The sequence below is a fragment of the Pseudomonas sp. NFPP04 genome (assembly GCF_900113815.1).
Taxonomy (GTDB): domain Bacteria; phylum Pseudomonadota; class Gammaproteobacteria; order Pseudomonadales; family Pseudomonadaceae; genus Aquipseudomonas; species Aquipseudomonas extremorientalis.
The window spans coordinates 153573-210347 of record NZ_FOQS01000010.1; the positions used below are offsets into that span (position 1 = coordinate 153573).

Consider the following 56775-nt stretch of genomic DNA (forward strand, 5'->3'; position numbering starts at 1 on the left):
CCCCTAGGGGACGCCATTTGCGGGAATAGCTCAGTTGGTAGAGCACGACCTTGCCAAGGTCGGGGTCGCGAGTTCGAGTCTCGTTTCCCGCTCCATATTCGACAAAAACGCCGATCAGCAATGATCGGCGTTTTTGTTTGTGCGTGATTTGTGCAGAGCCGCCGCAGGCCCGCTGCGGCTGCGTTCACTGCGCCGTCTGGGCCTCCTGCGCCGGCATGAAAAAACGCGCAAACAACTCGGACTGAGACTTGATGTTCAGTTTGTTGTAGAGGTTGCGACGGTGAACTTTGATGGTCTCTGCCGACAGGTTCAGCTTGCCGGCGATTTCTTTGTTGGAAAAACCGCTCAACAGCAACTTGAGCACATCTTTTTCGCGCGCAGTGATTTGTGTGCCCAGTTGCACGATGGCCTCTGACCAGGGTGGCGGTTCGTCCTGGCTTTTTTCCGCATCAGTCTCAAAGCACATGCGTTGATGCATCAACGCCATCACCCATGGCTTGATAATGTCCAGGGTCGCGATCTGCTGCGGGCTGTATCGCGCGTTGCTGCCAAATGAAATGCACAGCGTTCTGTCGGCGTCGAGTTGTACGTTGTACTGCACCTCATCCACGCTGATGTACTGGGCGAAATACTGGTGGTAATACTCGGTGGTCAGGAAGTGCTCCGGCGCAATGTCGGACAGATGAAAAAAGCCGCTCTGCGGGTTTTCGCGGTTGGCAATGTAGAACGGGTCGAGCAGGTACAGCCCTTTTACGTAGCGCTGGGTCAACGCGTCCACTTCGTCCGCATCGGCGACCTCAGTCACGCTGACCACCCGTACCTGGTGGTCGCTGAAGATCAGCACGACCCAGTTGTCGATCTGGACGTATTCCTTTAGCACGCGAACCAGTGAGCTCCAGAACGCCGGTCGGTTCAGTTGCATGATCAGCGTCCCGGCCGACCGATGCCAGGCCAGGTTGTGAAGGTCGAGCGACATGTACTACCCCTTTAGGGTTAGGCATTCATGGGGCTGGGCTAAGTACTTCTAGGTATTTACTAATCGGACGTGCCGAGTATATTCACCCCTCAGCGGATGAAGGCCATGATGGCCTGTCGTTTTTGACAAGGATAGCAATATGAGTCAACCCCGTTTGCGCGCCATGTTCATGGCGGCGCTGGTCTGTGTGGGCGCGAGCGCGCCGGTCTCGGCGGCCGAACCCCGGGTCAACCTCTACAACTGGTTCGGGCTGATCGCCCCGGAAACACCCAAGGAATTCGAGCAGAAAACCGGCACCCGGATGCACATGGATGCCTTCGACAGTGCCGAGATCATGCAGAGCAAGGTCATGGCCGGGCGTACCGGGTATGACGTGGTCGTCGCCACGTCGAATGTCTTGCCCAGCCTGATCAAGGCCGGCGTACTGGCGCCGCTGGACCGCTCTCAACTGAGCAACTTCTCGCATATCGATCCGGAGATGCTGGCGCTGCTCTCCGCCAATGACCCGGGTAACCGCTACGCCGTGCCCTACCTGTGGGGCACCACCGGCATTGGTTACGACGTGGACAAGGTCAAGGCCGCCCTGGGCGAGAATGCCCCGGTGGACAGCTGGGACCTGATCTTCAAGGAAGAGAACATCAGCAAGCTCAAGTCGTGTGGCGTGGCGATGCTCGATTCCCCGAGTGAAATCATTTCGATCGCCTTGCATTATCTCGGGCTGCCCAGCAACAGCCAGAACCCTGAGGATTACCAGAAAGCCCAGGCGCTGCTGCTGAAGATCCGCCCTTACGTCCTTTACTTTGATTCATCCAGGACGGATGCCGACTTTGCCGATGGCAACATCTGTGTGGTGGTGGGCTGGGCGAGCGGGGCGCTGACGGCACAGGCCATCAATGAAAAAAACAACACCGGGCGCAAGATTGCCTACAGCCTGCCGCGCGAGGGCGGGTTGGTGTGGTCGGAAAACTTCGTGCTGCTCAAGGATGCGCCGCATGCCAGGCAGGGTCTGGCGTTTATCAACTACATGCTTGAGCCGCAAGTGATTGCCAAGAGTTCCAACCACACGCTTTACCCCAACGCCAACAAGGACGCTACCGAGTTGGTCGAGCAGAAGCTGCGCGACAACCCCTGGATTTATCCGTCCAAAGAGACCATTGCCACACTGGTTCCCCTTGAACCGCTGCCCTTGAAGTTGGAGCGAATCCGCACGCGTGTGTGGACCAAAGTGAAGAGCGGCACGTGACCGGCTGAATGACCAGGCATGCCGGGCTGTTGCAGGCGTGCCGTTGAAGGAGATCAATCATGGGCCAAGCGGAATATCAGCGCGACGTGAAGTCGGACGATGACGAGGCGTACACGCAAATCGAAGAACAGATCGGCCACTGTACGCCCGAACAAGCCTGGGCCATGTATTACGTCTCGACGGGCATGGTGCGTGAGTACATTACACGGGCGGTGATGGAGCATATTGGCCGGGGCAACCGGGCGCTGCTGCTGGAGTTCCCGGAACTGGCCCGGGCCGAAGAGAAATCCCGCTTCCTGCTGTCGCTCTAACCGCATGCCGATCAGCGATGATCGGCATTTTTGTGTGCGCACAGGTTCACCGCTTTGGCCAGGCGTACCGTGGCCTCACGGATTTCCGCCTGATTGAGTGAGGCAAAGCCCAGGCGCAACGCATTTTCCGGCCGGTCCATCGGCGAAAACTGCCGACCACTGCGTACGACCAGCCCATGCTCCAATGCGGTGGCCACCATCTGATCGACGTTTATCCGATCTTCAAAACGCACCCACAGCGCCAGCCCGCCTTCGGGTTCGCGCACCATGATCCGATCACCGAATGCCGCATGCAGACAGCCCTGCAAGGTTTCGCGGCGGGCGCGGTATTCCTTGGATACCCGACGCAGGTGTTTCTTCAATTCACCCGCGTTGATCAGGTCCGCGAGCATCTTCTGCGCCACCGCGTCGGCATCGCCCAGCATCAACGCAGCGTTGCCGTGCAGGGCTTCAATGACGGGTGTGGGAGCCACCACATAGCTGCAGCGAAACGTCGAGCCGAGCGCCTTGGACAACGAGCCGACGTAGAGCACATGGCGCTGTGAACGGTCGCTGGCCAGCGGCAGGTAAGGTCGCCCGTTGAAGTGATATTCGTGGTCGTAATCTTCTTCGATGATGCAGAACTCATGCAGCGCCGCCAATGCCAGCAGCTGTTGCCGACGCGCTGCGTGCAGGCTCACGGTGGTGGGGAATTGGTGGTGCGGCGTGAGATAGATCATCCGCACCTTGTGCTCGCGGCACAGACGATCGATCTGGTCCGTGCGACAGCCTTCGTCGTCGACATCCACGGTGACCAACTGCGCGCCCAGCTTGCGGAAAATCTCCCAGGCGGGCGGGTAGCTCAGGCGTTCCACCAGCACCACGTCGCCAGGTTTGAGCAGCAGGCTGGCGCTCAGGTACAGCGACATCTGGGTGCCTTGGGTCAGGCAGATATTCTCGGCGCTGACCGTCAGCCCGCGGTTGTTGCGCAGCATTTCGGCCAGGGCGCAGCGCAACTCATAGCCGGTGCCCTCACTGCCATAGCGCACCGTATTGGAGGCGAAGCTGTTGCGCAGGGCATTGCGGTAGTGGCGGTGCAGCACGGCTTGGGGCAGCAGGCGGTGGTCACTGGTGCCGTTGTCGAAAAACAGTGCGCCACCCCGATGTTGCAGTGCCGTCGCCTGGGCGTTCTGGGTGAAGTACGGCGCGTTCGCCTGGGCCAGGACGGGCGGTGCGAAGGACGGTTGCGCGCGATTCGGCAATGGCTTGGGCGCCAATTGCACATTGACGAAGGTCCCGCGTCGCGGCTCGCTGACCAGCCAGCCTTTGGTCATGGCTTCTTCGTAGGCCAGGATCACGGTCTTGCGGTTGACGTCGAGCAATTGCGCCATTTCCCGCGTGCCCGGCAGCAAGGTGCCGGGCGGCAAGCGACCCTCGACGATTGCCGTCACCAGGCCTTCGGCGATCTTGCGGTAGGACGCCTGGCTGGCGCTCTCGTCCAGCTTGAGCAGCGGCCGCCATTTACGCATCTGGACCATCTGAAGTATCCAAAACTGGAGGTTTTAATGGGCCTAGTCTAGCGCAACAATCAAGCCTCACTCACCCCCGAGGTTGTTATGAATACACGTCATGTCATCGAACTGTCCCCCTCGGGGAAAACCTTTGAGGCCGGTGATGAGCTGTTGCTCGATGCGATGCTCGCCAGTGGCCTGTCCGTGCCGTTTTCCTGTCGGCGCGGTGCCTGTGGATCGTGCAAGGTGGTAGTCGCAGAAGGGCAGTACCGGGCCAGGCAGTTGGCGCCGAACGCCCCCGCGCCGTGCTATCCATTGGCGGCTAATGAAATGTTGTTGTGCCAGAGCCACGCCTGCGGCGATATGCGCCTGGAAATCCCCGGCTGGGCCCTGGACACCCCCGCGCTGAGTGTCGAGGCGCAAGTGCTGAGCAAGTGCGCATTGAGCCCTGACATCATTGAGCTGGTGCTGATGCCGGACCTGCCATTGGCGGTGCGTGCCGGCCAGTACCTCAAGTTCCGTCTGGTCGACGGTGACTCGCGGTGTTTCTCGATCGCCAACCTGCCGGCCGAAGATGACGGGCGCCTGGTCTTTCAGATTCGCCAGGTGCGCGGCGGGCTGTTTTCCGAGGCTGTTCTGGGCGACCTGGAGGCCAGCGACGTGCTGCAACTGGAGGGGCCTTTTGGTGCCTGCACCTGGCAGGACGTGGATGACAGCCCTGTGGTCCTGTTCGCCACGGGCACCGGCTACGCCGGCATCAAACCGATCCTGCTGAGCGCCTTGAAGCGCAATGTCGAGGTGACGTTGTACTGGGGCGGTGCGCAGCCGGCAGACTTCTATGATCGCGTGTTCCTGGACCAGTCCGTCATCGATCACCCGCGTTTTCACTGGCACCCGGTGCTGGCTTCGCAGGGGCGCGTGCAGGACGTTGCGCTGGGTCATGGGCATCACTGGCAAGTCGCCCAGGTGTACGCGTGCGGCAACGGCGCAATGATCCGCCAGGTCCGCGAGCAGTGCCTCGACGCGGGCTTGCCGGCTCACCGGTTTGTCGCCGAAGCCTTTGTGCCCAGTGGTGGCGCAGGCACGCAAGCGCCTACACCTGCGTTCGATCCGATCTGGGAAAAGGTCGGCCCCCGTTACTCGTTTGACGGCATGCTGGCGGCCCGTGACCAATCCATCCGCGCCCTGGCGGCCATTGCCAGCCGACTGCGGGTAGGCATGACCACCGGCGAAGCCCTTGAGATGGCCACCGAACAACTGCAGGCCATGGGCGCATCGCACACCTGGCACCCGACCTATATTCGCTTTGGCGCCGACACGGTCCGCCCACCCCGCGAAGGGGTCGACCGCCAGCGCAGGCTGCGCGCCAGCGATATCGTCGTGGTTGATTTGGGCCCGGTGTGGGACGGCTATGAAGGCGACTACGGCGATACCTTTGTGTTCGGTGACGCGCCGTTGCACCTGGCCTGCACGACCGCGCTGCACGAGGTGTTCGACGAGACCCGCGACGCCTGGTTGCGAGGCCTCACCGGTCGAGAGCTGTATGATTTCGCCGAGCAGAGCGCCGTGGCAAAAGGCTGGAGGCTGGCGCGCAACCTTGCGGGGCATCGCCTGGCGGACTTCCCCCACGCGTTGTTCGAGAACAAGGAATTGGCGGATCTGGACATCCCACCGAGTGAAATGGCCTGGGTGCTGGAAATCCAGCTGTGCCATCCCACGGAACCGGTCGGTGGTTTTTTCGAGGATATGTTGAGGCTGCAAGCCTGAAGAGCCCGCCGTTGCGGCGGGCTCCTTTGCATCAGTGCTTTGGGCTCAGAGCTTCGGCAGCTGGCCGATACGGCCCATCATTTCGGTGACAATCTGCAGGTCGAGCAGGAACTGGTCGACGGTCTTGAACTCGCCGTCGGTGTGCCCGGTGTATTTGACTTCCGGGCGCGCCAGGCCGAATTGCACGCCGTTGGGCAGTTCATGCACGGAGGTTGCGCCGGCGGAGGTGCCGAACTTGTGCTCCATGCCGAGGTTTTCCGTGGCGACTGCCAGCAGTGCCTTGACCCATTCACCTTCCGGGTTGCGGTACATCGGCTCGGCCACCGAGTAGGCGAAGTCCACCTTGACCTTGGCTTTCTTGTCCCAGGCGCTCAGCTTGTCGGCGATCTCGGCCTTGAGTTTCTCCGGCGACTTGCCCTTCGGCACCCGCAGGTTTACCGCCAGCTTGAAGGCTTTTTCATCCAGGCCGACAAAAGTCAGCGAGGTAGTCAGTGGCCCCATGAACTCGTCGGAGAAGCCCACGCCCAACTTGCCACCCAGGTAGTCCAGGCCCCAGTTTTCGGAGGCATACCGCGCCGCGTCTGTGATGTGGTTGTGCTTGAGGGCGATCTTGCCGTCGACGCTGTGGATCAGCTCCAGCATGCGCGCCACCGGGTTGACCCCGGACTCCGGCTCGGAGGAGTGAGCGGACACGCCGGTGACGGTCAGCTTGACGTCTTTGCCGTCGACCTTGGCGGCCACTTCAAAATCGCCGCCGTTGCGCTTGGCGTATTCGCTGCCGGCCTTTTGCAGGCTGGCGGCCAACTCGGCAGGCTTGTCGCTGACGAAGGTCGCCACCGATGCCGACGGAATCTGGTTGGTGGCCATGCCGCCGGTCATCGCGATGATTTCCGCGCCTTTGCCTTCACCCTTGCGGCGCGGGAAGGTTGCCATCACCGTGCCGTAGCCTTTCTCGGCAATCACCACCGGGTAGCCGCCATCCAGCGCCAGGTTGTATTGCGGTGTCGGGTTCTTTTCGAAGTAGTAAGGGATCGCGTCGCCGGAGGTTTCTTCGGTGGTGTCGACCAGCAGCTTGAAATTGCGCGCCAGTGGCAGCTTTTCTTCCTTGATCACCTTCATGGCATACATCGCCACGACGATGCCGTTCTTGTCATCTTCGGTGCCACGGCCATACATGCGGTTGCCGATCAGGGTGACCTTGAACGGGTCGAGTTTGGTGCCATCTTTGAGCACCCAATTTTCCGGCGTCACCGGCACCACATCGGCGTGGGCGTGGATACCGACGACGTCGTCGCCACTGCCTTCCAGGGAAATTTCGTACACGCGGTTGTCGATGTTGCGGAAGTTCAGGTTAAAGGCCTTGGCCAGGTCCTGGAGCTTGCCGGCGATCTTGATGAATTCCGGGTTCTTGTACTGCGGCAGGCCATCCACGTTGAAGGTCGGGATTTCCACCAGCTCGCGCAGGGTTTCGAGGGCGGCTTTGCCGTACTTCACCCGGGTGTAGATGCCCAGCAGGCGATTGATTTCGTTCTGCTGGTCGGCGCTCAGGGTTTTGTTGTCGAGAAAGGCACTGATTGCCGGGCCGACGTCGCTGGTCTTGCCCAGGTCGCCTTTAGCCAGCGCGCCGAGGAAGCCGCGAAAATCGGTGACGGACGTTTCGTTGAAGTTCTTGAGAATCGCCGTGCTTTGCTCGGGCGTGATGTTGGCGAAGGCGGGGCAGGTAACAGCCGAAAGGCTCGCCGCAAACAGGGTGGCAGCCGCCAATTGCTTGAGTGGAAAGTGCATGGAGAGACGCATTCCTTTGCAGGTAGTGAGTAGGAGGTTTCTGATCGATCTGTCAGAAACATTTCCACACACTAACACTGTGAAGGCGTGAGATGGGAGGTGCGGATCAGTGAAATGTCCTACTTCAATAAGAAAACGCCGCGCGTTGATGAGCGGCATTTTGCGGGGTCAGCGAGGAGTCAGATACAAGGTTTGCTTGAATGTACCGTCGGGCATGGGTTCGGAAGTCATATGGCCAGTGAAGCCGGCATACTTGCCGGTACTGCCTAGGAGTGCGACGGTGGATAAGCCGGTTTCGTACTCCTGTCCGCCGACGACAAGGGTGCCCGTGATCTGCCCGGCAGTATCCACGAACATCAGTGTCCATTGGCATTGGCTGTGAACGCCAGGCTGCGTGGTGACGCAATAGCCATTGTTGTGTCCGATGTCCTGGCGATCCTGATCCATCAGGGGTTGAGCGAAGACAAACAGGTCGCCTTGGGAAGGCCCCGGTGCGCCAGTATCCACGGGCGTCTTGAGGCCCCGTGTACCGTCGGCAAAGGTCACCAGAGTGAGTGTTGGCGGGCTGTTGACGCAGGCGCTGAGTGGAATAAGCAGAAGCAATGTACACAAGGTGCGAAAGGGTGCGGTTTTCATGGCAATGCTCTCATGTCAGTGGGCTCCAGCCGCAGCACCGCTAAAGCTGCGTCCGGAGCCTGAGAAGGCTAGCTGCCAATCTCAAGAATTCAAATGTCCGCAACTGATGGTGTATTACAAAGTACCCGGGTGCGCAGCCGCGTATTCAGCTGTCACATCCAATGCCTTGGCATATGGCCCATCCCACAGCTGCTCATGCAATTCCCCGACACGCCTGGCCATCGCTTCGTTGCGCATCACCACTTCCAGGTTGCGCGAATTATCCAGGTAGCCACCCAGCCAATTGCTGGTGCCGACCCACGCAACCTGGCCGTCGATCTCCATGGTCTTGCTGTGAATCACCCGCGCGTAAGGAATGAATCCCTGCCTGGCCTCGGGCAGGGTGACGATCTTGATCTGCACGTTGGGCAGCACCGCCAGGCTCTTGAGGTAGGGCAGTTCCAGCTTGTCGGTGTTCCAGTTGGACACCATCAGTTTGATCGACACCCCACGCGCCGCCGCCGCGCGCACGGCATTGTCGATCACCGCGTAGTACGGACGGGTCTTGTCCGGTCCGTAGGACAACGGTGCGTAGTCCAGCAGTTGCACGCGCACTTCCTGTTTGGCTTCACTCAACAAACGCGGCAGTTCCAGCTGCGAGTCGCCCACGCCGGGCGGGTTGTAGCGCTGCGGGCTGGCGACCAGATAGTTGCCGGTGCGCGGTGGTTCTTTACCCGCGACGGGCAGTGGCACCGGCTGATTGTCGGCCAACGCCTGCTGGGCTTTCCAGTCTTGTTCGAAGATGGCCTGCACCTGGCCCACGACCGTCGGATCAGTGATGCGCAGGCCGGTTTCGTGGATGTGCTCCAGCGAGCGCCAATCGAAATTCTGGCTGCCGACAAACGCCTGCTTGCCATCCACCACCAGGTACTTGGCGTGGATGATCCCGCCGCTTACACGGGCGTAGGGCAACACGCGAAAGGTCAGGTTGGGGATCGCGCGCAGGCGTTCCAGGGTGGAGGCCTCCGACAACTTGATGCCTTTTTCTTCGAGCAAAAAGCGAATCTTCACACCGCGTTTGCCGGCGGCTTCCAGGCGCTCGATCACACGGTCCATCACCGAGCCGGGGTGATCGGCGGCGTAGAACTGGCCGATATCGATGCGGCTTTTGGCGCCGTCGAACAGTTCGCTCCATACCGGGCCGGGCTGGCGCAGGTCGTCGGTGCCGAGGGCGGTGTCCACCGGTACGGTGTGTACCAGTTCAAACCCCGGAATCGAAAAGTCCGCCTGGGCCAGCGGACTGAGGAGCAAGCCGGCAAGGCCGGCGATACGCAATTTCAAGGAGACGGACATAACACTCTCTTCACTGATGTAGTGAGCGGGCTTGCCCCGCGCTGGGTGGCGCAGCCGCCCCAAACAGTCCACCGCGTTGTCCCAGAAAGACCGAGGTGCCTGGATATGGGGTGGCTGCGCCACCCAACGCGGGGCAAGCCCGCTCACCACAGGTTTATGCGGTGCGGCTGTGCAGCGGCGTCGGTACCCGATGCGGCACTTCACTCTGCACACGGGCACCGGTGGCGGCGCGGATCAGCAGGATTTTCAGCTGGTCGTTGATGCGCTCCAGGCGGTCCTGGAAGAAGTTGTGGAACACCACGCAAAACAGTGCGATGGCGATCCCCAGGCCGGTGGCGAACAGGGCCGTACCGATGCCACCGGAGATCTGGCCCGGGTCCGACACGCCTGCCGTCGCCAACGCCTTGAAGGTGTCGATGATGCCGAGGATGGTACCCAGCAAACCCAACAGCGGCGCGGCGGTGGTGATGGTTTCGATGATCCACAGGCTGCGGGCCAGCGGCGCGCGGGTGGTCAGGTACTGGGTCTCGATGACGTCATCCAGGTCCTTGCGCGAGCCGTTCGACGCCTTCTGTGCCAGCACCGGCAGCACCATGCTCAACGGCAGGCTGTCACGACGGGTCAGGCTCTCCGGCAGGTCGCGTTCGCTGTGCACGTTGGCGCCGAGCACTTCGGTGAGTGCATGGGCCTGGCGGCGTACATACGCGAAGTAAATCCCGCGCTCGATGGTGATGAAGATCGCGATGGCCATCGCGGCATACATCACATAGAAGGTGATGTCGTGGAGCAGGTTCATGTCCATGTTCACTTACCTCGCAATTAGAAATTGGCTTCCAGGGAAACCGTCACGGTGCGTTCCAGGCCCACGATGTAGGCCGGGTCGCCGTCACGGAAACCGCCGTAGGTGGCCGCGTTGGTCTTGGTGGTGTACACGCCGTCCAGGTACTTCTTGTCGAACAGGTTGTCGACGTTCAGGCGCAGGGTCGCGTCCTTGACCACTTTCTTGTCCACCGGCAGGTAGATACCGGCGCCGGCGTTGAATACGGTGCGCCCGGAGATGGCTTCGTCGTTGGTCAAATCGCCGTAGAGCTTGCTGGTGTACTTGCCGCCGAAGGTGCCGTAGAAGCGGCCGTCGTCGTAGCCGATGTTGGCGGCCAGCATGTTTTTCGGCACGTTGGCGAACTGCTTGCCGCTGGTGGGCAGTACGATCGCTTTGCCAGCGTTGTACACGGTCAAGTCGTCTTGCTGCTCGGCCTTGGTGTAGGTGTAGGAGGTGTAGTAGTTGAAGTGATTGGGCAACAGGCCGCTCCACTCCAGTTCCAGGCCGCTGTTGTTGACGGAGCCGGCGTTGATGTCGGCGAAGTCGCCGTTGATATCGCGCGACGACACCTGGCGATCCTTGAACTGCATGTAGAACAAGGTGGCGGCCACGGTCATGTCTTCATCGGTGTAGCGCCAGCCCAGTTCGTGGTTCCAGCTGGTTTCCGGCTTGGCGTCGATGGAGCCTACGCCCTTGTCGTACAGCACGTAGTTCTGCGGGATGCGCATGTTGCGCGACAGGCTGTAGAACACTTGGTCGCGTTCATCCACCTGGTATTTGAGGCCGGCGTTGGGCAGCAGTTTGTTGTAGGTCTGGTTACGTTTTTCTGCTTGCTCGGTGAGGCTGCCATGGTTGGTGCCGTCACGCTTGACGTTCATATAGGCCAGGCCGCCAATCAGGGTCCAGTCCGAGTTGATGTACCAGGTGTCCTGGGCCCAGACCTTCTGCGCGGGGGTGATGGTGAAACGGTCGCGACCCTGGATGGTGTTGCCATTGGCATCCACCACCGCCTCGTTGGCGTCCGGCCAGGTGTCGACCGGCTTGCCACTGGCCTTGAGCGGAATGAACGGCTGGGTCTGGCTCTGGCGTGCGCGCTCGTACCAGTAGCCCACTTGCAGGCTGTGATCGCCCAGGTCCCAGTTAAGCTTGGTGGTGATGCCCGGACGCCAGGTCTGGGTGCGTGAAGGGCGATAGTACACGCCGCTGTTCGGGGTGCCGTCGGCGTTGTATTGAGCGCCGGTGGGCAGGTTGCCCAGGTCGAACACGCCGCCCTGGTTCGAGCCGCGGTTCAGGGCGTAGCTGGACGAGCCGACGCCGCTGCCGTTACCCCAGTAGTAATACGGGATCACCGACAGCGCGAGGTTGTCGGCCAGTTTGAATTGGGTGTTGAGCACCGCGGTAAACGTCTGGAACGGGTTCTGCGCCAGGGCGTAGTAGCTGTTGTACTTGCCGTTGCTGCCCACGGTGGGGGTGGCGGGGTAAGGGTCGTATTTGCGGCCGTTCTGCTGGAACTGCGCCTTGGTCAGTTGGCTGTAACTGTTGTTGTCCTGCTCGTGGTACTTGAGGATCAGGTTGGCGGTGTTGCCATCGCCGGCGTCGAAGAAGCTGTTCCACTCGACCTTGTCCGCGCGCACGGCACCCGAACCGCGCCACATCTGGCCTTCGGTATGGGAGGCCGACAGCCAGTTGCTCAGGCCGTTGATCTCGCCGGTGTTGAGGCGGGCGAAGGTCTTGCGGGTGGCGTTGCTGCCCATGATCTGTTTGACGAACGCACCGGTTTCCTTGGTCGGGCGAATGGTCACGATACCGATGTTGCCGCCGCTGGAGCCGATGTGCGGGCCGTCGGCTTCCGAAGAGCCCTGGGTGACGAAGATCTGCTCGATGTTTTCCGGGTCGCCCAGCAGGTTGGAGTACAGCGCGTAGTTGCCGGAGTCGTTGATCGGCATGCCGTCCACCGACATCCCCACTTGGTCGGAGTTGAGGCCGCGCATGGTAAAGCGAAAGCCTGACAGACCGGTGTTGTCTTCGCTGGAAATGTTCAAGCCCGGGGTGTACTTGAGCTTGTCCACGGCGTTGCCGGTGGCGGTCTGTTTATCCAGCGCTTCCTTGGTCACGGTGGAGCGGCCCTTGATGCTTTCTTCCTGCACCATGTAGCCGCCACCTGCCGTGGCCTTGCCCTGAACCCCAATGGTCCCGACGTCACTGTCACTGGTATCGGCCATGACCATTCCATGGCCCATGCTTGCGGCAACAAGTGCCAGATGAATCCGTGTGAACCTCATCTCTGTCGTCCTGGTGTCGGGTGCTTATTGCACGCTGTAGTTGAAGGTGGCGGTGAAGCGCTGCTCATTGCGGCCCCCGAAGGCTTGCTCGGGGAACGGCTTGACTTGCTTGATGCGACGCAAGCTGTTGGTGGCGGCCCGGTTGAGCAACATGCTCGAGGCCTGGGTTTGCAAGCCGGAGTCGAGAACCCGACCCTGGCGGTCGACCAGCAACCACACCACCACTTCGCCGCTCGGGCGTTCGAGGGAGGCCTGGCGCCCGGTGGGGTACTGTTTGTAGGTGTCCAACTCGTTGCGCAGCCCCTTGAGGTAACTGCCTTCCAGCGCTTGGCCGTCGACCTTGGGAGGGGCGGGCGGCGCTGGTGTCGGCGCGGCCTGGGCCACGGCCGCAGGCGCCGGTTTGGCGGCGACCGGTGGCGGCGTCGGCGCAGGCGTTGGCTTGGCCACCACGGGTTTGGGCACGGGCTTGGGTTTGGGCTCAGGCTTGGGTTTTGGCAGCGGCTTGGGCGGCGGCGGGGCCGGCTCGGCCTCTTCATCCTCGATCACCGGCGGTGGCGGCTCTTGTTCCACCACCGGTTCCGGGATCACCTCCGGCTCCGGTTCGACCAGCGCCAACTCGACGGCGGACTCGTCATACACCGGTTCGACCTTCAAGGTCTGGGACTGGATACCCAGTGCAATCAGCACCAGAGCGATCAGGGCCGGGACGCTGCCCAGCAGCTGACGCGCACGAAACAATACGTACATGATCAGGACTTACGCGTGGCAATGGACACGGAGGTAAAGCCACCCAGACGCAGGGTGTCCATCACCTCCACCAGGCGCGAAACCTCGACGCCTTTGTCGCTGTTCACGATGATGGTCGACTTGGTGTCAGGCTTTTCGGCCGCTTTCAACGCCGGCACCAGCCCATCGACCGTGAGGTCCTTGCCATCCAGTTGCAACTGGCCTTCCAGGCCCAGGGTCAGGATGAATTTGTTCTGCGGCTTGAGCTGCTGCGAACTGCTGGCGCTCGGCAGTTGGGTCTTCATGCCGAGGGCCGGAATCACGTTCAGGCTCACGAGTACGAAAAACACCAGGAGGAACATCATCACGTCGATCATCGGGATCAGTTCGATGTGCGCCTTGCGTTTTTTCGGTTCGTCCCAGGTTCTCATTCCGCTACCCCGTTATTGAATTAGGGGCGACACGCTAACAACCAAAAATGACCGATTGGTTAACTTTAATTGACGTTTTGAGGCCTCTAGGACGGGTATTACAGGCGACTCTTGGGTCATTTTTGTGACGTAACAGAATTGAAACCCGACAGGGGCATTCTCAAAAACTTTACATCGAGGGCCCCCAAAGATGAGTAGCGAATTGCCATGTCTTTCAACTCCGCGACTTCTATTGAAAGCACTGGAAAAGCACCAGGCCGAGACGTTGTGCACCCTCGCCAACGGGCCGAAGATCGCCGATAACACGGCGAGCATTCCGTCGCCCTATACCCTGCAAACGGCGCAGGATTTTATCGACGGCATGCAGGAGAAATTTCGCTCGGTGGGGTTGTTGAGCCTGGGCGTGCATGTGCGCGACAGCGGCGAACTGATCGGCATCGCCAGCCTGCGCATCAATGCGGCTCATCACTATGGGCACCTTGGCGGCTGGACGGCGGCGGATGCACGTAACCTGGGGTATGCGACCGAGGCGGCGACCGCGCTGATGGACTACGGCTTTGGCGAACTGGGCCTGCACCGTGTGGGCAGCCAGTGTTTCAGTCGCAACAAGGAATCGGCGCGGGTCATGGAGAAAATCGGTCTGCAGTACGAAGGCTGCCTGCGCGGGGCGTTCCTCAAGAATGGGGTGCATGAAGACATGCTGGTGTTCGCCACCCTGCGTGAGGATTGGGAGTTTCGGCCGTGAGCGGCGACGTCGATCACGGTCGGCGGCGGGTCCTCGCCGGGCTGGCCGTTGCCACCACCTTTTCGATCCTCAGCCCGTTTGCGCGCAGTGCCGGGGTGGACTACCCGTTCACTTTGGGCGTGGCCTCCGGCGATCCATTGCCTGACGGGTTTGTGATCTGGACGCGCCTGGCGCCGCTGTTCAATGCTGGCGATGGCCGGGGTGGCTTGAGCCGCCCGGTGCCGGTGCGTTGGCGGGTTGCCCACGATGCGGCGATGACCCGCGTGGTGCGCCAGGGCGAGGTCATGGCCAGCGAGCGCTGGGGGCATTCGGTGCATGTGGAGGTGGCGGGCCTGGAGCCGGGCAGGTCGTACTGGTACCAGTTCGAAGGGCTCGGCGCGCAAAGTCCGGTGGGGCAGTCGCGCACGGCACCGGCGGTGCATGCCATGGTGTCGGCACGCTTGGGGTTTGTCTCGTGCTCCCATTGGGAGCGTGGCTATTTCAGTGCGTATCGCCACCTGGCGCAGGAGCAACCCGACCTGGTGTTTTTTCTCGGGGACTATATCTACGACAGTTCCTACGCAGCGGACTCGGGCAAGATCATTCGTCCCCATGGCAGCGGCAACGCGGTGAGCCTCAGCGACTACCGCAACCGCTATGCCTTGTACAAAACCGATCCTGATCTACAGGCCCTTCACGCTGCTGCACCGAGCGTGGCGACCTGGGACGATCACGAAGTGCAGAATGATTACGCCAATCGCTGGTCCCAGGACCCGAAGATCCCGGTGGGGCAGTTTCTGCAGCAACGGGCGGCGGCGTACCAGGCCTTTTATGAGCACATGCCGCTGCGTGCCAGTAGCTTGCCGAAAGGGCCGGACATGCGCATTTATCGGCGTATGGATTACGGCCGGTTGGCCCGTTTCCACGTGCTGGACGGCCGACAGTACCGCTCCGAACAACCGTGCGTCCTGGCCAATGGCAGCCACCAGGGGCATATCGCCGATAACCTCTGCCACGACTTGCGCGACCCTGCCCGCACCCTGCTCGGCTGGCAGCAGGAGGCCTGGCTGGACCGGGGCTTTGCCCAATCGAAGGCACAGTGGAACATCATCGCCCAGGACTTGCTGGTGGCGCCGTTGACCCAGCGCGACCTGACCAACCACAAGCCGGGGCGCTGGACCGATGGCTGGGATGGCTACATGGCCAATCGTTCGCGGATGCTGGCTTCCCTCGAGCGCAACCGGGTCAACAATCCGGTGTTCTGGGGCGGCGATATCCATTCGTTCTGGGTGACGGACTTGCATGCCGATGGCAACAACCCGGATTCGCCTGTGGTCGCCACGGAGTTCGTCGGTACGTCGGTGACGTCCGACGGGCCGCCGTTTGAGGCGTTCAGCAAGATCCTGCCGCTTAACCCCCATGTGAAATTCTTTGACAGTCGCCAGCGGGGGTATGTGTCGGTGGAGGTGGAGGCGGGCAGGATGCTCACGCACTTGCGCGTGATTACCGACCCGCGTGATCCGGCGGCCAGGGTGTCGACGCTGAAGTCGTTTGTGGTGGAGTCGGGGCGGGCGGGGGCGGTTGAGGTGTAGGGAAGTTTGTTCTGACAAGCCGATTTTCTGTGGTGAGCGGGCTTGCCACAACAGGCCCGCTCGCCACAAGGGTGAATGGGGCTGGTTCAGGTGATTTCGTAGCGTACCGACAACGCGCCCTTTTTCTCCGATAACGCCAGGATGGTGATTTGGCCCAGTTCACCCAAGGTCTGCACATGAGTGCCCCCACAGGCATACGCAGGCAACTGGCCAAAGCCGACCTGGCGGGTACCGTCTTCCAGGTTCATATGGCGCGGGTAGTCCGCAGCGATCCATTGGTTGACCTGTTGCTGGATCGTCTCGGCGTCCATGCTCTGCGCGGCTTCACCACGGATAAAGGTGATCTTGCCTTCGCCTGGCCAGTGATGAGCCTTGATGGGCATCCAGCCCAGGGTCTCGCCCACGTTGCCGATCAAGTGCCCGGCGGAATGCAGACGGGTGTGCAACGCCCGGCGCTGTTCATCGACCCGTGCGGTGGCGGGGCCCGGCGCCAGCGGGTGGTCGACGTAATGCACCACGTGATCGGCTTCCTGGGTCACGCGCAGCACGCTGCTTTCACCGAGCCAACCGGTATCGAAAGGTTGCCCGCCGCCCTGTGGATGAAAAATCGTCGACTGCAGGATCACCGCGAACTGGTCTTCGTGGGGCGTGCAACTCAGCACCTCCAGTTCGGCAGTCAGGTGGTCGTGGGTGAAAAACAGGCGTTCGGTCATGATCTACATCCGCATCAGGGTTCTGCGGGCAGTATAAATAGTGCGCAGATGGGTGATAATCCGCTCAATTATCAATGGACCTGTGCACCATGAGCATCAATCTACCGTTGCCACTGCTGGGCGAGATGGCGATCTTCGTCAAAGTGGTGGAAACCGGCAGCTTCTCCGAAGCCGCCCGGCAACTGGGCGCTTCGCCGTCCTCGGTGAGCCGCAGCATCTCGCGCCTGGAAAAGGCCCTGGCCACGCGTTTGTTGCAACGCACCACGCGCAAATTGCGTCTGAGCGAGGGCGGGGAAGAGGTGTTCAAGCGTTGCCAGGAGATGGTCAACGCGGCGCGTTCGGTGATGGAGATCAGCGGCCAGTTCACCCACGAAGCTGAAGGGCTGGTGCGGGTCAGCGTGCCCAAGGCGGTGGGGCGGTTTGTGGTGCACCCGCATATGCCGGAGTTCCTGCGGCGCTATCCCAAGGTCGACGTGCAGTTGCTCCTGGAGGATCGGCAGGTGGACATGATTGATGACAATGTCGACCTGAGCATCCGCATCACCGACAGCCCGCCGCCGGGGTTGGTTGGCCGGCAGTTACTGCCCATCGAGCATTTGTTGTGCGCGACGCCGCAGTACCTGGCCGAGCATGGAGTGCCGGGCCATCCCCATGATCTGTTGGAACACAGCTGTATTTACCTGGGGGAAACGCCAGGGGACTCGCGCTGGAAATTCCGCCAGGCGGGCAAGGCGGTGACGGTGGTGGTGCGCGGGCGGTATGCGGCGAACCACACCGGGGTGCGGCTGGATGCGGTGTTGCAGCATGTGGGGATTGGCAGCCTGCCTTACTTTACGGCGCGCCATGCGCTGGAGGAGGGGCGTTTGGTGCAGGTGTTGCCGGCGTGGGACTTTATCGCGTCCTATCATGGCGAGGCGTGGTTGCTGCATTCGCCCACGCGCTATCTTCCGCCGAAGTTGCGGGTGTTTATTGATTATCTAGTGGAGTGCATGGCGAAGGAGCCGACATTGCGACGGCCCATTCCGGATCGCTGATCAGTGCTTGCTTTGGTCGTCGGGCATGGCCAGCAGCTGTTTTTCCTGGTTCCAGTCGAACGGTTCGTCGTTCTGTTCGGCTTCGAAGCGGCGCTCTTCCAGGGCCTGGTACAGGTCCAGTTCTTCATCGGGCATGAAGTGCAGGCAGTCACCGCCAAAGAACCACAGCAGGTCGCGTGGCACCAGGTGGGCGATCTGTGGGTAGCGCAGGATGACCTGGCTCATCAGGTCCTGGCCCAGGTACTGGCTTTCGATCGGGTCGATCGGCAGCAGGGCGCGCAGTTCGTCGAAGCGCTCCAGGAACAGGGAATGGCTTTCCTCGGGCACCTGTTCGGCTTCGCCGACGGCAACCAGGATGCTGCGCAAGTGGTCGAGCAAGACGAGATGATCGGCAACGACGTTGGACACGAGATAAGTCCTCTAAAGCAAAAACGGGCGCGAGAGTATATGCCCCTCGCGCCCATTTTTATATGACCACTCGACTCAGCGGACTTTACCCTCAGCCTGGGTCAACTCTTCCTTGCTGAAGTCATCCACGTCGATCACCTTGCGCCGCGCTGCTTCAGCGTCACGCAGGGTCTGCGCTTCGGCGGGTTGCAGCACGCCGGCGTGCAATGCCGCATCAATGGCATGCTCGCCGGCAGCAGGTTTGACCTGGCCGCTCTTGAGCGCGGTGTGCAGTTTCTTTTGCAGCGGATGGCTGGCGCCCAGCAGGTCGTAGGCATGTTGCAGGGCACCCACCGGGTCTTCCGCCGATTGCGGGCGGTAGCAGCCGGCCAGCAACTCTTCCAGGGTCGGGTCGCCTTTGGCGCGGCCGATCACGGCGGCGACTTCGGCGTCCAGCGCATCGGACGGGCCGGTATGGCGACGCCCGAACGGGAACACGATCACCCGCAGCAGGCAGCCCAGCACCTTGTTCGGGAAGTTGCTCAGCAGCTCATCCAGTGCGCGCTCCGATTCGCCCAGGCTTTCTTCCATGGCCCAAGCGAACAGCGGTTCCAGGTGATCCGGCGAATCCAGGTCGTGGTAACGCTTCAGTGCGGCCGACGCCAGGTACATATGACTCAACACATCACCGAGGCGCGCCGACAGGCGTTCACGACGCTTCAACTCGCCACCCAGCAGCATCATGCTCAGGTCGGCCAGCAGTGCGAACGCGGCGGCCTGGCGGTTGAGTGCGCGGAAATAACCCTGGCTCAAACGGTTGCCTGGCGCTTTTTCGAAATGGCCGACGCCGAGGTTGAGCACCAGGGTGCTGGCGGCGTTGCTCACGGCAAAACCGATGTGTTGCATCAGCAGGCTGTCGAATTCCTTCAGCGCCTGGTCATGGTCTTCGCGACCGGCCAGGGCCATTTCCTTGAGCACGAACGGGTGGCAGCGGATCGCGCCCTGGCCGAAGATCATCAGGTTGCGCGACAGGATATTCGCGCCTTCCACGGTGATGAAGATCGGCGCGCCTTGCCAGTTGCGGCCCAGGTAGTTGTTCGGGCCCATGATGATGCCCTTGCCGCCGTGCACGTCCATGGCGTGGCTGATGCACTCGCGGCCGCGCTCGGTGAGGTGGTACTTGAGGATCGCCGACAGTACCGACGGTTTTTCCCCCAGGTCCACCGCATTGGCGGTCAGCATGCGCGCGCTGTCCATCAGCCAGGCGTTGCCGCCGATGCGGGCGAGGGCTTCCTGGATACCTTCGAAGGCCGACAGTGGCACGTTGAATTGTTCGCGCACCTGGGCGTACTGGCCGGTCACCAGGCTGGTGAACTTGGCCGCGCCGGTGCCGACCGCCGGCAGGGAAATCGAACGACCCACGGAGAGGCAGTTCATCAACATCATCCAGCCCTTGCCGAGCATTTCCTGGCCGCCGATCAGGAACTCCAGGGGTATGAACACGTCCTTGCCGGAGTTGGGACCGTTCATGAACGCGGCGCCCAGGGGCAGGTGGCGCCGGCCGATTTCCACGCCGGGGGTGTCAGTGGGGATCAACGCCAGGCTGATGCCCAGGTCTTCCTCGTCACCCAGCAGGTGATCCGGGTCATGGGCCTTGAAGGCCAGCCCGAGCAAGGTCGCGACCGGGCCAAGGGTGATGTAGCGTTTTTCCCAGTTCAGGCGCAGGCCGAGGGTTTCCTTGCCTTCCCATTCACCTTTGCAGATCACGCCGGTGTCGGGCATCGCGCCAGCATCGGAGCCGGCCAGCGGGCCAGTCAACGCGAAGCACGGGATATCATCGCCACGCGCCAGGCGCGGCAGGTAGTAGTTGCGTTGTTCTTCGGTGCCATAGTGCAACAGCAGCTCGGCCGGGCCGAGGGAGTTGGGCACCATCACGGTGGAGGCCAGGTCGCCGCTGCGGGTGGCGAGCTTCATTGCGACCTGGGAGTGGGCATAGGCGGAGAATCCCTTGCCACCGTATTCCTTGGGAATGATCAAGGCGAAGAAACCGTGGGTCTTGATGTGTTCCCAGGCGGCGGGCGGCAGGTCCATGGCCTGGCCGATTTCCCAGTCGCTGACCATGGCGCACAGTTCTTCGGTGGGGCCGTCGATGAAGGCCTGTTCTTCTTCGGTCAGCCGGGCCTTGGGATAGGCCAGCAACTTGTCCCAGTCGGGGCGACCGCTGAACAGCTCGCCGTCCCACCACACGGTGCCGGCGTCGATGGCGTCGCGCTCGGTCTCGGACATCGGCGGCAGGACTTTCTGGAACCAATTGAACAGTGGCTTGGTGAAGTATTGGCGGCGCAGGTCAGGCAACAGCAGGGGCGCGGCCACCACGGCGATCAACACCCAGAAGATCAGCAGCAGCCAACCCGGTGCGTGGCCCCAGGCGCCCATCGCCAGCAGGTAGACGGCGACCACGCCCAGGGCGGGCAGGGGGGCGACGCGGCGGTGTGCGAGGTAGGCAATGCCGACCACCAGCACCAGTATCCACAACAACAGCATATTCAATCCTCCGTGAAACCAGGGGCGAAACCACCAGGGAGCTTAGTCGGCATCCGAACAAGCGGGGTGATCAGGGTGTAACGAGATTTGGCCGATTCGTCGTTATCTCCCCGGCAGACCTGTGGTTAGACTCCAGGCTTCCTTCGGAGATAAAGCTCATGGATACGTACCTGAGTCCCAGCCGCTTCATCGATAGTGACCACCCTGCGGTGGTGGAGTTCGCCGAAAAACATCGCGGAACCCACGCGGCTCCAAGTGACCAGGCAGTCAGCCTTTACTACGCCGTGCGTGAGGCGATTCGCTACAACCCCTACACCTTCAGCCGTGATCCAGACACCTTGAGTGCCAGCTTCGCGTTGAGCACCGGCGAAAGCTATTGCGTGCCCAAGGCCACCTTGCTCGCAGCTTGCGCCCGACACTGCGGCATCCCGGCGCGCATCGGCCTGGCGGATGTACGCAATCACCTGTCGACACCGCGCCTGATCGCCTTGCTCAAGAGTGATGTGTTCGTCATGCACGGTTACACCGAGCTTTACCTGAACCATCGCTGGGTCAAGGCCACGCCCGCATTCAACCAGCAGCTATGCGATCTCTTCGATGTGCCGCCGCTGGACTTCGATGGAATTCACGACAGCGTCTTCCATGCGTTCAACCGCCAGGGCCTGCGCTCGATGGAGTATGTGGTCGACCATGGGCAATTTCCCGACGTGCCCGAGGCGTTTTTCTTCGCGCATATCCAGCAGTGTTACCCCCACCTGTTTGCCGAGGAAATGCCGCCCCTGCTGGGTGATATGCAGAGCGATTTGAGCCGCGCGTGAACCGGCGTATGCTGCTGCCTTCATCAAGCCATGTTCATCAACAATAAAGGCGCGGTCATGCTGAAGATCTGGGGTCGTAAAAATTCATCAAACGTCAGGAAGGCACTGTGGTGCGCCGAGGAACTCGGCCTGGACTATGAAGCAATTGATGCGGGCGGGGCTTTTGGCGTGGTCGACACGCCGCAGTACCGCGCGCTGAACCCCAACGGTCGGGTGCCGATGATCGAGGACGGCGACTTTGTGCTGTGGGAGTCCAACACCATCGTGCGCTACCTCTGCGCCAGGCAGGCCTCCAGCTGGTACCCGAGCGACCTGAAGGCTCGCGCCAATGCGGAAAAGTGGATGGACTGGACCACCTCCACCTTCGCCGAACCGTTCAAGATCGTGTTCTGGGGCGTGTTGCGCACCCCGGCGGAAAAACAGAACTGGGACAACATCCACGCCGGTCGCCAGGCCTGCATCGATGTACTCCAAACCGTTGATCAAGCCCTGGCCACACAGCCGTATCTGTCGGGCAACGAGATAGGCATGGGCGATATTCCGTTGGGCAGCTTTATTTACGCCTGGTTTGAAATGCCTATCGAACGGCCTGCGATGCCCCATCTCGAGGCATGGTACCAGCGCCTGCAGCAACGCCCGGCCTACCGCAAAGCGGTCATGACCGCGTTGACTTAATACCCACTATTAATACGGGTGACTGTACTTGTGCGGCGCGGGCAAGCACCATGCTTGTCATGCGCCGCCGTTGAACTACCTGGGCTGCGCCCCCATCTACTCTTTCTATTCCCTTCTTTGGTGCGTATTCCGATATGAGTTCCGCTCTGTCCATCCGGCAGCTAACCAAAACCTACGGCAACGGTTTCCAGGCCCTGAGTGGTATCGATCTGGACGTTGCCGAAGGTGACTTCTTCGCCTTGCTCGGCCCCAACGGTGCCGGCAAATCCACCACCATCGGTATCCTCTCCACCCTGGTCAACAAGACCAGCGGCACGGTGAATATCTTCGGCCACGACCTGGACAAATCCCCGGCGGCGCTCAAGCGCTCCATCGGCGTGGTGCCCCAGGAATTCAACTTCAACCAGTTCGAAAAGACCTTCGATATCGTGGTGACCCAGGCGGGCTACTACGGCATCCCGGCGAAAATCGCCAAGGAACGCGCCGAGCAGTACCTGACCCAACTGGGCCTGTGGGACAAGCGCGATGTGCCTTCGCGTTCACTCTCCGGTGGCATGAAGCGTCGCCTGATGATCGCCCGCGCACTGGTGCATGAACCGCGCCTGCTGATCCTCGATGAGCCCACCGCGGGCGTGGACATTGAGCTGCGCCGCTCGATGTGGACCTTCCTCACCGAGCTGAACGAGAAGGGCATCACCATCATCCTCACCACCCATTACCTGGAAGAGGCTGAGCAACTGTGCCGCAACATCGGCATCATCGACCACGGCACCATCGTCGAGAACACCAGCATGCGCAACCTGCTAGGCCAGCTGCATGTGGAAACCTTCCTGCTCGACCTGAAGAGCAACCTGTCGGTAGCGCCACAGTTGCTCGGCTACCCGAGCCGCCTGGTGGACAGCCACACCCTGGAAGTGCAGGTGGACAAGGCCGTGGGCATCACCGCGTTGTTCACGCAGTTGGCGACCCAGAACATCGAAGTACTGAGCCTGCGGAATAAAACCAATCGCCTTGAGGAGCTGTTCGTGTCCCTGGTGGAGAAAAATCTGACGAAGGTGGCGGTATGAGTTCCGAACTGCAACCCAACCTTGTCGCACTGCAAACCATCGTCTACCGCGAAGTGAAGCGCTTTACCCGGATCTGGCCGCAGACCCTGCTGCCGCCGGCGATCACTATGGTCCTGTACTTCGTGATCTTCGGGAACCTGATCGGCCGGCAGATCGGCGACATGGGTGGCTTCACCTACATGGAGTACATCGTGCCGGGCCTGATCATGATGTCGGTGATCACCAACTCCTACGGCAACGTGGTCTCGAGTTTCTTCGGCAGCAAGTTCCAGCGTTCCATCGAGGAACTGATGGTGTCGCCGGTGTCGCCCCATACCATCCTGATCGGCTACACCCTGGGCGGTGTGCTGCGGGGCCTGATGGTCGGCGTGATCGTGACTTTGCTGTCGCTGTTCTTCACCCACCTGCAGGTGCATCACCTTGGGGTCACCATCCTGGTGGTGGTACTGACGGCGACGATCTTCTCGCTGCTGGGCTTCATCAACGCGGTGTTTGCGCGCAACTTCGATGATATCTCGATCATCCCGACGTTCGTGCTCACGCCGCTGACCTACCTGGGCGGGGTGTTCTACTCCATCACCTTACTGCCGCCGTTCTGGCAGACCGTGTCGCTGGCCAACCCGGTGCTGCACATGGTCAACGCCTTCCGCTACGGCATTTTGGGTGTGTCGGATATCAAGATCAGCGTGGCGATCACGTTCATGTTGATTGCCACCGTGGTGCTGTATATCGGTTGTGCACGGTTGCTGGTGAGTGGGCGCGGGATGCGTACGTAAACGCGGTCAAAAATGTGGGAGGGGGTTTGCCCCCTCCCACATTTGTATTTGAGTAATGTCAGGCTTTCAGTGCCAGTTCGATCAGCCCGTGCAGCTCTTCAACCGTCAGCGGCGCGTTTGAGAACAGAATGCGAAACACCGTCGGCGCTGCGATCAGGTTGATCAGATGGTCCACGTTCGGTGGCATCTCGTCCGGATAGCGCTCGATAATCGCCTGAAACTGCCCGCTCAGAATGCTCACGCAGTACCCCGGCGTGATCAAGCACTGCAAGTCGCGCATCATGTTGCGACCCGGTTCCGAACTCATTTCATCCAGGTACTGCTCGGCCCAGGCCTGCAGGTCGCCGCGCAGGCTGCCGGTGTTGGCCGGCTCGCTGTCGGGGCGCATGCGTGCCAGTGCCACGTCCGCCAACAGCACGGACAGATCGCCCCAGCGTCGGTAGATGGTGGAGGGCGTAACCCCCGCGCGCGCCGCAATCATCGGCACGGTGACGCTGGAGCGCTCATGGGTTTCCAGCAGTTCGCGCACCGCGTTGTGCACTGATTCTTGGACCCGGGCACTGCGGCCCCCCGGGCGAAGGCCTTCTTTAATCGCCATGCTGGTGACCTTAACACAAAGAATTTGCTTTAAGCGCTGGCCGGTAGCACACTCTGCAAAAGCAAAATATTAGCTTTAGCGGAGCGTGCGTATGTCCAGTCCTGTTTCCCATCGTTCCAGCCTGGTGTTCCTCGCGATCACCTTGCTGACCTTCCTGGCCGCTTCGAGTGCGCCGACGCCGTTGTATCACCTGTATCAGGAGGGCCTGCATTTTTCGGCAGGCATGCTCACGCTGATCTTCGGGGTCTACGCCCTGAGCCTGCTGGCGGCACTGCTGACCTTTGGCTCATTGTCGGACCACCTAGGGCGCAAGCCGGTGATTTTTGCTGCGCTGCTTCTGAATATGTTGGCGATGTTGCTGTTTATCAATGAAGGCAGCGTGACCTGGTTGATTGCCGCCCGTACCCTGCAAGGGTTTGCCACCGGCATGGCCACCGCCGTGCTGGGCGCGGCATTGCTCGACACCGACCGCCAGCAGGGCCCGCTGGTCAACAGCGTGGCGCCGCTTCTGGGCATGGCCTGCGGGGCGATGGGTAGCAGTCTGCTGGTGGAGTACGCGCCGTTGCCGACCCAGTTGATCTACTGGGCGCTGCTGGCCTTGATGCTGTTGCAGGCCCTCTACGTATGGCGTTTGCCGGAGACCGTGAGCCGCATCCCCGGCGCGCTGGCGTCGCTGCGCCCGACGTTGCACGTACCGCCCCAGGCGCGCCGGGCATTGTGGCTGTCGTTGCCGGTGGATATCGCCGTCTGGGCAATGGGCGGGTTCTACCTGTCCCTTGCGCCATCGCTGGTGCGTGCGGCCACCGGCTCCACTTCAAACCTGATCGGTGGCGGCCTGGTGGCCGTGCTGACCCTGAGCGGCGCACTGATGATCTTTACCCTGCGCAATCGTGCGGCCGACAAGGTGCTGCGTCTGGGCGCCGGCTTGCTCGCCATCGGCGTGACGCTGATCCTCACCGCCGTGCACAGCGCCAGCCTGGCACTGTTCTTCATCGCTACCCTGATCGCCGGCAGCGGCTTTGGTGCGGGTTTTCTCGGCGCCTTGCGCAGTGTGGTGCCACTGGCCTTGCCCCATGAACGTGCGGGGCTGATGTCGGCGTTTTATGTGCTCAGCTACCTGGCGTTCTGTTTGCCTTCATTGCTGGCAGGCAACCTGATTCGCAGCTTTGGCCTGATCGCCACCACCGACGGCTACGGCGCGGTCCTCATCCTGCTGGCGCTCGGCGCACTCGTCGCATTGTTGTGGCAGGATTCAGCGCGGGTGCGGGTGACCACGGACAGCTGACGGTAATGGTTACTGCGCATATATTGGTAAAACAGATAACAGTTAGAGATATTACCCGTTATATAGATATTCGATCAGGTTCTATGATGGCCTCAACCTCATACGAGAAAGAGGCACGCCATCATGCCCTGCACGAATACCCTCAGCTACAAACCCTTCAGTCACTTGGCCCGTCCACGGGAAGTGATTCGCCAGTTCACCCCCAACTGGTTTGCCGCGACCATGGGCACCGGCGTACTGGCGCTGGCTCTGGCGCAACTGCCGGTCAACCTGCCAGGTTTGCACGCCATCGCCGAAGCGCTGTGGTTGTTCACTATCGGCCTGTTCGTGTTGTTCAGCGTGCTGTATGCGGCCCGTTGGGTAATGTTCTTCCACGAGGCGCGGCGGATTTTCGGGCACTCCACGGTGTCGATGTTCTTCGGCACGATTCCCATGGGCCTTGCGACGATTCTCAATGGTTTGCTGCTGTTCGGCTTGCCGCGTTGGGGCAGCGACGTGATACCGCTGGCCGAGGCCTTGTGGTGGCTGGACGTGGCCATGGCCATGGCCTGTGGCGTACTCATCCCGTTCATGATGTTCACCCGCCAGGAACACAGCATCGACCAGATGACCGCCGTGTGGCTGCTGCCCGTGGTTGCCGCCGAAGTCGCTGCCGCCAGCGGTGGCCTGCTGGCGCCGCACTTGGCAGATGCGCATTCGCAACTGGTGATGCTGGTGACCAGCTACGTGCTGTGGGCGTTTTCGCTGCCGGTGGCGTTCAGCATCCTGACCATCCTGGTGCTGCGCATGGCCTTGCATAAACTGCCCCATGCCAATATGGCCGCGTCGAGTTGGCTGGCCCTGGGGCCCATCGGCACCGGTGCGCTGGGCATGCTGCTGCTGGGGGGCGATGCGCCGGCGATCTTCGCGGCCAACGGCTTGCCGGGAGTGGGTGAAATGGCCAACGGCCTGGGGCTGGTGGCCGGTATTACCCTGTGGGGCTTCGGCCTGTGGTGGATGCTGATCGCAGTGTTGATCACCCTGCGTTATCTGCGCGCAGGCATCCCGTTCAACCTGGGCTGGTGGGGCTTCACCTTTCCGTTGGGGGTGTACGCGCTGGCCACGTTGAAGTTGGCGAGCCTGTTGCACCTGGGTTTCTTCAGCGTCTTCGGCAGTGTGCTGGTGATGGCGCTGGCGCTGATGTGGCTGATCGTCGCCAAGCGCACGGTGCAGGGTGCCTATAAAGGTGAGCTTTTTGTTTCGCCGTGCATTGCGGGACTAGGGAATAAGTAAGCGGAGTTAGGTAAAGTCGTGGCCTGATAACTATTAGGCCACGCAGGAACACGGACGATGAGCCACCCCTCGCAATTCACCTTGCTGCGCACACGGCGTTTCCTGCCGTTTTTCATCACCCAGTTGCTGGGCGCGTTCAACGACAACATCTTCAAGCAATCGCTGATCCTCGCCATTCTCTACAAGCTCACCATCGACGGCGACCGTTCCATCTGGGTCAACCTTTGCGCCTTGCTGTTTATCCTGCCGTTCTTCCTGTTCTCGGCGCTGGCCGGGCAGTTTGGCGAGAAATTCAACAAGGATGCGTTGATCCGCGCGATCAAGATCGGCGAGATCGTGATCATGGCCGTGGGCGCCACCGGTTTCCTGTTCAATCACCTGGAATTGATGCTGCTGGCACTGTTTGCCATGGGGACCCACTCGGCGCTGTTCGGGCCGGTGAAGTACTCGATCATGCCCCAAGCCCTGCATGAAGATGAGCTGGTGGGCGGCAACGGCCTGGTGGAAATGGGCACGTTCCTGGCGATCCTGGCCGGCACCATTGGCGCCGGGATCATGATGTCGTCCACCCATTATGCGCCGGTGGTGGCAGCGGCGATTGTCGGCGTGGCGGTGTTGGGTTACCTGGCCAGTCGCAGTATTCCCCGGGCGGCGGCGTCGACCCCGGGGTTGCGCCTGAACTGGAACATTTTCAGCGAATCCTGGGCCACCCTGCGCCTGGGTCTGGGGCAGACGCCGGCCGTTTCGCGTTCCATTGTCGGCAACTCGTGGTTCTGGTTTATCGGTGCGATCTACCTGACGCAGATCCCGGCCTACGCCAAGGAATGGTTGTACGGCGACGAGACCGTGGTGACGCTGATCCTGACGGTGTTCTCTGTCGGCATCGCACTGGGCTCGATGCTTTGCGAAAAGCTTTCCGGGCGCAAGGTGGAAATCGGCCTGGTGCCGTTCGGTTCATTCGGCCTGACGGTGTTCGGCCTGTTGCTGTGGTGGCACTCCGGCGGCTTCCCGCAGAACGTGCAGGCCAACGACTGGCTCGCCGTGCTCAGCTACGGTCAGGCCTGGTGGGTGTTGTTCGATATCCTCGGTTTGGGTGTGTTCGGCGGCTTCTATATCGTGCCGCTGTATGCGCTGATCCAGTCGCGCACCGCCGAGAACGAACGCGCGCGCGTCATCGCCGCCAACAACATTCTCAATGCGCTGTTCATGGTGGTTTCGGCAATCGTGTCGATCCTGCTGCTCAGCGTGGCCAAGCTGTCGATTCCCGAGCTGTTCCTGGTGGTGTCGTTGCTCAACATCGCGGTCAACGCCTACATCTTCAAGATCGTCCCCGAGTTCACCATGCGTTTCATGATCTGGCTGCTCAGTCATTCCATGTACCGTGTGGAGCATCGCAACCTGGAGGCGATTCCGGATGAAGGCGCGGCGTTGCTGGTGTGCAACCATGTGTCGTTCGTCGATGCGCTGTTGATTGGCGGCGCGGTGCGTCGGCCGATTCGCTTTGTCATGTACTACAAGATCTACCGCTTGCCGGTGCTCAACTTTATCTTTCGTACCGCCGGGGCGATTCCGATTGCGGGGCGTCACGAAGATATCCAGATCTACGAAAAGGCCTTCACGCGGATTGCGCAGTACCTGAAGGAAGGGGAATTGGTGTGCATCTTCCCGGAGGGCAAGTTGACCGCCGATGGCGAGATGAACGAATTCCGCGGTGGCGTGACGCGCATCCTGGAAGAGACGGTGGTGCCGGTGATTCCGATGGCGTTGCAGGGGTTGTGGGGGAGTTTTTTCAGCCGCGATCCGAACAAGGGCTTCTTTCATCGGATCTGGTCGCGAGTGGTGTTGGTGGCGGGGGAGCCGGTGGAGGGGCCGACGCCTGCGAGGTTGCAGGAGGTGGTAGGCGGGTTGCGGGGGAGTGTCAGGTAGTTTTGGTTTTGGCTGTACCGGCCCTATCGGGGGCAAGCCCCCTCCCACCTTTGATGTGTGAACACAGTCAACATGTGGGAGGGGGCTTGCCCCCGATTGCGGTAGTGGCTCAGGTGCTGAGCTTGAGGCCGATAAGCCCGCAGATGATCAACGCCACACTGGCCAAGCGGAACAACGCCATGGACTCACCAAACAGGATAATCCCCGCAATCACAGTGCCCACGGCACCCACACCGGTCCAGATCGCATAGGCGGTGCCCAGCGGCAGTTCCTTCATGGCCAGCCCCAGCAGACCGAGGCTGATGGCCATGGCGGCAATCGTCAGGGCGGTGGGCAACGGCTTGCTGAAACCGTCGGTGTACTTCAGGCCGACGGCCCAGCCGACTTCGAACAACCCGGCAAAGAACAGAATGATCCAGGACATGGTGATTCCCCTTCTATAGATGGGGTCGTCCCCGGATTCTGCGCTATGGAGCGTCGCAGGGTCGTCCCCGCGAAGCTCGGTAGAGTGCCGAAAAGTGCCCGGCTGATCAAGTTTGCGGCGTGTTCTCCAGCACGCGACGGTCTTCCTTTTCGCTCATGCGGCGGAAGTAGGTCGACAGCAACGCCCCGGAAATATTGTGCCAGACGCTGAACAGTGCACTGGGCACGGCCGCCAACGGCGAAAAATGCGCACTGGCCAGCGCGGCGCCCAGCCCGGAGTTCTGCATGCCCACTTCCAGCGCCAGCGACTTGCGCTGTGCCAACGGCAACTTGAACACACGGCCGGTGAAGTAACCCAGCAGGTAACCGAAGCTGTTGTGCAGCATCACCACCGCCATGATCAGCAGGCCCGACTCGGCGATCTTCGCCTGGCTGGCGGCAACCACCGCCGCGACGATGATCACGATGCTCACCACCGACACCAGTGGCAGCACGTCGACCGCATGGCGGACCCTCTCACCGAGCACGCGTTGCGCCAGTACGCCGAGCACGATCGGCAGCAGCACCACTTGCAGGATCGACCAGAACAACTCCATGAACGACACCGGCAGCCAGGCCGACGCCAGCAGCCAGATCAATGCTGGCGTCAGCAGTGGGGCGAGGAGGGTGGTGACGGCGGCGATGGCCACCGACAACGCCAGGTCGCCACGGGCCAGCCAGGTCATTACGTTGGACGATGTGCCGCTTGGGCAGCAACCGACGAGGATCACGCCGACGGCAATTTCCGGTGGCAGGTGGAAGGCCTGGCACAGCAGCCATGCCACACCCGGCATGATCACAAAGTGCGCGACCACGCCCAGGGCGACGCGCCAGGGATGGCGGGCGACCTCGGCGAAGTCATCGAGTTTGAGGGTCAGCCCCATGCCGAACATCACCAGGCCCAGCAGAGGGACGATGGCGCTTTTCAGGCCGATGAACCAACCAGGTTCGAGGAAAGCGACGACGGCGAAAATCAACACCCAATAGGCGAAGGTATTGCCGACGAAGCGGCTCAAGGCGGCGAGAGCACGCATGGGATGTCCTTTTTTGTTGGTTTCGATCAAATGTGGGAGGGGGCTTGCCCCCGATTGCAGTCTGTCAGTCATAGGTGTTTTAACTGACAGAATGCAATCGGGTGCAAGCCCCCTCCCACATTTTGAATTTCACACGGTTTAGATACCCTGCGGGGTCTCTTCACCACCCAGTGCTTCAACCAGCGCCGGCAGGAAGTCGCCGAACGTCAGCATCATCAGGGTAAAGCTTGCGTCCAGCTGGCCCAGGGCTTCTTCACCGCCGTCCTGTTCCGCCTGGTCTTGCAGCAGGTCTTCGAACTTCAGGCGCTTGACAGTCATCTTGTCGTCGAGCATGAAGGACAGCTTGTCCTGCCAGGCCAGGGACAGTTGGGTCACGACTTTGCCGGTGGTCAGGTGCAGCTGGATCTCTTCGCCGGTCAGGTCCTGGCGCTTGCAGCGCACGATGCCGCCGTCTTCGTGGGTGTCGCGCAGTTCGCACTCGTCGAGGACGAAGAAGTCATCGGCCGGCTTCTGGGTGGTGACCCAGTCGGTCATGATCGCCGTCGGTGCTGTCTTCACGGTCAGCGGACGCACCGGCAGGGTGCCGATCACTTCACGCAGGGTCGACAGCAGGTCTTCGGCGCGTTTCGGGCTGGCGGAGTTGACCAGGATCAGGCCCTGCTTTGGCGCGATGGCGGCGAAGGTCGACGAACGACGGATGAAGGCGCGGGGCAGGAAGGCCTGGATGATTTCATCCTTGATCTGGTCGCGTTCCTTCTTGTAGACCTTGCGCATTTGCTCGGCCTCGATCTCTTCGACTTTCTCTTTAAGTGCGTCACGCACCACGCTGCCCGGCAGGATACGTTCTTCCTTGCGCGCGGCGATCAGCAGGAAGTCGCCGCTGACGTGAACCAGGGGAGCGTCTTCACCTTTACCAAACGGCGCGACGAAACCGTAAGTGGTCAACTCCTGGCTAGCACAAGGGCGCGCCAGCTTGGTGGCCATGGCCGCTTCCAACGCCTCGGCATCAACAGGCAGATCTTGGGTCAGGCGATAGATAAGCAGGTTCTTGAACCACATGGGGTGAGTCTCTCCTTTATACAAAGGGGGGCATTATTGTCTTGATAACGTCCCAGGCCAACCCTGCCTAAGCCATTGGAAGCTATCAAAAAAAAGATTTAAGAAAGTGCTTGCCAGACTTAAGGTCGCTCCGTAGAATGCGCGCCACACCGAAACGAAGGGTGATTAGCTCAGCTGGGAGAGCGTCTGCCTTACAAGCAGAATGTCGGCGGTTCGATCCCGTCATCACCCACCATTCGCTTCAAGTGTTACGCGCAGCGGTAGTTCAGTCGGTTAGAATACCGGCCTGTCACGCCGGGGGTCGCGGGTTCGAGTCCCGTCCGCTGCGCCATATTCGGTCACCTGGAACGCTGAACGCCAGGTCACCACAGGAAGCCCGCTTAATTGCGGGCTTTTCTTTGCCCGGAATATGGCAAAAAATCGCAAGCAGAACTTTTTTTAAATAAATTGCATTTAAATCAAGACATTACGATTTTTTGGTGTATGATGCGCCCACACCGAAACGAAGGGTGATTAGCTCAGCTGGGAGAGCGTCTGCCTTACAAGCAGAATGTCGGCGGTTCGATCCCGTCATCACCCACCATTCGCTTCAAGTGTTACGCGCAGCGGTAGTTCAGTCGGTTAGAATACCGGCCTGTCACGCCGGGGGTCGCGGGTTCGAGTCCCGTCCGCTGCGCCATATTCGGTCACCTGGAACACTGAACGCCAGGTCACCCCAGGAAGCCCGCTCATTGAGCGGGCTTTTTTTCGTCCGCGATTTGACCTCCCTTGCCTTGACGTTGTGCACTGCCTATTCGCCCTGAACTGTGCTGGTGCGTCATGACGTGAGGGAATACCCCCATGCACATTGGTCGATTGCGTCCCTTGCGGCTTAAACGTTTATCTATAGCCACGCGAAGACTTCCAGGCGAGTCATCGGCAGCAGGAGGCTGCGGTGCCCGCTCTCCAACATAAAAATAGTCTGCAAGGGGAATGGCTCTAGATGAAATATCCACTGCGTCCGTTGGTGTTCTGGCCAACTTTCCTGATCCTGCTGGCGGCGGTGATCGCCAGCTACATTGACCTGAATGCGTTCCTGGCGATCAGCAAACAGCTCAACAACCTGATCCTCAAAAACTTTTCCTGGCTGTTCAGCGCCGGCTCGTTTGCCATGGTGGTGCTGACCGCCATCGTCTACTTCTCCGCGCTGGGCAAGGTGCGTATCGGCGGTGAAGATGCGCAGCCTTTGCTGAGCAAATGGCGCTGGTTCATGGTGGCGTTGTGCACCACGCTGGCGGTGGGTGTGCTGTTCTGGACCACCGCCGAACCGCTCTACCACTTGTACGGCCCACCCACCAGCCTGCCGATTGAGCCCGGCAGTGCGGCGGCGAAGAGCTTTGCCATGTCGACGATGTTCCTGCACTGGACCATCACGCCCTACGCGATCTACCTGGTGCCTTCGCTGGTGTTTGCCCTGGTGTTCTACAACCGCCGCAGCCGTTTCTCCATCGGCGCCATGCTTGAGCCGTTGCTCGGCGAAGTGCGTGTTCGGCGCTATGCCGGGCTGATCGACACCCTGGCGATGTTCGCCCTGGTCGCCGGTATGGCCTCGTCCCTGGGCACTGGCGCGCTGACCCTGGCCGGTGGCCTGGCCCAATACATCGGCGGTGAAACCACGCCGTTCCGCCTGGCCATCATCATTGCAATCATCGTCATCACCTTTGTCGCCTCGGCCGCCAGTGGCTTGCAAAAAGGCATTGTGATGCTGTCTTCGTTCAATACCTGGATCATGCTGGCCCTGGGACTGTTCGTGCTGTTGTGCGGGCCGACCTTGTACATGTTCAGCCTCGGCGTCGAATCCCTCGGCGTCTACCTCGACACCTTCTTCAGCCGCAGCCTGTTCACCGGTGCTGCCAGTGGCGACACCTGGCCGCACAGTTGGACGGTGTTCTACTGGTCGGTGTGGTTTGCCTGGGCGCCGGTGAGCGCGCTGTTCCTCGGCAAGATCGGACGTGGCTATACCGTGCGCGAGTTCATCCACATCAACATGCTCTACCCGGCGTTGTTCACGGCGGTGTGGATCTGCATCTTCTCCGGCACCAGCCTGTATTTCGATGCGCTGGGCGACGGCAGCCTCAACCGTGTGCTCAACGAACAGGGCGTGGAACACGTGCTGTACCAGATGTTCCAGCAACTGCCAGCCAGCGGCCTGATGATCGCGTTCCTGCTGTTCGTGGCGTTCATCTCCTTTGTGACCGCGGCAGACTCCAGCACCGACGTGATTGCCAACCTGTGCAGCAAGGGCGTGACTGCCGATTCCGACCTCGACGGCAACCCGCTGTTGAAGATTGTCTGGGGCCTGATCATCGGGACGGTGTCGTGGGTGATGGTCGCGTTTGTCGGGGTGGACGGGGTGAAGATGCTCTCTAACCTCGGCGGTTTGCCGGGCATGATCCTGGTGTTGCTGGCCAGTACCTCGCTGATCTTCTGGTTGAAAAACCCCGCCTTGCTGGACGTGAAACGCCTTCAGCGGACACCTGAAACGGAACTGCGTGGCGCCGGCCCTGTGCCCGATTTCGCCCGCTGATCGATTGAACTGCTGTTGGAGTTACTGATGGAAATCGTTACTGAATTTTCTTACACCGTGCGAGAAATCGAGCACTGCCTGATCCCCTTGAGGGACGGCACCCAACTGGCCGCACGCATCTGGCTGCCGGAAGTCGCCGACCCGCAGACCTTCCCGGCGATCCTGGAATACCTGCCATACCGCAAGCGCGATGGCACCGCCGTGCGTGATGCGTTGACCCACCCGTGGATGGCGGGGCAGGGCTATGTGTGTGTTCGCGTCGATATGCGTGGCAATGGTGAGTCCCAGGGCCTGATGGCCGATGAATATCTGTTGCAGGAACAGGAAGACGCCCTTGAAGTGATCGATTGGCTGTGCCGCCAGTCTTGGTGCGATGGCAACGTCGGCATGATGGGCATCTCCTGGGGCGGCTTCAACGGCCTGCAAGTCGCGGCACGCCAACCCGAGGCGCTGAAGGCGATCATCACGCTGTGTTCCACCGATGACCGCTTTGCCGACGACATCCACTACAAGGGCGGCAACCTGCTGATGGAGAACTTCGGTTGGGCCGCCACCATGCTCAACTTCAGCGCTGCGGTGCCCGATCCGCTGTTGGTCGAGGACTGGAAGAGCCTCTGGCACCAACGCCTGGACGCCATGCCGTTGCTCGCCGAAACCTGGCTGCAGCACCAGACCCGCGATGACTACTGGCGCCATGGCTCGGTGTGCGAGGGCTATGCGCAAATCAAGGCTGCGGTGTATGCGGTGGGCGGCTGGGGCGATGCCTACCGCAATACCGTGTCGCGCCTGATGGAAAACCTGCCGGGGCCGAAGAAGGCCATGCTCGGCCCGTGGATTCATAAATACCCGCATTTCGCGGTGCCCAATCCGGCCATCGGCTTTCTGCAGGAGGCCAAGCGTTGGTGGGATCACTGGCTCAAAGGTGTGGATAACGGCGTGATGGATGACGCGGCGTGCACCTTTTACCTACAGGATATTCTGCCGCCGAAGGGCAGTTATGCCGAACGGCCGGGCGTCTGGGTACAGACCGCCGGCTGGCCGGACCCTCAGGTGCGATGGGCCGATTTCAGCCTGGGCGAACATGGCCTGAATCCTGGGCCTCAGCCTTTGCTCACGACGCGCAGCATTTGCTCGCCGCTGACCACGGGCCTGCACCAGGGCGAATACTGCGCCATCTGGTTTGGCCCGGACGGCCCGACGGATCAGCGCCGTGATGACGCCCACTCGCTGTGCTTCGATTCCCAACCGCTGACCGAGCCATTGGCGTTGCTGGGCGATGCTCGCCTCAAGCTGCGCCTGGCGAGTGACACGGCCTGCGGCCAATTGGTCGCCCGGCTGAATGCCGTGGCACCGGACGGGCAGGTGACGCAGATCAGTTATGGCGTGCTTAATCTCACGCTGCGTGAAGACTTCTCCCGCGTAACACCGGTAGTCCCGGGTGAACCGATGGATGTGCATCTAAACCTCGATCACATCGGCATGCGCCTGCCGGCCGGTTACCGTCTGCGCCTGGCCCTGAGTACTGCGAGCTTCCCGTTGCTGTGGCCGAGTCGCGAGCTCACGACGTTGACCTTGCTGCCGGCCCTGCAAAGCCTGCAACTGCCAGTGTTCACCGGTGCGGCGGTGGACTGCCCGTTCGAGGCGCCGCAATCGGCGACGCCGGTGGCGATGGAAGTCCTACGCGCCGCTGCGCCGAAACGCACCCTGATCGAAGATGTGGGCAGTGGCGAAGTCTGCGTGAAGATCGAAGACGACCTGGGCGCGGTACGGTTTACCGATCACGGCTTGTCGGTGGACCAGCGTTGCACCGAGCAATATCGCACCTTGCCTTGGGACCCGCTGTCGACGCGGGCGGATATCGAATGGCACTACCGCGTCGGCCGTGACCAGTGGACCGTGGAGGTGGAAAGCCATTTGAGCGTGCACGCCGATGCCGAGTGGTTCTACATCGAAGCGGAGCAGACCGCCTGGGAACAGGGCCAGTTGGAACATCGTCGGCAATGGAGCAAGCGCGTGGCGAGGGTCGCGCTGTAAGCGGGCAACTGGCAGGATGCTTGCCATCGTGATCGCTGCGGGCCTGGGGCAACTCGGGCTCGCCATTGCCAATGGAACTGTTCATGTCGCGCCGAAACGTCGATCTTCCACCGCTCAACTGCTTGCAGACGTTCGAAGCGGCTGCCCGCCATTTGAGCTTTACCCAGGCCGCCCATGAACTGAACCTGACCCAGAGCGCGGTCAGCCGTCAGGTCAAGCGCCTTGAAGAGGACCTGGCCCGCCCGCTGTTTTATCGACTGGCCCAGGGCCTGAGCCTGACGCCCGCCGGTGTGCGTTACTTCCGTACCATCCAGCGTCTGTTGCGCGAGCTCGATCGCGAGTCCGCCGAGTTGCGTCGGCGTGGCGCCGACCGCCAGTTGACCCTGGCCAGCACCCCCACCATCAGTACGATCTGGCTCGCCGGCCTGTTACCGCAATTCCAGCGCGAACACCCGGACCTGGACATTCGCATCCTGTGCAGCGAAAGCCCCAGCCATCTGGACGTCAGTGAATATGACCTGGGCCTGTTCTATCACCTGGATGAACTGGCCGCGCCCCATGGCCTCGAGCTCTCGCCGGTGTTCGACAGCGAGCAGGTCATCACCGTGTGCAGCCCGGTCTACCTCGAACACCACGGCCCGATTCGCGATATACACCATTTGCTGCATGCCCACACCTTGCTGATCGTGGAGGACCACTACCACGATTGGCTGACCTGGGCCGATTGGTTCACCGATGCCGGTGCCGACTATTACACCCCGCGCCACGCGTTGCGGACCAACAGCTATCAACTGCTGATGCAGTCGGCGGTGATGGGCCACGGCGTCGCACTGGGCTGGAAGAGTCTGCTGGAAGACGATCTGGCGTCCGGGCGCCTGCAAATGGCCTTGCCTCATACCATGCACAGCCGGGGCCGCCTGCATCTGATGCAACCCCACCACCGCAACCCGCCGTCGGCTGCGCGCAGTTTTCGTCAATGGTTACTGGCCAAGGCTGCCGAGGTCGAGTGATCTGGCTGAAGGTCAACGTTGGCCGGTTTTTTTCTTGCGGGTCTGACGCGTCGCCAAGTGCTCGAAACAAAAAGACGCGGTGCCGAACACTGCAATCAGGGTGAGTACGAGCATGCCGAGGGTTGAGCTTTCCACGGTGGTTTCCTACAGGTGATGGAGTAGGTCTTCACGGTAGAGGCGGGGCGAAAGCGGCTCAATAGACCCGACGCAATCCTTATGCGGGCGGGCCTATTGTTACGCACTTTTTACGGGGCGTTGCGGCTGTGGCGGTAATCGCTGACCGCTTCATACACCGCCTTGCGCAAGCGGTTGATGCCGCCGATGGGGCGATGCTCTGCTACGCCGAACCAGGGGTTGAACGACTGGTTGTCGCACGCCAGGTTCTGCTCGGGGGTATCGAAGTCCTGCGCCGGGATCCGCACCTTGGCCACCGTCTCATACGGCGCGTCGCTTTCCTTCCACTCGATGCTGGTGTCTTCGATGGGCATGAATTTCTGCGGGTTCTGCCGCTGGATCTGCAGCACGAAACACGCCGGCACGCGATCGGTAGACAACTGCTGGCTCAAGGCACTGCGCAGGAAATTCGGCAGGTCCTGATTCTGTTTGGGCAGTGCGTATTCCGGGCAACTCTGTGGGTCGGGGGCCACGCGGAACTTGGCGTTGGCCGCGCCGAACTTGTAGGGCGAGACCGAAAAGTACGTGGTCTGTGTCGGGCTCGCCGGTGCCGGCGCCAGGGTGGCGAGGGCGATGAACAGGTGACGGACCTGCCAGGTACGCGGGTCGACCTTGGGGAAGAACGCCAGGACTTTCTTGCCATCCGCCTGGGCGCCGATGTTCTGTGCGTACTCCGCGACATCACTGACAAAGAAGTTCGGGTGGCTGAACATCACGAAGTCCTGTTCGGTGCGGGTCTGCTGGTCGGCCAGCAGTTGCTTGCCCGGCACGTCCAACAGCTTGAGCGCCATGCCCCGTGCATCGCGGATGCTGTCGAACTGCGGGTAGGCGTTGCCGTTGGACAGCCGCATCAGCGCCTGCCAGGTCTTGCCCGGCTCGGCAAACACGCCCTGGCGCAGCGCCGGATCGAGGTCGGCCATTACGCTGACTTCGGCCTTCACGCAGCCATGGGCCTTGGCGTGGGCGTCGCGCAGGTAGCGCGTGCCTTCGCGGTGCTGGTCGACGATGCGCACCGCCGTCTGGATGATGCCCTGGGTCATCGCCGCTTCGCCGGGCGGAACCTGCTCATTCGGCGACACCGGCCCGCTGTGCTGCCAGGCATACCAGGTGGTGGCGGCCAGCCAGCCGAGCAGGCCGAGGCCCACCAGCCAGACTAAGGTCTTGCCGAGAAACGCACCCATGCGCAGCCACAGGCGGGCGAGCAGGGAAGGTCGGTCGTAGGGGGATCGAATCATCATGGCAGTTGTTGCTCCAGCGGGCCGCCCAGCACTTTGAGGTATTCCAGCAGCGCCCAGCGTTCCTGCGGTTGCAGGTAACGGCCGATCACGCCATTGCCACGTTGCCCGGCACGGAATTCGTGGCCGCTGTTGTGGTTGCCGGTGATTATGGTATCGAACAGGAAGGCGTTCTTGAACGCACCGGTTTCGAAGCCCAGATGACGCGGATCGTAGTTGAAGGTGCCTTTATAGAAGGTGGTGCTGCGCTCGTCCTGAGGCGAGAGCAATTGGTAGATCGTCGGCACCGAACCGTTGTGCAGGAACGGCGGCGTAGCCCATACGCCAGCCAATGGCCGCGCCTTATAGGCCCGCAGCTCGCGCACGCCGATGGGCAAGCCGTAGCCATCCAGGCGCGGACGCTCGGCCGGGGTCACGCCGGCGGCACGGTAGGCATGCTCTTCGACAAACGCGGTGACGTAGGCGAGTCCCTTGGCCACGGACATCTTTTTCAGGTCCAGCGGTTCGGTCGGCGTCGGGTGCAGCTCGACGTTGAGTGTGGCCAGTTCCGCCGGGTCCCATTGCAGGGCGCTGAGGTCGTAGCGTTGGTCGGCAATGTTGCTGGCAGTACCGGGGTCGGTGCCGATGTAGTCCACCGGCAGCATTTTAAGCGCCTGCACCGGGCGGCCGTGTTCCTGGGTGACGCTGGGCACATGGCAGCCGGCGCAGTTTTCCGCGAACAGTGCACGGCCCTGGGCGGCGAGGGGCTTGTCGATGGCGCCGAACAGCTCCTCGGGCCAGGTCGGCGGCTTGAGGCGTTGCAGGGTTTCTTCGATGAGGTTGAGGTCACGCACGCGGACGCTGGACGGGTAACGCGCATCGCCCTGGAGCGGCTGGCCGGCCGCGTCGAAAAAGCTCAGCGTGGCGCCGACACCCAGGGCCTCACCGATATTGCGCGCCATGGGTTGCTGGGCCGAACCGTTCCATTGCACCCAATCGAAAGTCCAGATGTCCCACAACTGCGGGTAGTCCACCGGCGCGTTGGCGACGCGATAATTGTCGGGGGAAATCGCATCGCCAAAGCTGGCGTTGGCGATACGGCCAAACGCGTCGGTGCGGCCCGGGCCTTCCTCGGTGGGGTAGAGGCCGCGATGGGTGTCATTCCAGGCCACCTTGAGGAACTGGTTCAGCGATTGCTTGAAGTCCTGGCGCAGTTGTTTGTGTTCGGCGTCGTAGCGATCGCCGAGCACTTGGCGGGCAAAACGCTCGAACTTCCACGGGTTGTAGTAGGTGGCGGCGAGGCTGGCGACCAACGCCTGGCCGAAACTGCCGCCGCGCAGGGTCGGAACGCTGGAGGGCAGTACATGCTGGGCCGAGCCGCCGTCGATGCGCAGGGCCTGGCCTTTGAAGTGCAGCTCGCCGGTATGGCAGGCGGCGCAGGTGATATCCAGGTATTCAACGTTGCTGCCGGCGTTTTTATGCCGGGCGAAACCCACGGGCAAGTTGCCGGGGTTTTGCACGGTGGGCACCTGCCTGGGGTCGACCAGGAAACCGAAGCGCGCCAGGTAGTCGGGCGTGGCAAAACGTCGCTCGGAAAACGGCAGTTCGAGGGCGGTGAACCAGTCGTAGTGCAGGCCTTTCACTTGCGTGCCCTGGGGCGTGAAGTAATAGGTCTGGCGGTCGGCGGCACTCCATTGGTCCTGGTAGTGGACCTGCTCCACAGGCACGTAGTCCGGCAGCTTGGGGTTGATGGTGTAATAGAGCACCACGGCCAGCACCAGGGCCAACATGGCGAATATCAGGAGTAAAACACGGGAAAAAATGCGCAAGATGGCTATCCTTGTCTCGGCCTTGTCGAGTGGTCGCGTTGTTATGCCACTACGCCACAAGGGCGGCAAGTGGCCATGAGCCTGGTAGTAGGTGGCTCCACGATCCGTCGCGGCCCTGCATCATGAATGAAAATGCTTTTAAACACGTGAACTTATCGGAAGTTTCCTGCTCACATGCCGGTAGCCATTGGTCGTGGCCGCCTGATAAGCTCGCGACTTTATTCGAATGCCCTTTTGGCGCATGAACAAGGAAATAGCATGAAACAGCATCGGTTGGCGGCGGCGGTGGCCCTGGTTAGCCTGGTACTTGCGGGTTGTGATTCGCAGACCAGCGTAGAGCTGAAAACCCCGGCGCAGAAAGCTTCCTACGGTATCGGCCTGAACATGGGCAAGAGCCTTGCCCAAGAAGGCATGGATGACCTGGATTCCAAAGCGGTAGCCCAGGGCATCGAAGATGCCGTCGGCAAAAAAGAGCAGAAGCTCAAAGACGACGAACTGGTTGAAGCGTTTGCCGCACTGCAGAAGCGTGCCGAAGAACGCATGACCAAGATGAGCGAAGAGTCGGCAGCCGCCGGCAAGAAATTCCTCGAAGACAACGCCAAGAAAGACGGCGTCGTCACCACCGCTTCCGGTCTGCAGTACAAGATCGTGAAGAAGGGCGATGGCGCCCAGCCCAAGCCGACCGACGTGGTGACTGTTCATTACACCGGCAAGCTCACCAACGGCACCACCTTTGACAGCTCCGTGGATCGCGGCAGCCCGATTGACCTGCCGGTCAGCGGTGTGATCCCGGGTTGGGTCGAAGGCCTGCAACTGATGCACGTGGGCGAGAAGGTCGAGTTGTACATTCCTTCCGACCTGGCCTACGGCGCACAGAGCCCGAGCCCGGCGATTCCAGCCAACTCCGTGCTGGTCTTCGACCTGGAACTGCTGGCCATCAAGGACCCAGCCAAGGCTGACGCGCCTGCTGCACCAGCCGCCAAGAAGTAATCGGCGCCTGAACATACAACGCCCCGTCTCGACGGGGCGTTGTTGTTTCTGTGGTCAGCAAGCCCTCTCCCACATCAGAGCCTGGCGAATTCAAACGAACGTCTGCAACCTGCAACAGTCTGATATAAGACTCGAGTACGGGTAGCCGCACATCAACGCCAAGTCAATGAAATCTTGGGTTTTTTTTCAGTGCGCAAAAAACGCCCGATCTGACTGCAAGCCTTGTACTACGTGGCTTTCAGCCCGGAAAACAGGCTCTGTTCACAAGGTTATCCACAATTTGTGTGGATAACCTTTTATGTCATATGGAACTGGAGTGACGAATGAAACCACCGTTCAATTTCACCCGTTTCCTGCCCATGGCCGCACGCCTTCTGGGTCGCGGGCGCTTGCCTACGCTATTGTTCGCGGTCGCTGCCAAGGGCTCGAACCAAGGCAATCGCCTGGGTAAGCTCAAGGATGATCTCAGGTTGCTCCAGGCCCTGTGCCTGGCTTACTGGCGCGGTGAGTACCGGGCCATCAGCCCCAAGGCGCTGATCTCGGTGGTGGCGGGGCTGATGTATTTCCTCAGCCCGATTGATGCGATCCCCGACTTTATCCCCATGTTCGGCATGCTCGACGACATTGCCGTGCTGGCATGGGTCATGAAGACCCTGGACGGCGAACTGAACGCGTTTCGCGCCTGGCGCGACGCCCAGCGTCCGGAAAAGCTCGCCGTGGTTGAGCGGCTGCCTGCGACGCCCGCGCTGCTGGCCCAGGAAAACCCGCAAAAAAACCCATGACCTGGCTATCCCCTGCGACCTTTGTGGCTGTTAGGATTACACTCCTAAGGAAAGAGCTTACTTAGTAAGTGCAGTTATCCTACGGGGCAGTCATGGATATTCAGATAATTTCACGCAATGGCGAACCCGAATACGCGGTGTTGCCATGGGATCAGTACCAGGCGCTGCTAAAAGCGGCCGGTCAGCGACAGCCTACGCCACCTCCTTCCGCATCGACTGCCCAAGCCGCCCCTGCGCAGGATCTGCGCCTGCTCGCCGACCTGCGCGGCTTGCGCGAAGCCAAAGGCCTGGCGATCGAGACCCTGGCCCGCACCGTGGGCATCAGCCCGTCATATCTTGGATTGATTGAAAGTGGTGAACGCCAGCCGGATGCCGCGATCCGCCGCAGCCTGGCCTGGGAATTGGGCGTTGCAGGTTGGAGGGATGAATATTGAGCCTACGTATCAGCCGTCAACACTGGGATGGGTTACTCAACGAACTGGACCAGGCGCGCCGCCAGCGCCATTTGCTGACCTACCGCGCGCTGTTGGAGCGCCTGCAATTTCCCACTCCGGCCATGCAAACCCTGGCCGCTGCCCTGGAACACCTGGCAGCGCTGGACGCCAAGGCCGAGCAGCCATTGCGCAGCTCGCTGGTGATCAGCCAGGGTGCCAGCCGTTTGCCGCGTACCGGTTTCTTCGAGTGCGTGGAGCGCCTGGGGCGTTTCAGCGGGCCGTCCGATGGCGTGGCCGCCGCCTCCTGGCACGCTTCGGAAGTGGTGCGCGTGTTTGAATACGAGTATCCCGAGTCCGCCGAGGCTTAAAGCGCCTGGGGCAGTGCGTCCATGCTGTCGATCACATGGATGCTGTAGCCGGCCATATCCTTGGCATGGTGTTTGGCTTGCGACGCCAACTCCGCCAACTGGCTGGCATCGAGTTGTCCACAGGCCTGTGGATACAAATGCACCACCCCGATGGACAGCGACAGCAGTGCAAACTCCTGGCGCACGCCCTGGCGGTTCAACGCCACGAAACAGCCGGCCTCCAGATGCTCGGCGCGGTAGAAGCGCCGGCATTGGGTGTGGAAGTCATCCAGCAGCTGGTTGAGCCGTTTGCGCCAGTCCTGCGGGCCGAGCACCAGCAAAAAGTCATCACCGCCGATATGCCCGACAAAGTCGCGGCTGGGATCGACCCGGTCGTTCAGGCACTGCGCCAGGCACAGCAACACCTCATCCCCACGCCCATAGCCGTAGATGTCGTTGAACGGCTTGAAACTGTCGATATCCACGTAGCAGATCACCGACTCGCGCTGCTGTTGCAGAAGACGTGTGAGGCACTGCTGGATCGGCACGTTGCCGGGTAGCAGGGTCAGTGGATTGGCGTAGCGCGCCTGCTGGATTTTCCGTTCGGTGATCAGCTTGAGCACATCGATCACCCGGCCCAGGCCCAGGTAATCGCCATTGAGGGTGATGATGAAGTCTTCTTCGATACGTTGCCGCGCACGGCTGGTGAGCAGGCGGCTGACCTGTTGCAGCGACTGGCTCAACTCTACCGCCAGGAAGTCGGTGCTCATCAAGCGGCTGATGGGCTTGCGTGCAAACAGGTCGGTGGCGAACGGCTTGAGCAGCGCATCCGACAGCGAATGCCGGTGCACGATACCGATCGGGTGCCCACGCCCGTCCAGCACCGCCAGGGAATTGAGGTTGGCCTGGCGGCGGAACGCTTCGAGTACCTGGGCGGTGGCGGTGTCCTGGTCCACCGCCGGCTGTTCGCTCAGCAGGGCGCTGAGGTCGCTGCCTTCATCGTTCAGTGCCACATTGGAACTGTCGGGCTTGGGCAGCATGAGGCGGGCTTCCTGCGGCGGTTGCTCCTGCGGTCGGCACAGCAGGTAGCCCTGGACCAGGTCCACACCCATTTCCGTCAGCACCGCCAACTCCTCGTGCAACTCAATGCCTTCGGCAATCACCTGGGCGCGCGACGCCTTGGCGATCTGCAGGATGGAGCCGACAAACTCGCGCTTGAGCGCATCCTGATGGATACCGTCGATAAAGTGCCGGTCAATCTTCACGTAATCCGGACGCAGCTCCGACCACAAGCGCAGGCTGGAATAACCGGCGCCCAGGTCATCCAGGGCAATCGAGAAGCCCATGTTGCGGTAGTGATGCAGGGCGGTTTGCAACAGGTCGATATCGTTGGTGGGGGTTTGTTCGGTGAGTTCGATCACCACCTGGCTCGGTGGAATGCCGTAGTCATGCAGCAGTTGCAGGGTGCGTCCCGGTTGGTGCGCGGTTTCCATCAGGGATTGAGGCGAGACGTTGAGGAACAGCTTGCCCGGTAGCTTCTGCTCGCTGAAGCGCCGGCACGCGCTTTCGCGGCAGGCGATCTCCAGTTCACTCAGGCGTCCGGCCTGGCTGGCCACGGAGAACAGGGCGACGGGGGAGTGCAGCGGGCTGTTGGACGGGCCGCGGCTGAGGGCTTCGTAGCCGAGAATGCGCCGTTCAGACAGGCAGATGATCGGTTGGAACAGGCTGTGCAAACTGCCTTGAGCCAAGATAGAGCCCAATGCATTCAGCTGTTCGGTCATGGTCATGGCGATCTCGATCGAAAAAAAAGGACCGCAGGCTTGAAACCTGCGGTCCTTCATTTCACGACAGAATGATGTCTATATGATGACACTCCAAGGAGCGATCACATTAAATCGCCATCATTTACTGCTTGGCCACCTGCTTGCTGATCTTCAGGTAGTCCAGCAGGATCCGGCCGGTCTCGGCCAGGTAGGCGTCGTCTTCCGGCTTGGTTTTTTCCGCTTCGGTCGGCAGCGCATCTTCGTCTTCTTTCTTCAGCTCCTTGAGTGGATCCTCACCCTTGGCCTTGCGGCGGATGTTTTCCAGTACGAGTTGCTTGTTTTCGATGTCGGCATGCTGCGCGCGACGGTCCACTTCGTTGAGGCTGACGGTTTTTTCTTCCATCAACTTCTTGGCCAGGGCCAGCTTGTCGCGGATGAACACGAACTCGGCATCCTTGGCGGAGCGGGTGTCGTGGTCAGCCTTCAACTGCGTCAGGAACGGCTTGAACGGATCCGACGCCGGCTTGATCGCCGGGCGGATGGTGTCCCACGGCATGGCTTCCGGCAGGGCGCTTTCGCCGATTTCCTTGGTGTCGATGATCGACGGGAAATCGATGTCCGGCAGTACGCCCTGGTGCTGGGTGCTCTGCCCGGAAACCCGGTAGAACTTGGCCAGCGTCAGTTTCAGCTCGCCATGGTTCAGCGGCTGGATGGTCTGCACGGTGCCTTTGCCGAAGGTCTGGCCGCCGATGATCAAGGCGCGGTGGTAGTCCTGCATGGCGCCGGCGAAAATCTCCGAGGCCGAGGCCGAGAGGCGGTTGACCAGCAAGGCCATCGGGCCTTTGTAGAAGGCGCCCGGGTTCTCGTCTTCCAGCACGTCGACACGGCCATCCGCGTTGCGTACCAACACGGTCGGGCCCTTGTCGATAAACAAGCTGGTCAGCTCGGTGGCTTCCTGCAGGGAGCCGCCGCCGTTGTTGCGCAGGTCGATGACCACGCCGTCGACTTTTTCCTTCTGCAGTTCGGTGAGGATTTTCTTCACGTCGCGGGTGGTGGATTTGTAGTCCGGATCGCCGGCACGGAAGGCCTTGAAGTCCAGGTAGAAGGCCGGGATCTCAATCACGCCCAGCTTGTAGTCCTTGCCATCCTGCTTGAGGTTGAGGATTTTCTTTTGCACAGCCTGGTCTTCGAGCTTCACCGCTTCACGGGTGATGGACACGATCTTGCTGGTCTGGTCGTTCGGTGCATTGGTGTGCGGAATCACTTCCAGGCGCACCACGCTGCCTTTCGGCCCACGGATCAGCTTGACCACTTCGTCCAGGCGCCAACCGACCACGTCGACCATCTCTTTGTCGCCCTGGGCCACGCCGATGATCTTGTCGGCCGGAGCGACCTGCTTGGTCTTGTCGGCCGGGCCTGCCGGTACCAGGCGCACGATCTTGACCTGATCATTGTCGCTTTGCAGGACGGCACCGATGCCTTCCAGCGATAGACTCATGTTGATATCAAAATTTTCCGCGTTATCTGGCGACAGATAATTGGTGTGCGGGTCGTAGGACATCGCGAAGGTGTTGATGTAGGCCTGGAAGATATCTTCGGCACGGGTCTGGTCCAGGCGCGCCAACTGATTCTTGTAGCGCTTGGTCAACAGCTCCTGGATGGCCTTGGGCTCTTTGCCGGCGATCTTCAGGCGCAGCACTTCGTCCTTGACGCGTTTGCGCCACAGGTCGTCAAGCGCGGCGGTGCTGGTCAGCCAAGGTGCGTCCTTGCGGTCCACCAGAAGGTTTTCCTTCTGGGTGAAGTCGAGCTTGTCGACGCCTTTGTCCAGCTCACCCAGGGCGAAGTCCAGACGCGCTTTGACGCGGTCCAGGTAACGCTTGTAGATGGTGAACGCGGGCTGCAGGTCGCCGCTCTTGAGGAAGTCGTCGAACTGGGTCTTCCACTTGTCGAACTCAGCGATATCGCTGGCCAGGAAGTAGCTGCGCGACGGGTCCAGCAGCTTGAGGTAGCTGTCGTAGATGATCACTGAGCGAGCGTCGTCCAGCGGCGGCTTGCTGTAGTGATGGCGCTTGAGCAACTCGACGACGTTAAGGCTGGCAATCACCTCATCGCGATCAGGTTGAAGATTGTCCCAGCTGTTGGCTGCGAACGTATTGGTCGACATCGACGCGAAGCCGAGACCAATGAATAGAGCGAGGGCGGTGCTGGGGAACAGATGCTTCATGCTGATTCGACGCGGGGGCAATTGATAACGCATATTAGGCCGTCTTTGAGGGAGCCGGTTCCATATGGTCCGGTCGCATAATGCAAAAAGCCCGGCGATACAGCTACGGGCTCAGTCCAGACTCACTATGGAGGCACTGTGAAAGCATTGCAAGGCGTTGACGGTCATGTGGAGTGGTTGGAAGAACCCGGTCCTACTTGCGATGTAGGGCAAGTTCGTATTCGTGTGGCGGCAGCGGGCCTCAATCGCGCCGATTTATTACAGCGGGCGGGGCTCTATCCGCCGCCGCCGGGTGCCAGCCACGTGCTGGGCCTGGAGTGTTCCGGGGTGATCAGCGAAGTGGGCGCCGGCTCGTCCTGGCAAGTCGGTGACCGGGTTTGCGCACTGCTCGCCGGTGGCGGCATGGCCGAGGAAGTGGTGGTGGATGCGCGCCACGTGCTGCCGGTTCCGGAAGGCCTGTCGCTGGTCGAAGCGGCGGCGCTGCCCGAGGTGTACAGCACGGCGTGGCTGAATCTGTTCCAGTTGGCGGGCCTCAAGCCCGGTGAAAAGGTACTGCTGCATGCCGGCGCCAGCGGCGTGGGCTCGGCGGCGATCCAGTTGTGCAAGGCGTTTGGCAGTCCGTGCTGGGTCAGCGTCGGCTCGGCAGAGCGCCTGACCTATTGCGAGGAGCTCGGTGCACAGGGCGGCGTGGTGCGTACCGACGGCATCGAGGGGTTGCGGGATTTCGGGCCGTTCGATGTGATCCTCGACCCGGTCGGTGGCAACTATGCGGCGCTGGACCTCAAGCTGCTGGCCCTCGATGGTCGTTGGGTGTTGATCGGCTTGATGGGCGGGCGTGACGCGCAACTGGACCTGGCCCAGGTACTGGGCAAGCGCATTCAGTTGCTGGGCTCGACCTTGCGCAGCCGCAGTGATCAGTTCAAGGCCGACCTGCTCAGCGACTTGAGCCAGCATGTATGGCCGCTGTTTGTTGAAGGGCGGCTGAGCCCGCAACTGGCCAGGACCTTTGCAATCAGGGATGCCGAAGCGGCGTTTGCCGAGCTTGCGACCAACGGGATTTCCGGAAAGCTGGTGTTGGTGATCGACGAAAGTTTGAGCTGAATGCGGTCAATGTGGGAGGGGCGGTGCGACGATAGCGCTGGGACAGTGAAGAATTCTTCATCTGACACACTGCCATCGGGGCAAGTCGAATCGTCGCACCGCCCCTCCCAGATGTTGATCTCGGTTCAATCAGATCCAGTGATGGATCGGCCAGCCGGCTTTTTCGGCATGCTCGCGCAGCACCGGGTCCGGATTGACCACTTGTGGATGCTCCACCTTCAGCAACAACGGCAAATCATTGCGCGAATCCGAATAGAAGTACGCGCCGTCCAGTGTTTCACCTTCCTGCGCCAGCCATTCCAGTAAACGCGTGATCTTGCCTTCACGGTAGGTCAATACACCCTGAGTATGGCCGCTGTACACGCCGTGCTTTACTTCAAGCTCAATCCCCAGCACCTCATCAATGCCGATCCGCGCCGCAATCGGCGTAACCAGGTGCGTGCCCGAGGCGGAGATCACCAGGATCCGGTCGCCATTCGCACGGTGGCGGGCGATGGTCTTGGTGGCGTCGCTGTAGATCAGCGGCTCGATCACATCCTCGACCCACGGCTCCACCAAGTGCTCGATTTCCTCCGGCGTGCGGCCGATCATCGGCTCCAGGCTGAAGTCCATGAAGTCTTCCATCTTCAGCTGGCCCTGGCTGTAGGCGGCCATCAATTCGTTGTTCCTGCGCATGAACGACTCAGGGTCGACCCAGCCCAGGCGGCCCATCTGCTCGCTCCACAGGGTGGCGCAGTCGCCATGGATCAGGGTGTCGTCCAGATCAAAAATTACCAATGCCATCCGTCACGCTCTCTCAATAATCGTCGCTGCTCAGGCTACTTCACACAGGGCGCTGGGGTCGATGGAAAGTGCCAGGCGTTGCCCATCCGGGTGCAAGTCGTCGGCCGAGCGGTTGAGCACGTCCACCACCAGTTCCACGCCGCGCGCTTCGATGCGGTAGCGAATCACGTTGCCCAGCAGGCTGTGGCTGCGAACCAAGGCGTCCAACTCGCCATTGCGGCTCAGCTCGATGGCTTCCGGGCGGATGGCGATACGGCTGTTGATCGGGCGTTGCAGCAATTGGGTGGCCTTGTCGGCATCCAGCAGATTGTAGTTGCCGATGAAACCGGCGGCGAATACGTCCACTGGCGCGGTGTAGAGGGTCTCGGCATCACCGCTCTGCACGATCTTGCCCTGGTTCATCAGGAAGATCCGGTCGGACATGGTCAGGGCTTCTTCCTGGTCATGGGTCACAAAGATCGTGGTCAGCCCCAGCTCGCGCTGGATCTGGCGGATCTGCTCGCGCAGGTGCTTGCGAATCCGCGCATCCAGTGCCGACAGCGGCTCATCCAGCAGCAACAGGCGCGGGCGCGTGACCAATGAGCGGGCGAGGGCCACGCGCTGGCACTGGCCGCCGGACATCTGGTGCGGGTAGCGACCGGCGAGGTCCTTGAGTTCTACCAGTTGCAGGACTTCCTGCACGCGCTTGTGGCTGTCGTCGGCGTTGACCTTCTGCATGCGCAGGCCGAAGGCGACGTTCTGTTCCACGGTCATGTTGGGGAACAGCGCATAGCTCTGGAACACCATGCCGATATGGCGTTTCTGCGGGCTCAGCGGGACGATGTCCTGGCCATCCAGCAGGATTTTGCCACTGTCCACCGAGGTCAGCCCGGCGATGCAGCGCAGCAGCGTGGACTTGCCGCAACCGGACGGGCCGAGCAGGGTGACGAACTCGCCCTTGGCGATTTCGCAGTTGATGTCACTGAACACCGGGGTGCCGGCGTAGCTTTTTTGCAGGTGTTGGACGCTGACGAAGCTCATTGGCTTTTGTCCTTGTTCAAGATATTGGCGGCCCAGGTCAGCACCAGCACAAAGAAGAAGTAGGAAATCACGACGGCACTGGTGAAGTGGCCGCTGCTGTTGCGCATGTTGTTCAGGTAGACCTGCAGGGTTTCGTAGCGCGTACCCACGAGGATATTGGCGAACACGAACTCACCGAACAGGAACGAGAACGACAGCAACAGTGCCACCATCAAGCCTTTGCGCAGGTTGGGCAGCACCACCAGGATCGCCGCCTGCCAGGTGCTGGCGCCAAGCAGTTGGGAGGCGTCCATCAGGTCGCGCAGGTTGATCGCCTGCAGGTTGTTGGTGATCGCCCGGTACATGAACGGCAGTGCCACGGTGAAGTAGCAGCCGATCAAAATCCACGGCGTGCCCACCATCGCAAAGGGACCTGAGCCATACAATTGCAGCAGGCCCACCGACGACACCACGGGCGGCACCGCGAAGGGCAGCAGGATCAGGATGTTCATCAGCGCGTCGAGTTTGGGGAAGTGGTAATGCACCACGAACAGCAGCGGCAAAATCAGCACCACCGACAGCACCAAGGCGCCCACGCACACCAGCAACGATTGCCCGAAGGCCATCAGGAAGCGCGGGTCGCTCCACAGCTGTACATACCATTTCACCGTGAAACCAGCGGGCAGGATCGTTGCCGACCAACTGCTGGCGATGGAATAGACGAAGGTGCCGATCAGCGGCAGCACCAGGATCGCAAACAACAGGCATACCACCACGCGGTGGTAGAGGGAGGCCGGGCCGGCTTCAGCGCGAGACATGGTAGCTCCTCTTGAGCAGCAGTTGATGGACCACGGTGACCACGGTCATCAGCGCCACCAGCACCACGGCCAAGGCACTGGCCAGGTTCGGGTCGAGGGACACGTCACCGGAGACCAGGCCCGCGATGCGGATCGGCAGCACGTTGAAGTTGCCGGTGGTCAGCGCATACACCGTGGCATAGGCCCCAAGGGCGTTGGCCAGTAGGATCACGAAGGTGCCGAGCAGGGCCGGGGTGAGCACCGGCAAGCCGATGTGTCGCCAGAACTGCCAACCGTTGGCACCCAGCAGCGACGCCGACTCACGCCAGTCCTCGCGCAGCGCATCGAAGGCCGGGTACAGCAGCAGTACACCGAGGGGAATCTGGAAATAGGTGTAGAGAATGATCAACCCGGTCTTCGAATACAGGTTGAAGTCCTGAATGATCCCCGCCTGCTTGAGCATGATCGTAATGCTGCCGTTGAAGCCCAACAGGATGATGAAGGCAAAGGCCAGGGGCACGCCGGCAAAGTTGCTGGTCATGTTGGCAAAGGCGGTAACGAAGTTGCGCAGCGGCGAATCCACCCGACGCAGGGAGTAACTGCCGAGGGTGGCGATGATGATGCCGAACACGCTGGAGTAGAAGCTGATCTCCAGGCTGAACTGGATGGCTTGCAGGTAGAACTTCGAGCTGAAGATGCGCGTGAAGTTTTCCACGCCCCAGCCAGCCTCTTCGGTTTGCAGGCTGTTGATCAGCACCCATACCAACGGGGCGATTTCGAACACGATAAAGAACAGTGCGAAAGGCACCAGGCACAGCAGCGCCAGCCATTTGCCTCGGATCATTTCAACAGCTCCCGGCATACAGGTTTGTCGTGGGGTACGCCCAGCAGCTCACAGACGGTGCCGCACAGCTCGGTCTGTTTCGGTGCGGCGCGGCTGTCCAGGCTGAACGCAGCCCCCAGCACAAACAGCGGCACTTCGCGTTCTTCGGGGAGCAGGCCGTTGTGGGAACGGTCGTTGTTCATGCCGTGGTCGGCGGTCACCAGCACCTGGTAGCCGGCGTCGAGCCAGGTGTGCAGGTAGTCGGCCAGGATGATGTCGGCCGAGCGTGCGCTGTTGCGGTACTGGGGGGTGTCGAGGCCGTGCTTGTGGCCGGCGTCGTCGATGTTCATCGGGTGCACCAGCAGGACGTTCGGCGCGTGCTTGAGGCGCAGGCTTTCGGCGTCGGCGAACAGGTGGGAATCCGGGTAGTGGTCATTCCAGTAGAAATGCCCGTGCTGGATCGCCAGCGCCGGGTCGTCGGTATGACGGTCGCGGGCGGCGAGAAAGGGCGTGCGGTTATACAACTCGCTGACCCAGTGATAAGCCGCCGCCGCGGTAGTGAGGCCGGCGTCGGTGGCGTAATGGAAGATGCTGCGCTGGTTGGACAGGCGCGAGACGTTGTTGTGCACGATGCCGCTATCGATCGGCGCTACACCGGTGAGAATGCATTCGTACAACGGGCGGGACAGGGCGGGCAGTTCACATTCCAGTTTGTACAGGGCTGCGCGTCCTGCGCCGACATAGGCCTGCAAGTGCCCCATGGCGTGCCGCGCAACCTCGAAGTTCAGGCCGTCGAGCACGACAAGGATGACATTGTGCTTCATGGGGGGAGGCGCTCCGCAACGATGGACTTGGCTCGATATTCCTGATGCATCTGGGTTCAAGTGTGGGAGGGGGGTTGCCCCCGATAGCGGTGTGTCAGTTTGAATATCTGTCACTGATCCACCGCCATCGGGGGCAAGCCCCCTCCCACATTGGATCTCCAGTGGAGTCCAATGTGGGGTGGCAGGCTTACTTCATCTCTACGATGACTTGCTCGTTCCACAGCTGAGGCAGCTTCTTGGACGTGGCTTCCCAGGCATCGGCATCCTTGATCGGCTGCGGGTTGGCCTTGGTGTACTGCTCGCCCGGGATCAGGTTCTTGGCGATCTCGGTCGGCAGTTTCAGGTCGGTTTCAGCACGGATCGGACGCGCATTGCCTTTGGCCAGGTTGAGTTGGCCGGCGTCGCTGAAAATGTACTCGCGGGTCAGCTTGGCGGCGTTCGGGTGCTTGGCGTATTTGTTGATGAGGGTGGTGTAGCCGGATTTCACCGAGCCATCCGATGGGATCAGCACCACGTAGTCATCCGGGTTGGCCATCTTGGCCTTGTAGCTCAGGCCGTTGAAGTCCCAGACCACGCCCACTTCGACTTCACCTTTTTCCAGGGTGGCGATGGTCGGGTTGGACAGTGAGAGGCGGCCTTGCTGGGCGATCTTGGTGAAGAATTGCAGGCCGGGGGCGATGTTCTTTTCGTCGCCTTTATTGGCAATGGCGGCTGCCAGTACGCCGTTGGCCGCTTGCGCCGCAGTGCTTACGTCACCGATGGAGACCTTGTATTTGCCGTTTTGCAGGTCAGCCCAACGGGTGGGCACTTCAGAGCCGTGCAGCAGCTTCTTGTTGACGATAAACGCGATGGTGCCGGTGTAGGCCAGGGCCCAGTGACCGTCCTTGTCTTTCGCCCAATCCGGGACCTGGGCCCAGGTGGACGGTTTGTACGGCTGGGTCACGTCCTGCTTCACCGCAATCGGCCCGAACGCCGCGCCCACGTCGCCGATGTCGGCGCTGGCGTTGTCTTTCTCAGCCTTGAACTTGGCGATTTCCTGGGCCGAGCTCATGTCCGTGTCGATGTGCTTGAGGCCGTAGGTCTTGGCCAGGTCTTCCCAGGTGCCTTTCCAGTTGGCCCAGTCATCGGGCATGCCGACGCTGTTGACAGCGCCTTCTGCCTTGGCGGCAGCTTCCAGGGTTTTTAGATCGGTATCAGCGGCCATGGCGGCGGTGCACATGGCAATGGTCGAGCCTAACAGTGATGCCAGGAAAAGCTGTTTCATCCGAAGCTCCTTTGGGCGTTTTCAACGCGGCGGTTGTTTCTGCGGTGTTGTTGGTCTAGGTCAGAGCAATACCTGAGCCAATCTAGGCTCGATGGATGACAGTTTCATGTCGATGTCGTTTTTAAAATGCTGATGTCGCTTGTCGCAGAGTCAGCGTAGACCATGCTCAAGTGCCCGTGGGGAAGGGACTTGGCCGACGTATTGCAGGGTGTGCTGCGACGGCTGCACACGGACTGTCATCTGTCGGTCATCTGTACTACCTAGGCTGGCACTCAACCGTGCAAGCCCATTTACGGAGCGGTTTGTGCACCTTGTCGGTGCTGGTCTAGTCCAGATAGGTAACGTTGATGCGTGATGAGGCAATCAAGGCGGTGACATCCATCGGCCTGGCGCTGCAAGAGCAGATCGACCACGGCCTGTTGCCGCCTGCCAGCAAACTGCCGGCCGAGCGCAAGCTCAGCGAGTTGTTCGGTACCACCCGGATTACCGTGCGGGAAGCCTTGTTACAACTGGAAGCGCAGGGTCAGATTTATCGCGAGGAGCGACGCGGCTGGTTTGTCTCGCCGCCACGGTTGGCCTACAACCTGATGCAACGCAGCCACTTTCACGCGATGGTCAGCGACCAGGGGCGGGTGGCGTCCACCGAGGTCATCTCCGCGCGGCTGCAACCGGCGTCGGCGGCGGTGTGCGCCTGGTTGCAGCTGCCGGCACTGTCGAGCGTGATCCAGATCTGCCGGGGTCGGCGCATCGATGGACGCCTGGTGTTGTATGTGGAGCACTACCTGAACCCGCAGTATTTCCCGGGGATCCTGGCGTGTGATTTGAATCAGTCGATGACCGAGCTGTACGCACGCAAGTACGACCTGCACTACGGGCGGGTGCGTTTCGAGATCGTGCCGACGTCACTGCCGGTGGAGGCTGCTGCGGCGTTGCGCGTATCGGTGGGCAGCCCGGGCTTGCGTATCGCCCGGGTCAATTATGACCAGCACCAGCGGTTGATCGACTGCGACCTGGAGTTCTGGCGGCATGATGCGATTCATGTCGGTGTGGATGTCATGGGGTCAGCGCCTTGATCACCTGGTCCACATTGGTCTCCAGCTCCGCCACCGGTTCCGCACCGTCCACGTTCAGCACCAGCAGCCTGGCGCCACTTGCCGTTACCGCTGCCGTCACCGCCTCACTCGGCTGGCGATGATGCAGCACCACCGCCACATCGTTGTCCTTCAGCTCGGCCGTGAGTTTCTGTAGCGCCTCGGGCGTCCAGTCGGCATCCGGCCGTGCATCGGTGCTGAGCGCTTCGAGGTTCAAACTGCTGATCAGATAAGCAAAGTGATCGCTCAGGCTGACCACACTCAGGTTATCCGCCTTGGCCAGGCGCGCTTCGCTGTCGGCGGTGAGTTTGAGCAGGCGCTGCTTGAGGGCGGCGAGGTTGGCGTCGATCTTCGGCTTGGCGCCCGGGGCCAGGCGGCTCAGGTCGGCAGCCAGTACATCGGCCATGCGTCCCATATTGTTGCTCGACTGCCATGGCTGGCTGTTCAGGCCATCGGCAACGCCAGGCTGTACGGCGATGCCAGGCAAGCCACCATCCACCGGGCGGGCGGCGTCGACTTCGACGATACGGATATTGCTACGCCGCGCCACCGGGTACAGCGGGTCATCGGCCCACAATGAGCGCAGGCCGATGGCGGCGTCGGCGTCCAGCGCCAATTTGCTCAGGGCCGGCGCGCCACGGCCGGTGAAGTAGGACACCTGGCGTGAACCTGGCAAGTTGGCCGGCGCGGCGCGCTCAAGCTGTACGTTGGTGCCTTTGAGCAGCACCTCGGCCAGGCCGTAGGTAATCGGCAGCGAAGCGAGGATCTTCACCTGTTTTACCGAAGTGGCCTTGCTCAGTGCGACGTGGCCCAATCCCTGATGGATCTTGAGAGGTTTGGGCTCTACCCCGTCGACCGCCAGGGCCGAAGTGCTGATGAAACACGTGATGGCCAGAGCCAATGGACGAAGTACAGGGCGCATTATCCAAGATTCCCTTTGAGGCTGGGCACTGTGCCGCGCGCGATGGCGGCCAGGGCGAAGGCGATACCGGCGACCAGGATGATGGCGGCGCCGGACGGCACGGGCAGGTCGAAGATGATCGGCAGCAGGATCCCGCACAGGGTGCTGACTGTGGCAATCGCCACCGAGATCCAGAAGAAGCCCTTCAGCGACTGGCTCAACAGCCGCGCCGCAGCCGCCGGAATCACCAGCAGCGCTCCCACCAGGATCGCACCGATGACCTTGACCGCCGCGACGGTGATCAGCGTCACCAGGATCACGAACAGGTAGTCCAGGGTTTTCACGGCGACGCCGCGCACAGCGGCCAACTGCGGATTGAAGCTGGCCAGCATGATGCGGTTGTACAGCGGCAGCGCCAGGGCCATCACCAGCGCACCGACAACCGCCAGCACCAGCAGATCGTTGCCGTTGACTGTCAACACCGAGCCAAACAGCACGTTCTCGAGGATATGCACGTTGATCTTGCCGGCCAGGATCAGCAACAGGCTCGCCCCCAGCGCCAGGGACACCGACAGGAACACCCCGATCAAGGTGTCCGGCGCCAGGCCCGTGCGGTTGCGCAGGTAGTTGAGCAGGATGCCGAACAGCAGGCAGTAGCCGAACAGTGCGCCATACGGCCCGGTGTAGGGTTCACCCAGCAGGATCCCGACTGCCACGCCGGTCAACGCGGCATGGCCAACCGCTTCGGAGAAAAATGCGAAGCGCTTGACCACCACCAGCGTGCCCAGGCCGCCCAGCACCGGGCCGATCAGCAGACCGGCGAGCAGGGCGTTGACCACAAAACCGTAGGCCAGCGCCTCCGGCAGGTAGCCGGCAGAGGCCCAGCCCTGGACCATCAAGCGAAAGGCTTCATAACTCATTGCGCCGGGCTCCGAGGGTGGGTGGAGAACAGGGTCAGCAGGCGATCCGGGGTCAGCGCCTCCTTGGGCGTGGCATCGAACAGCACGCGGCGGTTCAGGCCGGTGACGCGGTCGGCCAGGCGGCCCACGGCTTCCAGGTC

52 protein-coding genes and 5 tRNA genes (1 of these 57 cut by a window edge) are annotated in these 56775 nt (G+C 61.3%); 27 read left to right on the plus strand and 30 right to left on the minus strand.

Going from position 1 to position 56775, the window contains the following annotated elements:
• Positions 1 to 19: 19 nt before the first annotated feature.
• Positions 20 to 95: transfer RNA gene (locus BM017_RS20900), tRNA-Gly, on the plus strand.
• Positions 96 to 184: 89 nt separating this feature from the next.
• On the opposite strand, the gene BM017_RS20905 is transcribed toward BM017_RS20900, so the two are convergent.
• Positions 185 to 976: a response regulator transcription factor gene (locus BM017_RS20905; protein ID WP_092247913.1), complete on the minus strand. Its 792-nt coding sequence runs from the start codon at positions 974 to 976 to the stop codon at positions 185 to 187.
• Positions 977 to 1115: 139 nt separating this feature from the next.
• On the opposite strand from BM017_RS20905, the gene BM017_RS20910 reads away from it, so the two are divergent.
• Together BM017_RS20910 and BM017_RS20915 are read left to right on the plus strand one after the other, a co-directional pair.
• Positions 1116 to 2219: a polyamine ABC transporter substrate-binding protein gene (locus BM017_RS20910; protein ID WP_092247916.1), complete on the plus strand. Its 1104-nt coding sequence runs from the start codon at positions 1116 to 1118 to the stop codon at positions 2217 to 2219.
• 59 nt (positions 2220 to 2278) lie between these two features.
• A complete protein-coding gene (locus tag BM017_RS20915) occupies positions 2279 to 2530 on the plus strand; it encodes a hypothetical protein (RefSeq protein ID WP_092247919.1) in 252 nt (83 codons plus the stop codon).
• Positions 2531 to 2541: 11 nt separating this feature from the next.
• Here BM017_RS20915 and BM017_RS20920 read toward each other — a convergent pair whose 3' ends face one another.
• Complete coding sequence (locus BM017_RS20920) at positions 2542 to 4047, minus strand: MocR-like pyridoxine biosynthesis transcription factor PdxR (protein ID WP_092247921.1); 1506 nt, start codon at positions 4045 to 4047, stop codon at positions 2542 to 2544.
• 78 nt (positions 4048 to 4125) lie between these two features.
• On the opposite strand from BM017_RS20920, the gene BM017_RS20925 reads away from it, so the two are divergent.
• Positions 4126 to 5787, plus strand: a complete 1662-nt coding sequence (locus tag BM017_RS20925; RefSeq protein WP_092247924.1) for a M24 family metallopeptidase — start codon at positions 4126 to 4128, stop codon at positions 5785 to 5787.
• Positions 5788 to 5832: 45 nt separating this feature from the next.
• On the opposite strand, the gene BM017_RS20930 is transcribed toward BM017_RS20925, so the two are convergent.
• The 7 genes from BM017_RS20930 to BM017_RS20960 form a co-directional block, all read right to left on the minus strand.
• Positions 5833 to 7572: a dipeptidase gene (locus BM017_RS20930; RefSeq protein ID WP_092247928.1), complete on the minus strand. Its 1740-nt coding sequence runs from the start codon at positions 7570 to 7572 to the stop codon at positions 5833 to 5835.
• Between the two features lie 168 nt (positions 7573 to 7740).
• Entirely contained in the window at positions 7741 to 8208 is a 468-nt protein-coding gene (locus BM017_RS20935) for an allene oxide cyclase barrel-like domain-containing protein (RefSeq protein ID WP_092247936.1), read from the minus strand.
• A 114-nt stretch (positions 8209 to 8322) separates the two neighbouring features.
• A complete protein-coding gene (locus BM017_RS20940; protein WP_092247939.1) occupies positions 8323 to 9540 on the minus strand; it encodes a phospholipase D-like domain-containing protein in 1218 nt (405 codons plus the stop codon).
• Between the two features lie 154 nt (positions 9541 to 9694).
• The gene (locus BM017_RS20945) at positions 9695 to 10342 is read right to left on the minus strand and encodes a MotA/TolQ/ExbB proton channel family protein (RefSeq protein ID WP_092247942.1); all 648 of its coding nucleotides are present in this window, start codon (positions 10340 to 10342) and stop codon (positions 9695 to 9697) included.
• 17 nt (positions 10343 to 10359) lie between these two features.
• Positions 10360 to 12642: a TonB-dependent receptor gene (locus tag BM017_RS20950; RefSeq protein ID WP_092247945.1), complete on the minus strand. Its 2283-nt coding sequence runs from the start codon at positions 12640 to 12642 to the stop codon at positions 10360 to 10362.
• Positions 12643 to 12666: 24 nt separating this feature from the next.
• Positions 12667 to 13389, minus strand: a complete 723-nt coding sequence (locus BM017_RS20955) for an energy transducer TonB family protein (RefSeq protein ID WP_092247948.1) — start codon at positions 13387 to 13389, stop codon at positions 12667 to 12669.
• 2 nt (positions 13390 to 13391) lie between these two features.
• The gene (locus BM017_RS20960; protein WP_071492239.1) at positions 13392 to 13799 is read right to left on the minus strand and encodes an ExbD/TolR family protein; all 408 of its coding nucleotides are present in this window, start codon (positions 13797 to 13799) and stop codon (positions 13392 to 13394) included.
• Between the two features lie 190 nt (positions 13800 to 13989).
• Here BM017_RS20960 and BM017_RS20965 point away from each other — a divergent pair, with 190 nt between their 5' ends.
• On the plus strand, positions 13990 to 14544 hold the full coding sequence (locus BM017_RS20965) for a GNAT family N-acetyltransferase (protein ID WP_092247951.1): 555 nt from the start codon (positions 13990 to 13992) through the stop codon (positions 14542 to 14544).
• Positions 14541 to 16115, plus strand: a complete 1575-nt coding sequence (locus BM017_RS20970) for an alkaline phosphatase D family protein (RefSeq protein ID WP_092247954.1) — start codon at positions 14541 to 14543, stop codon at positions 16113 to 16115. The genes BM017_RS20965 and BM017_RS20970 overlap by 4 nt, the downstream gene beginning before the upstream one ends.
• A gap of 86 nt (positions 16116 to 16201) precedes the next feature.
• On the opposite strand, the gene BM017_RS20975 is transcribed toward BM017_RS20970, so the two are convergent.
• Entirely contained in the window at positions 16202 to 16828 is a 627-nt protein-coding gene (locus BM017_RS20975; protein WP_092247957.1) for an alanyl-tRNA editing protein, read from the minus strand.
• A gap of 89 nt (positions 16829 to 16917) precedes the next feature.
• Between BM017_RS20975 and BM017_RS20980 the strand changes: the two genes are divergently transcribed.
• Positions 16918 to 17862 (plus strand): LysR family transcriptional regulator, encoded by a 945-nt coding sequence (locus BM017_RS20980; RefSeq protein ID WP_092247960.1) that lies wholly within the window; start codon positions 16918 to 16920, stop codon positions 17860 to 17862.
• Here the strand turns inward: BM017_RS20980 and BM017_RS20985 are convergent, their stop codons facing one another.
• Together BM017_RS20985 and BM017_RS20990 are read right to left on the minus strand one after the other, a co-directional pair.
• Positions 17863 to 18270, minus strand: coding sequence for a PA2817 family protein (locus tag BM017_RS20985; RefSeq protein ID WP_010211653.1), 408 nt, complete (start codon positions 18268 to 18270; stop codon positions 17863 to 17865).
• Positions 18271 to 18345: 75 nt separating this feature from the next.
• Positions 18346 to 20793: an acyl-CoA dehydrogenase gene (locus tag BM017_RS20990; protein ID WP_071492244.1), complete on the minus strand. Its 2448-nt coding sequence runs from the start codon at positions 20791 to 20793 to the stop codon at positions 18346 to 18348.
• Between the two features lie 158 nt (positions 20794 to 20951).
• Here BM017_RS20990 and BM017_RS20995 point away from each other — a divergent pair, with 158 nt between their 5' ends.
• From BM017_RS20995 to BM017_RS21010, 4 genes are all read left to right on the plus strand, one after another.
• Positions 20952 to 21611, plus strand: a complete 660-nt coding sequence (locus BM017_RS20995) for a transglutaminase-like domain-containing protein (protein WP_092247963.1) — start codon at positions 20952 to 20954, stop codon at positions 21609 to 21611.
• 57 nt (positions 21612 to 21668) lie between these two features.
• A complete protein-coding gene (locus BM017_RS21000) occupies positions 21669 to 22286 on the plus strand; it encodes a glutathione S-transferase family protein (protein ID WP_058427209.1) in 618 nt (205 codons plus the stop codon).
• Positions 22287 to 22420: 134 nt separating this feature from the next.
• Positions 22421 to 23353: an ABC transporter ATP-binding protein gene (locus BM017_RS21005; RefSeq protein ID WP_092247966.1), complete on the plus strand. Its 933-nt coding sequence runs from the start codon at positions 22421 to 22423 to the stop codon at positions 23351 to 23353.
• The gene (locus BM017_RS21010; RefSeq protein WP_025858807.1) at positions 23350 to 24129 is read left to right on the plus strand and encodes an ABC transporter permease; all 780 of its coding nucleotides are present in this window, start codon (positions 23350 to 23352) and stop codon (positions 24127 to 24129) included. Before BM017_RS21005 ends, BM017_RS21010 begins: the two co-directional genes overlap by 4 nt.
• Before the next feature lie 58 nt (positions 24130 to 24187).
• On the opposite strand, the gene BM017_RS21015 is transcribed toward BM017_RS21010, so the two are convergent.
• Complete coding sequence (locus BM017_RS21015) at positions 24188 to 24727, minus strand: TetR/AcrR family transcriptional regulator (protein ID WP_092247969.1); 540 nt, start codon at positions 24725 to 24727, stop codon at positions 24188 to 24190.
• Positions 24728 to 24818: 91 nt separating this feature from the next.
• Here BM017_RS21015 and BM017_RS21020 point away from each other — a divergent pair, with 91 nt between their 5' ends.
• From BM017_RS21020 to BM017_RS21030, 3 genes are all read left to right on the plus strand, one after another.
• A complete protein-coding gene (locus BM017_RS21020; protein WP_092247972.1) occupies positions 24819 to 26012 on the plus strand; it encodes an MFS transporter in 1194 nt (397 codons plus the stop codon).
• A gap of 123 nt (positions 26013 to 26135) precedes the next feature.
• Positions 26136 to 27284, plus strand: coding sequence for a TDT family transporter (locus BM017_RS21025; protein ID WP_092247975.1), 1149 nt, complete (start codon positions 26136 to 26138; stop codon positions 27282 to 27284).
• 57 nt (positions 27285 to 27341) lie between these two features.
• Positions 27342 to 29210 carry an MFS transporter gene (locus BM017_RS21030; protein WP_092247978.1) on the plus strand — a complete coding sequence of 623 codons (1869 nt, stop codon included), beginning with the start codon at positions 27342 to 27344 and terminating at the stop codon, positions 29208 to 29210.
• Positions 29211 to 29319: 109 nt separating this feature from the next.
• On the opposite strand, the gene sugE is transcribed toward BM017_RS21030, so the two are convergent.
• The 3 genes from sugE to rdgC all read right to left on the minus strand — a co-directional run bounded on the left by sugE (position 29320) and on the right by rdgC (position 31765).
• On the minus strand, positions 29320 to 29634 hold the full coding sequence (gene sugE, locus BM017_RS21035; RefSeq protein ID WP_071492250.1) for a quaternary ammonium compound efflux SMR transporter SugE: 315 nt from the start codon (positions 29632 to 29634) through the stop codon (positions 29320 to 29322).
• 106 nt (positions 29635 to 29740) lie between these two features.
• On the minus strand, positions 29741 to 30706 hold the full coding sequence (locus tag BM017_RS21040) for a bile acid:sodium symporter family protein (protein WP_071492251.1): 966 nt from the start codon (positions 30704 to 30706) through the stop codon (positions 29741 to 29743).
• Between the two features lie 138 nt (positions 30707 to 30844).
• Entirely contained in the window at positions 30845 to 31765 is a 921-nt protein-coding gene (gene rdgC / locus BM017_RS21045) for a recombination-associated protein RdgC (RefSeq protein WP_065901389.1), read from the minus strand.
• A 159-nt stretch (positions 31766 to 31924) separates the two neighbouring features.
• Here rdgC and BM017_RS21050 point away from each other — a divergent pair.
• The 7 genes from BM017_RS21050 to BM017_RS21080 all read left to right on the plus strand — a co-directional run bounded on the left by BM017_RS21050 (position 31925) and on the right by BM017_RS21080 (position 37375).
• Positions 31925 to 32000, plus strand: a tRNA-Val gene (locus BM017_RS21050).
• 19 nt (positions 32001 to 32019) lie between these two features.
• Positions 32020 to 32096, plus strand: a tRNA-Asp gene (locus BM017_RS21055).
• Positions 32097 to 32272: 176 nt separating this feature from the next.
• Positions 32273 to 32348 (plus strand) — tRNA-Val (locus BM017_RS21060).
• A gap of 19 nt (positions 32349 to 32367) precedes the next feature.
• Positions 32368 to 32444: transfer RNA gene (locus tag BM017_RS21065), tRNA-Asp, on the plus strand.
• A 303-nt stretch (positions 32445 to 32747) separates the two neighbouring features.
• The gene (locus tag BM017_RS21070) at positions 32748 to 34331 is read left to right on the plus strand and encodes a BCCT family transporter (RefSeq protein ID WP_092247981.1); all 1584 of its coding nucleotides are present in this window, start codon (positions 32748 to 32750) and stop codon (positions 34329 to 34331) included.
• 27 nt (positions 34332 to 34358) lie between these two features.
• The gene (locus BM017_RS21075) at positions 34359 to 36365 is read left to right on the plus strand and encodes a CocE/NonD family hydrolase (RefSeq protein ID WP_092247984.1); all 2007 of its coding nucleotides are present in this window, start codon (positions 34359 to 34361) and stop codon (positions 36363 to 36365) included.
• Between the two features lie 83 nt (positions 36366 to 36448).
• Complete coding sequence (locus tag BM017_RS21080; protein ID WP_058427309.1) at positions 36449 to 37375, plus strand: LysR substrate-binding domain-containing protein; 927 nt, start codon at positions 36449 to 36451, stop codon at positions 37373 to 37375.
• 12 nt (positions 37376 to 37387) lie between these two features.
• On the opposite strand, the gene BM017_RS29405 is transcribed toward BM017_RS21080, so the two are convergent.
• From BM017_RS29405 to BM017_RS21090, 3 genes are all read right to left on the minus strand, one after another.
• Positions 37388 to 37510, minus strand: coding sequence for a hypothetical protein (locus tag BM017_RS29405; protein WP_256572963.1), 123 nt, complete (start codon positions 37508 to 37510; stop codon positions 37388 to 37390).
• Between the two features lie 110 nt (positions 37511 to 37620).
• The gene (locus tag BM017_RS21085) at positions 37621 to 38787 is read right to left on the minus strand and encodes a catalase family protein (protein ID WP_092247987.1); all 1167 of its coding nucleotides are present in this window, start codon (positions 38785 to 38787) and stop codon (positions 37621 to 37623) included.
• The gene (locus tag BM017_RS21090) at positions 38784 to 40592 is read right to left on the minus strand and encodes a di-heme-cytochrome C peroxidase (protein ID WP_092247990.1); all 1809 of its coding nucleotides are present in this window, start codon (positions 40590 to 40592) and stop codon (positions 38784 to 38786) included. The genes BM017_RS21085 and BM017_RS21090 overlap by 4 nt, the downstream gene beginning before the upstream one ends.
• A gap of 258 nt (positions 40593 to 40850) precedes the next feature.
• On the opposite strand from BM017_RS21090, the gene BM017_RS21095 reads away from it, so the two are divergent.
• The 4 genes from BM017_RS21095 to BM017_RS21110 all read left to right on the plus strand — a co-directional run bounded on the left by BM017_RS21095 (position 40851) and on the right by BM017_RS21110 (position 43166).
• Entirely contained in the window at positions 40851 to 41582 is a 732-nt protein-coding gene (locus BM017_RS21095) for a BamJ family beta-barrel-assembly machinery protein (RefSeq protein ID WP_071492256.1), read from the plus strand.
• Positions 41583 to 41905: 323 nt separating this feature from the next.
• Entirely contained in the window at positions 41906 to 42364 is a 459-nt protein-coding gene (locus BM017_RS21100; RefSeq protein ID WP_092247993.1) for a YkvA family protein, read from the plus strand.
• 92 nt (positions 42365 to 42456) lie between these two features.
• The gene (locus tag BM017_RS21105; protein WP_092247996.1) at positions 42457 to 42798 is read left to right on the plus strand and encodes a helix-turn-helix domain-containing protein; all 342 of its coding nucleotides are present in this window, start codon (positions 42457 to 42459) and stop codon (positions 42796 to 42798) included.
• Positions 42795 to 43166 (plus strand): hypothetical protein, encoded by a 372-nt coding sequence (locus BM017_RS21110; RefSeq protein ID WP_005786715.1) that lies wholly within the window; start codon positions 42795 to 42797, stop codon positions 43164 to 43166. Before BM017_RS21105 ends, BM017_RS21110 begins: the two co-directional genes overlap by 4 nt.
• Here the strand turns inward: BM017_RS21110 and BM017_RS21115 are convergent.
• Both BM017_RS21115 and BM017_RS21120 read right to left on the minus strand, forming a co-directional pair.
• Positions 43163 to 44932, minus strand: coding sequence for a bifunctional diguanylate cyclase/phosphodiesterase (locus BM017_RS21115; RefSeq protein WP_071492291.1), 1770 nt, complete (start codon positions 44930 to 44932; stop codon positions 43163 to 43165). The genes BM017_RS21110 and BM017_RS21115 overlap by 4 nt on opposite strands.
• Positions 44933 to 45050: 118 nt before the next feature.
• Complete coding sequence (locus BM017_RS21120) at positions 45051 to 47132, minus strand: carboxy terminal-processing peptidase (protein ID WP_170856108.1); 2082 nt, start codon at positions 47130 to 47132, stop codon at positions 45051 to 45053.
• Positions 47133 to 47270: 138 nt separating this feature from the next.
• Between BM017_RS21120 and BM017_RS21125 the strand changes: the two genes are divergently transcribed.
• Entirely contained in the window at positions 47271 to 48233 is a 963-nt protein-coding gene (locus tag BM017_RS21125) for a zinc-binding dehydrogenase (protein WP_092248002.1), read from the plus strand.
• A gap of 129 nt (positions 48234 to 48362) precedes the next feature.
• On the opposite strand, the gene BM017_RS21130 is transcribed toward BM017_RS21125, so the two are convergent.
• The 6 genes from BM017_RS21130 to BM017_RS21155 all read right to left on the minus strand — a co-directional run bounded on the left by BM017_RS21130 (position 48363) and on the right by BM017_RS21155 (position 53723).
• Entirely contained in the window at positions 48363 to 49016 is a 654-nt protein-coding gene (locus tag BM017_RS21130) for an HAD family hydrolase (protein WP_092248005.1), read from the minus strand.
• Between the two features lie 30 nt (positions 49017 to 49046).
• Positions 49047 to 50036, minus strand: a complete 990-nt coding sequence (locus BM017_RS21135) for an ABC transporter ATP-binding protein (protein WP_092248008.1) — start codon at positions 50034 to 50036, stop codon at positions 49047 to 49049.
• On the minus strand, positions 50033 to 50833 hold the full coding sequence (locus BM017_RS21140) for an ABC transporter permease (protein WP_092248011.1): 801 nt from the start codon (positions 50831 to 50833) through the stop codon (positions 50033 to 50035). Before BM017_RS21140 ends, BM017_RS21135 begins: the two co-directional genes overlap by 4 nt.
• Complete coding sequence (locus BM017_RS21145; protein ID WP_092248014.1) at positions 50820 to 51656, minus strand: ABC transporter permease; 837 nt, start codon at positions 51654 to 51656, stop codon at positions 50820 to 50822. Before BM017_RS21145 ends, BM017_RS21140 begins: the two co-directional genes overlap by 14 nt.
• The gene (locus BM017_RS21150; protein WP_092248017.1) at positions 51653 to 52459 is read right to left on the minus strand and encodes an alkaline phosphatase family protein; all 807 of its coding nucleotides are present in this window, start codon (positions 52457 to 52459) and stop codon (positions 51653 to 51655) included. Before BM017_RS21150 ends, BM017_RS21145 begins: the two co-directional genes overlap by 4 nt.
• Positions 52460 to 52646: 187 nt before the next feature.
• Entirely contained in the window at positions 52647 to 53723 is a 1077-nt protein-coding gene (locus BM017_RS21155; RefSeq protein ID WP_092248020.1) for an ABC transporter substrate-binding protein, read from the minus strand.
• 347 nt (positions 53724 to 54070) lie between these two features.
• Here BM017_RS21155 and BM017_RS21160 point away from each other — a divergent pair, with 347 nt between their 5' ends.
• Positions 54071 to 54796, plus strand: coding sequence for a UTRA domain-containing protein (locus BM017_RS21160; protein ID WP_033900319.1), 726 nt, complete (start codon positions 54071 to 54073; stop codon positions 54794 to 54796).
• Here BM017_RS21160 and BM017_RS21165 read toward each other — a convergent pair.
• The 3 genes in view from BM017_RS21165 to BM017_RS21175 are tightly spaced (each overlapping or abutting the next) and all read right to left on the minus strand, a layout consistent with a single transcriptional unit that may run on beyond the window.
• Positions 54777 to 55736, minus strand: coding sequence for a metal ABC transporter substrate-binding protein (locus tag BM017_RS21165; RefSeq protein ID WP_092248023.1), 960 nt, complete (start codon positions 55734 to 55736; stop codon positions 54777 to 54779). The genes BM017_RS21160 and BM017_RS21165 overlap by 20 nt on opposite strands.
• The gene (locus BM017_RS21170; protein WP_092248025.1) at positions 55736 to 56635 is read right to left on the minus strand and encodes a metal ABC transporter permease; all 900 of its coding nucleotides are present in this window, start codon (positions 56633 to 56635) and stop codon (positions 55736 to 55738) included. The genes BM017_RS21165 and BM017_RS21170 overlap by 1 nt, the downstream gene beginning before the upstream one ends.
• Positions 56632 to 56775, minus strand: partial view of a metal ABC transporter ATP-binding protein gene (locus tag BM017_RS21175; RefSeq protein WP_092248028.1) — the end only. It continues 603 nt past the right edge of the window; 144 of the gene's 747 nt are visible here — the last part of the coding sequence; its start codon lies off the right edge, out of view; the stop codon is at positions 56632 to 56634. The genes BM017_RS21170 and BM017_RS21175 overlap by 4 nt, the downstream gene beginning before the upstream one ends.

Coding starts and splice junctions, on each gene's coding strand:
- BM017_RS20905 (WP_092247913.1), bottom strand. CDS start 976: ATGTCGCTCGACCTTCACAACCTGGCCTGGCATCGGTCGGCCGGGACG.
- BM017_RS20910 (WP_092247916.1), top strand. CDS start 1,116: ATGAGTCAACCCCGTTTGCGCGCCATGTTCATGGCGGCGCTGGTCTGT.
- BM017_RS20915 (WP_092247919.1), top strand. CDS start 2,279: ATGGGCCAAGCGGAATATCAGCGCGACGTGAAGTCGGACGATGACGAG.
- BM017_RS20920 (WP_092247921.1), bottom strand. CDS start 4,047: ATGGTCCAGATGCGTAAATGGCGGCCGCTGCTCAAGCTGGACGAGAGC.
- BM017_RS20925 (WP_092247924.1), top strand. CDS start 4,126: ATGAATACACGTCATGTCATCGAACTGTCCCCCTCGGGGAAAACCTTT.
- BM017_RS20930 (WP_092247928.1), bottom strand. CDS start 7,572: ATGCACTTTCCACTCAAGCAATTGGCGGCTGCCACCCTGTTTGCGGCG.
- BM017_RS20935 (WP_092247936.1), bottom strand. CDS start 8,208: ATGAAAACCGCACCCTTTCGCACCTTGTGTACATTGCTTCTGCTTATT.
- BM017_RS20940 (WP_092247939.1), bottom strand. CDS start 9,540: ATGTCCGTCTCCTTGAAATTGCGTATCGCCGGCCTTGCCGGCTTGCTC.
- BM017_RS20945 (WP_092247942.1), bottom strand. CDS start 10,342: ATGGACATGAACCTGCTCCACGACATCACCTTCTATGTGATGTATGCC.
- BM017_RS20950 (WP_092247945.1), bottom strand. CDS start 12,642: ATGAGGTTCACACGGATTCATCTGGCACTTGTTGCCGCAAGCATGGGC.
- BM017_RS20955 (WP_092247948.1), bottom strand. CDS start 13,389: ATGTACGTATTGTTTCGTGCGCGTCAGCTGCTGGGCAGCGTCCCGGCC.
- BM017_RS20960 (WP_071492239.1), bottom strand. CDS start 13,799: ATGAGAACCTGGGACGAACCGAAAAAACGCAAGGCGCACATCGAACTG.
- BM017_RS20965 (WP_092247951.1), top strand. CDS start 13,990: ATGAGTAGCGAATTGCCATGTCTTTCAACTCCGCGACTTCTATTGAAA.
- BM017_RS20975 (WP_092247957.1), bottom strand. CDS start 16,828: ATGACCGAACGCCTGTTTTTCACCCACGACCACCTGACTGCCGAACTG.
- BM017_RS20980 (WP_092247960.1), top strand. CDS start 16,918: ATGAGCATCAATCTACCGTTGCCACTGCTGGGCGAGATGGCGATCTTC.
- BM017_RS20990 (WP_071492244.1), bottom strand. CDS start 20,793: ATGCTGTTGTTGTGGATACTGGTGCTGGTGGTCGGCATTGCCTACCTC.
- BM017_RS20995 (WP_092247963.1), top strand. CDS start 20,952: ATGGATACGTACCTGAGTCCCAGCCGCTTCATCGATAGTGACCACCCT.
- BM017_RS21000 (WP_058427209.1), top strand. CDS start 21,669: ATGCTGAAGATCTGGGGTCGTAAAAATTCATCAAACGTCAGGAAGGCA.
- BM017_RS21005 (WP_092247966.1), top strand. CDS start 22,421: ATGAGTTCCGCTCTGTCCATCCGGCAGCTAACCAAAACCTACGGCAAC.
- BM017_RS21010 (WP_025858807.1), top strand. CDS start 23,350: ATGAGTTCCGAACTGCAACCCAACCTTGTCGCACTGCAAACCATCGTC.
- BM017_RS21015 (WP_092247969.1), bottom strand. CDS start 24,727: ATGGCGATTAAAGAAGGCCTTCGCCCGGGGGGCCGCAGTGCCCGGGTC.
- BM017_RS21020 (WP_092247972.1), top strand. CDS start 24,819: ATGTCCAGTCCTGTTTCCCATCGTTCCAGCCTGGTGTTCCTCGCGATC.
- BM017_RS21025 (WP_092247975.1), top strand. CDS start 26,136: ATGCCCTGCACGAATACCCTCAGCTACAAACCCTTCAGTCACTTGGCC.
- BM017_RS21030 (WP_092247978.1), top strand. CDS start 27,342: ATGAGCCACCCCTCGCAATTCACCTTGCTGCGCACACGGCGTTTCCTG.
- sugE (WP_071492250.1), bottom strand. CDS start 29,634: ATGTCCTGGATCATTCTGTTCTTTGCCGGGTTGTTCGAAGTCGGCTGG.
- BM017_RS21040 (WP_071492251.1), bottom strand. CDS start 30,706: ATGCGTGCTCTCGCCGCCTTGAGCCGCTTCGTCGGCAATACCTTCGCC.
- rdgC (WP_065901389.1), bottom strand. CDS start 31,765: ATGTGGTTCAAGAACCTGCTTATCTATCGCCTGACCCAAGATCTGCCT.
- BM017_RS21070 (WP_092247981.1), top strand. CDS start 32,748: ATGAAATATCCACTGCGTCCGTTGGTGTTCTGGCCAACTTTCCTGATC.
- BM017_RS21075 (WP_092247984.1), top strand. CDS start 34,359: ATGGAAATCGTTACTGAATTTTCTTACACCGTGCGAGAAATCGAGCAC.
- BM017_RS21080 (WP_058427309.1), top strand. CDS start 36,449: ATGTCGCGCCGAAACGTCGATCTTCCACCGCTCAACTGCTTGCAGACG.
- BM017_RS21085 (WP_092247987.1), bottom strand. CDS start 38,787: ATGATGATTCGATCCCCCTACGACCGACCTTCCCTGCTCGCCCGCCTG.
- BM017_RS21095 (WP_071492256.1), top strand. CDS start 40,851: ATGAAACAGCATCGGTTGGCGGCGGCGGTGGCCCTGGTTAGCCTGGTA.
- BM017_RS21100 (WP_092247993.1), top strand. CDS start 41,906: ATGAAACCACCGTTCAATTTCACCCGTTTCCTGCCCATGGCCGCACGC.
- BM017_RS21105 (WP_092247996.1), top strand. CDS start 42,457: ATGGATATTCAGATAATTTCACGCAATGGCGAACCCGAATACGCGGTG.
- BM017_RS21115 (WP_071492291.1), bottom strand. CDS start 44,932: ATGACCATGACCGAACAGCTGAATGCATTGGGCTCTATCTTGGCTCAA.
- BM017_RS21120 (WP_170856108.1), bottom strand. CDS start 47,132: ATGAAGCATCTGTTCCCCAGCACCGCCCTCGCTCTATTCATTGGTCTC.
- BM017_RS21130 (WP_092248005.1), bottom strand. CDS start 49,016: ATGGCATTGGTAATTTTTGATCTGGACGACACCCTGATCCATGGCGAC.
- BM017_RS21135 (WP_092248008.1), bottom strand. CDS start 50,036: ATGAGCTTCGTCAGCGTCCAACACCTGCAAAAAAGCTACGCCGGCACC.
- BM017_RS21140 (WP_092248011.1), bottom strand. CDS start 50,833: ATGTCTCGCGCTGAAGCCGGCCCGGCCTCCCTCTACCACCGCGTGGTG.
- BM017_RS21145 (WP_092248014.1), bottom strand. CDS start 51,656: ATGATCCGAGGCAAATGGCTGGCGCTGCTGTGCCTGGTGCCTTTCGCA.
- BM017_RS21150 (WP_092248017.1), bottom strand. CDS start 52,459: ATGAAGCACAATGTCATCCTTGTCGTGCTCGACGGCCTGAACTTCGAG.
- BM017_RS21155 (WP_092248020.1), bottom strand. CDS start 53,723: ATGAAACAGCTTTTCCTGGCATCACTGTTAGGCTCGACCATTGCCATG.
- BM017_RS21160 (WP_033900319.1), top strand. CDS start 54,071: ATGCGTGATGAGGCAATCAAGGCGGTGACATCCATCGGCCTGGCGCTG.
- BM017_RS21165 (WP_092248023.1), bottom strand. CDS start 55,736: ATGCGCCCTGTACTTCGTCCATTGGCTCTGGCCATCACGTGTTTCATC.
- BM017_RS21170 (WP_092248025.1), bottom strand. CDS start 56,635: ATGAGTTATGAAGCCTTTCGCTTGATGGTCCAGGGCTGGGCCTCTGCC.